At 61.1% G+C, this 57,391-nt stretch carries 52 protein-coding genes (1 of these 52 running past the window's edge); 20 read left to right on the top strand and 32 right to left on the bottom strand.

Annotation, left to right across the window (positions count from 1 at the left end):
* Positions 1-61 precede the first annotated feature (61 nt).
* Positions 62-451, bottom strand: a complete 390-nt coding sequence (locus J8C05_RS15300; protein WP_211423599.1) for a type II toxin-antitoxin system VapC family toxin — start codon at positions 449-451, stop codon at positions 62-64.
* Positions 452-1,057: 606 nt separating this feature from the next.
* Between J8C05_RS15300 and J8C05_RS15295 the strand changes: the two genes are divergently transcribed.
* The 3 genes from J8C05_RS15295 to metH all read left to right on the top strand — a co-directional run bounded on the left by J8C05_RS15295 (position 1,058) and on the right by metH (position 7,720).
* Complete coding sequence (locus J8C05_RS15295; RefSeq protein ID WP_246840784.1) at positions 1,058-3,016, top strand: tetratricopeptide repeat protein; 1,959 nt, start codon at positions 1,058-1,060, stop codon at positions 3,014-3,016.
* A 191-nt stretch (positions 3,017-3,207) separates the two neighbouring features.
* The gene (locus J8C05_RS15290; protein WP_211423598.1) at positions 3,208-3,780 is read left to right on the top strand and encodes a tetratricopeptide repeat protein; all 573 of its coding nucleotides are present in this window, start codon (positions 3,208-3,210) and stop codon (positions 3,778-3,780) included.
* A 235-nt stretch (positions 3,781-4,015) separates the two neighbouring features.
* Positions 4,016-7,720 (top strand): methionine synthase, encoded by a 3,705-nt coding sequence (metH, locus tag J8C05_RS15285; protein ID WP_211423597.1) that lies wholly within the window; start codon positions 4,016-4,018, stop codon positions 7,718-7,720.
* Here metH and J8C05_RS15280 read toward each other — a convergent pair.
* From J8C05_RS15280 to J8C05_RS15215, 14 genes are all read right to left on the bottom strand, one after another.
* A complete protein-coding gene (locus tag J8C05_RS15280; RefSeq protein ID WP_211423596.1) occupies positions 7,705-8,706 on the bottom strand; it encodes a dihydroorotate dehydrogenase in 1,002 nt (333 codons plus the stop codon). The two genes, metH and J8C05_RS15280, sit on opposite strands and share 16 nt — an antisense overlap.
* Positions 8,703-10,049: an ATP-dependent 6-phosphofructokinase gene (locus tag J8C05_RS15275; protein ID WP_211423595.1), complete on the bottom strand. Its 1,347-nt coding sequence runs from the start codon at positions 10,047-10,049 to the stop codon at positions 8,703-8,705. Before J8C05_RS15275 ends, J8C05_RS15280 begins: the two co-directional genes overlap by 4 nt.
* Positions 10,046-11,065, bottom strand: a complete 1,020-nt coding sequence (locus J8C05_RS15270) for a pseudouridine synthase (protein WP_211423594.1) — start codon at positions 11,063-11,065, stop codon at positions 10,046-10,048. Before J8C05_RS15270 ends, J8C05_RS15275 begins: the two co-directional genes overlap by 4 nt.
* Before the next feature lie 7 nt (positions 11,066-11,072).
* A complete protein-coding gene (locus J8C05_RS15265; protein ID WP_459543855.1) occupies positions 11,073-11,675 on the bottom strand; it encodes an acyl-CoA thioesterase in 603 nt (200 codons plus the stop codon).
* Between the two features lie 74 nt (positions 11,676-11,749).
* Positions 11,750-12,283, bottom strand: a complete 534-nt coding sequence (gene scpB, locus J8C05_RS15260; RefSeq protein ID WP_211423593.1) for an SMC-Scp complex subunit ScpB — start codon at positions 12,281-12,283, stop codon at positions 11,750-11,752.
* Positions 12,280-13,095: a segregation and condensation protein A gene (locus tag J8C05_RS15255; RefSeq protein ID WP_211423592.1), complete on the bottom strand. Its 816-nt coding sequence runs from the start codon at positions 13,093-13,095 to the stop codon at positions 12,280-12,282. Before J8C05_RS15255 ends, scpB begins: the two co-directional genes overlap by 4 nt.
* 45 nt (positions 13,096-13,140) lie before the next feature.
* Positions 13,141-13,851: a site-2 protease family protein gene (locus J8C05_RS15250; RefSeq protein WP_211423591.1), complete on the bottom strand. Its 711-nt coding sequence runs from the start codon at positions 13,849-13,851 to the stop codon at positions 13,141-13,143.
* A 23-nt stretch (positions 13,852-13,874) separates the two neighbouring features.
* Positions 13,875-14,909 carry a gluconolaconase gene (locus tag J8C05_RS15245; RefSeq protein ID WP_211423590.1) on the bottom strand — a complete coding sequence of 345 codons (1,035 nt, stop codon included), beginning with the start codon at positions 14,907-14,909 and terminating at the stop codon, positions 13,875-13,877.
* Positions 14,910-14,942: 33 nt separating this feature from the next.
* Entirely contained in the window at positions 14,943-15,560 is a 618-nt protein-coding gene (locus J8C05_RS15240) for an outer membrane protein assembly factor BamD (protein WP_211423589.1), read from the bottom strand.
* Positions 15,561-15,767: 207 nt separating this feature from the next.
* Entirely contained in the window at positions 15,768-16,811 is a 1,044-nt protein-coding gene (locus J8C05_RS15235; RefSeq protein WP_211423588.1) for a sensor histidine kinase, read from the bottom strand.
* 65 nt (positions 16,812-16,876) lie between these two features.
* On the bottom strand, positions 16,877-17,446 hold the full coding sequence (locus J8C05_RS15230; protein ID WP_211423587.1) for a SiaB family protein kinase: 570 nt from the start codon (positions 17,444-17,446) through the stop codon (positions 16,877-16,879).
* Positions 17,447-17,483: 37 nt separating this feature from the next.
* Entirely contained in the window at positions 17,484-18,311 is an 828-nt protein-coding gene (locus J8C05_RS15225; RefSeq protein WP_211423586.1) for a diguanylate cyclase, read from the bottom strand.
* A 69-nt stretch (positions 18,312-18,380) separates the two neighbouring features.
* Positions 18,381-18,755 (bottom strand): DUF1987 domain-containing protein, encoded by a 375-nt coding sequence (locus J8C05_RS15220; protein WP_211423585.1) that lies wholly within the window; start codon positions 18,753-18,755, stop codon positions 18,381-18,383.
* Positions 18,756-19,015: 260 nt separating this feature from the next.
* The gene (locus J8C05_RS15215) at positions 19,016-21,472 is read right to left on the bottom strand and encodes an MDR/zinc-dependent alcohol dehydrogenase-like family protein (RefSeq protein ID WP_211423584.1); all 2,457 of its coding nucleotides are present in this window, start codon (positions 21,470-21,472) and stop codon (positions 19,016-19,018) included.
* Between the two features lie 133 nt (positions 21,473-21,605).
* On the opposite strand from J8C05_RS15215, the gene J8C05_RS15210 reads away from it, so the two are divergent.
* Both J8C05_RS15210 and proB read left to right on the top strand, forming a co-directional pair.
* On the top strand, positions 21,606-22,496 hold the full coding sequence (locus J8C05_RS15210; protein WP_211423583.1) for a dienelactone hydrolase family protein: 891 nt from the start codon (positions 21,606-21,608) through the stop codon (positions 22,494-22,496).
* Positions 22,483-23,649, top strand: a complete 1,167-nt coding sequence (gene proB / locus J8C05_RS15205; RefSeq protein ID WP_211423582.1) for a glutamate 5-kinase — start codon at positions 22,483-22,485, stop codon at positions 23,647-23,649. Before J8C05_RS15210 ends, proB begins: the two co-directional genes overlap by 14 nt.
* Here proB and J8C05_RS15200 read toward each other — a convergent pair.
* Entirely contained in the window at positions 23,646-24,407 is a 762-nt protein-coding gene (locus tag J8C05_RS15200) for an SDR family oxidoreductase (protein ID WP_211423581.1), read from the bottom strand. The two genes, proB and J8C05_RS15200, sit on opposite strands and share 4 nt — an antisense overlap.
* Positions 24,408-24,704: 297 nt before the next feature.
* Between J8C05_RS15200 and J8C05_RS15195 the strand changes: the two genes are divergently transcribed.
* On the top strand, positions 24,705-24,917 hold the full coding sequence (locus J8C05_RS15195; RefSeq protein ID WP_014100854.1) for a DUF2281 domain-containing protein: 213 nt from the start codon (positions 24,705-24,707) through the stop codon (positions 24,915-24,917).
* A gap of 160 nt (positions 24,918-25,077) precedes the next feature.
* Here the strand turns inward: J8C05_RS15195 and J8C05_RS15820 are convergent, their stop codons facing one another.
* Both J8C05_RS15820 and J8C05_RS15190 read right to left on the bottom strand, forming a co-directional pair.
* Positions 25,078-25,278, bottom strand: coding sequence for a zinc ribbon domain-containing protein (locus J8C05_RS15820; RefSeq protein ID WP_459543854.1), 201 nt, complete (start codon positions 25,276-25,278; stop codon positions 25,078-25,080).
* Complete coding sequence (locus tag J8C05_RS15190) at positions 25,253-26,269, bottom strand: RNA-guided endonuclease InsQ/TnpB family protein (RefSeq protein ID WP_459543853.1); 1,017 nt, start codon at positions 26,267-26,269, stop codon at positions 25,253-25,255. The genes J8C05_RS15820 and J8C05_RS15190 overlap by 26 nt, the downstream gene beginning before the upstream one ends.
* Between J8C05_RS15190 and J8C05_RS15185 the strand changes: the two genes are divergently transcribed.
* The 5 genes from J8C05_RS15185 (at position 26,259) to galT (ending at position 30,202) form a co-directional block, all read left to right on the top strand.
* Positions 26,259-26,642: a type II toxin-antitoxin system PemK/MazF family toxin gene (locus tag J8C05_RS15185; protein WP_343316679.1), complete on the top strand. Its 384-nt coding sequence runs from the start codon at positions 26,259-26,261 to the stop codon at positions 26,640-26,642. The two genes, J8C05_RS15190 and J8C05_RS15185, sit on opposite strands and share 11 nt — an antisense overlap.
* Positions 26,643-27,069: 427 nt before the next feature.
* Positions 27,070-28,839 (top strand): sodium:solute symporter family protein, encoded by a 1,770-nt coding sequence (locus J8C05_RS15180; RefSeq protein ID WP_211423579.1) that lies wholly within the window; start codon positions 27,070-27,072, stop codon positions 28,837-28,839.
* Positions 28,840-28,867: 28 nt separating this feature from the next.
* Positions 28,868-29,080: a hypothetical protein gene (locus J8C05_RS15175; protein ID WP_241823010.1), complete on the top strand. Its 213-nt coding sequence runs from the start codon at positions 28,868-28,870 to the stop codon at positions 29,078-29,080.
* A complete protein-coding gene (locus J8C05_RS15170) occupies positions 29,077-29,259 on the top strand; it encodes a hypothetical protein (RefSeq protein ID WP_014100849.1) in 183 nt (60 codons plus the stop codon). The genes J8C05_RS15175 and J8C05_RS15170 overlap by 4 nt, the downstream gene beginning before the upstream one ends.
* Positions 29,225-30,202, top strand: coding sequence for a galactose-1-phosphate uridylyltransferase (gene galT, locus J8C05_RS15165; protein ID WP_211423578.1), 978 nt, complete (start codon positions 29,225-29,227; stop codon positions 30,200-30,202). Before J8C05_RS15170 ends, galT begins: the two co-directional genes overlap by 35 nt.
* An 11-nt stretch (positions 30,203-30,213) precedes the next feature.
* Here the strand turns inward: galT and J8C05_RS15160 are convergent, their stop codons facing one another.
* From J8C05_RS15160 to J8C05_RS15150, 3 genes are read right to left on the bottom strand one after another with little or no spacing between them, the layout of a single operon-like run.
* Complete coding sequence (locus J8C05_RS15160; RefSeq protein WP_211423577.1) at positions 30,214-30,600, bottom strand: winged helix-turn-helix domain-containing protein; 387 nt, start codon at positions 30,598-30,600, stop codon at positions 30,214-30,216.
* On the bottom strand, positions 30,590-31,198 hold the full coding sequence (locus tag J8C05_RS15155; RefSeq protein ID WP_211423576.1) for a hypothetical protein: 609 nt from the start codon (positions 31,196-31,198) through the stop codon (positions 30,590-30,592). Before J8C05_RS15155 ends, J8C05_RS15160 begins: the two co-directional genes overlap by 11 nt.
* Before the next feature lie 20 nt (positions 31,199-31,218).
* Positions 31,219-32,010 (bottom strand): enoyl-CoA hydratase/isomerase family protein, encoded by a 792-nt coding sequence (locus tag J8C05_RS15150; protein ID WP_211423575.1) that lies wholly within the window; start codon positions 32,008-32,010, stop codon positions 31,219-31,221.
* A 116-nt stretch (positions 32,011-32,126) separates the two neighbouring features.
* Between J8C05_RS15150 and J8C05_RS15145 the strand changes: the two genes are divergently transcribed.
* Positions 32,127-32,621, top strand: coding sequence for a hypothetical protein (locus J8C05_RS15145; RefSeq protein ID WP_211423574.1), 495 nt, complete (start codon positions 32,127-32,129; stop codon positions 32,619-32,621).
* Positions 32,622-32,665: 44 nt separating this feature from the next.
* Entirely contained in the window at positions 32,666-33,460 is a 795-nt protein-coding gene (locus J8C05_RS15140; protein WP_211423573.1) for a TylF/MycF/NovP-related O-methyltransferase, read from the top strand.
* 39 nt (positions 33,461-33,499) lie between these two features.
* Here the strand turns inward: J8C05_RS15140 and J8C05_RS15135 are convergent, their stop codons facing one another.
* From J8C05_RS15135 to J8C05_RS15125, 3 genes are all read right to left on the bottom strand, one after another.
* Positions 33,500-34,363, bottom strand: coding sequence for an SDR family oxidoreductase (locus J8C05_RS15135; RefSeq protein WP_211423572.1), 864 nt, complete (start codon positions 34,361-34,363; stop codon positions 33,500-33,502).
* Positions 34,364-34,488: 125 nt separating this feature from the next.
* On the bottom strand, positions 34,489-35,988 hold the full coding sequence (locus J8C05_RS15130) for an aldehyde dehydrogenase family protein (RefSeq protein ID WP_211423571.1): 1,500 nt from the start codon (positions 35,986-35,988) through the stop codon (positions 34,489-34,491).
* Between the two features lie 193 nt (positions 35,989-36,181).
* Positions 36,182-36,991, bottom strand: coding sequence for a CbbQ/NirQ/NorQ/GpvN family protein (locus J8C05_RS15125; RefSeq protein ID WP_211423570.1), 810 nt, complete (start codon positions 36,989-36,991; stop codon positions 36,182-36,184).
* A 181-nt stretch (positions 36,992-37,172) separates the two neighbouring features.
* Between J8C05_RS15125 and J8C05_RS15120 the strand changes: the two genes are divergently transcribed.
* Positions 37,173-39,257 (top strand): M61 family metallopeptidase, encoded by a 2,085-nt coding sequence (locus tag J8C05_RS15120; RefSeq protein ID WP_211423569.1) that lies wholly within the window; start codon positions 37,173-37,175, stop codon positions 39,255-39,257.
* A gap of 1,595 nt (positions 39,258-40,852) precedes the next feature.
* Here J8C05_RS15120 and J8C05_RS15115 read toward each other — a convergent pair.
* Together J8C05_RS15115 and J8C05_RS15110 are read right to left on the bottom strand one after the other, a co-directional pair.
* Positions 40,853-44,026 carry a TonB-dependent receptor gene (locus tag J8C05_RS15115; RefSeq protein ID WP_211423568.1) on the bottom strand — a complete coding sequence of 1,058 codons (3,174 nt, stop codon included), beginning with the start codon at positions 44,024-44,026 and terminating at the stop codon, positions 40,853-40,855.
* 350 nt (positions 44,027-44,376) lie between these two features.
* A complete protein-coding gene (locus tag J8C05_RS15110) occupies positions 44,377-45,315 on the bottom strand; it encodes a CAP domain-containing protein (RefSeq protein WP_211423567.1) in 939 nt (312 codons plus the stop codon).
* Positions 45,316-45,499: 184 nt separating this feature from the next.
* Here J8C05_RS15110 and J8C05_RS15105 point away from each other — a divergent pair, with 184 nt between their 5' ends.
* The 6 genes from J8C05_RS15105 (at position 45,500) to J8C05_RS15080 (ending at position 50,810) form a co-directional block, all read left to right on the top strand.
* A complete protein-coding gene (locus tag J8C05_RS15105; protein WP_211423566.1) occupies positions 45,500-46,756 on the top strand; it encodes a M20 metallopeptidase family protein in 1,257 nt (418 codons plus the stop codon).
* Between the two features lie 143 nt (positions 46,757-46,899).
* The gene (locus tag J8C05_RS15100; protein ID WP_058865986.1) at positions 46,900-47,235 is read left to right on the top strand and encodes a hypothetical protein; all 336 of its coding nucleotides are present in this window, start codon (positions 46,900-46,902) and stop codon (positions 47,233-47,235) included.
* Positions 47,236-47,458: 223 nt separating this feature from the next.
* Positions 47,459-48,883, top strand: a complete 1,425-nt coding sequence (dnaB, locus tag J8C05_RS15095; RefSeq protein ID WP_246840783.1) for a replicative DNA helicase — start codon at positions 47,459-47,461, stop codon at positions 48,881-48,883.
* A gap of 108 nt (positions 48,884-48,991) precedes the next feature.
* Positions 48,992-49,666: a hypothetical protein gene (locus J8C05_RS15090; RefSeq protein WP_211423565.1), complete on the top strand. Its 675-nt coding sequence runs from the start codon at positions 48,992-48,994 to the stop codon at positions 49,664-49,666.
* Between the two features lie 107 nt (positions 49,667-49,773).
* Positions 49,774-50,268 carry an SET domain-containing protein gene (locus J8C05_RS15085; protein ID WP_211423564.1) on the top strand — a complete coding sequence of 165 codons (495 nt, stop codon included), beginning with the start codon at positions 49,774-49,776 and terminating at the stop codon, positions 50,266-50,268.
* Between the two features lie 17 nt (positions 50,269-50,285).
* A complete protein-coding gene (locus J8C05_RS15080) occupies positions 50,286-50,810 on the top strand; it encodes a KdsC family phosphatase (RefSeq protein WP_211423563.1) in 525 nt (174 codons plus the stop codon).
* A gap of 139 nt (positions 50,811-50,949) precedes the next feature.
* Here J8C05_RS15080 and J8C05_RS15075 read toward each other — a convergent pair whose 3' ends face one another.
* The 6 genes from J8C05_RS15075 to bchL form a co-directional block, all read right to left on the bottom strand.
* Complete coding sequence (locus J8C05_RS15075; protein ID WP_211423562.1) at positions 50,950-52,368, bottom strand: B12-binding domain-containing radical SAM protein; 1,419 nt, start codon at positions 52,366-52,368, stop codon at positions 50,950-50,952.
* A 73-nt stretch (positions 52,369-52,441) separates the two neighbouring features.
* Entirely contained in the window at positions 52,442-53,827 is a 1,386-nt protein-coding gene (locus tag J8C05_RS15070) for a B12-binding domain-containing radical SAM protein (protein WP_211423561.1), read from the bottom strand.
* Between the two features lie 112 nt (positions 53,828-53,939).
* Positions 53,940-54,647 carry a hypothetical protein gene (locus J8C05_RS15065; RefSeq protein ID WP_211423560.1) on the bottom strand — a complete coding sequence of 236 codons (708 nt, stop codon included), beginning with the start codon at positions 54,645-54,647 and terminating at the stop codon, positions 53,940-53,942.
* A 25-nt stretch (positions 54,648-54,672) separates the two neighbouring features.
* Positions 54,673-55,164 (bottom strand): 2-vinyl bacteriochlorophyllide hydratase, encoded by a 492-nt coding sequence (bchF, locus tag J8C05_RS15060; protein ID WP_246840782.1) that lies wholly within the window; start codon positions 55,162-55,164, stop codon positions 54,673-54,675.
* 44 nt (positions 55,165-55,208) lie between these two features.
* Entirely contained in the window at positions 55,209-56,495 is a 1,287-nt protein-coding gene (locus J8C05_RS15055) for a Coenzyme F420 hydrogenase/dehydrogenase, beta subunit C-terminal domain (RefSeq protein ID WP_211423559.1), read from the bottom strand.
* A 122-nt stretch (positions 56,496-56,617) separates the two neighbouring features.
* Positions 56,618-57,391 carry the 3' portion of a ferredoxin:protochlorophyllide reductase (ATP-dependent) iron-sulfur ATP-binding protein gene (bchL, locus tag J8C05_RS15050; RefSeq protein WP_211423558.1) on the bottom strand. It continues 102 nt past the right edge of the window, so 774 of the gene's 876 nt are visible here — the last part of the coding sequence; its start codon lies beyond the right edge, outside the window; it ends in the stop codon at positions 56,618-56,620.

Below are 57,391 nucleotides of genomic sequence, written 5' to 3'. Positions count from 1 at the left end.
ACCACTCGCCATTCGCCACTCGCTACTCGCCATTCGCTATTCCGCCATTCCCTATTCCCCACTAATCCCAGATACGGGTTACACCATAGGCGTCAAATTGCGTATCGCTCCCGACAATCGGTATGCCCTCAACAAGGGACTGTGAAATCAGCAAGCGGTCAAAAGGATCACCGTGATGGGGCGGCAATGCCAACTGCCGGTCAGTATGGTCCAGGGTGATTGGCAACAGCGTCAGGTAGAGATCAGCAATGGCGGTATCCATCCATTGCCGGAATGGCTTCGATAAGGGAAGCCGTTTCTTGCCGACCTTGATAGCGATTTCCCAGACGGTTGCTACGCTGATGAGGCGGTCATTGGCTGGGTCCGAAAGGGCGGCAAGCGCAACTGGCGACAACTGACTGGTGTCGTCCTGGCTCCAGATCAGAACGTGGGAGTCAAGCAATAACCGCATCACTGGTATTCCTCAAACTCCTCCAGCGGATCGTCAAAGTGATCCATTGACAATACCGAACCGCGCTGCGTGCCAAGCTTCGGGACCGGGCGCGGCGGTGGTGCACAGGTAGCAACCAGTTTGGCGACAGGCTGACCGTTTTCTGTGAGAGTCACTTCCTCACCAGGGGACAGGCGGTGAATGAGGTCTGCCAGACATGCTTGAGCTTCCTGGATACTGAGGGGGCCCATGTCGTTCTCCTCGTTGGTGGGCTTGTTCCGTCGTGTAGCCGCCAGAGCTACCCGGATTGTTTTCGGGTGTCATTTTCGCCGGCCACAGGATTATCCGCAAATACCGGCTGAGTGCGGACAGTCAGCTAGCGGGAGGTGATTCGCTCGACTTCACAACAACGACTGTGCCTGCCTCAGAGCACCCCTCAAAACATCCCCCACTTTACCTACTCGCTACTCACTATTCGCTACTCGCCACTCGCCACTCACCATTCGCCATTCGTCATAAACCTGTACAACCCGAAAAAGAATACTTCTATCTAAATGTCACAAAACCATAACTGTGATAAGACAACCAGTCGGTGCTGAAGTGGTTGGATGCGGCGAGGAGAACATCATGATCAAACGGATACAGGTGATGGCTCTGGCAACCGTGCTGTGCCTGACCGGCGCTGTGGCTTACGCCCAAGGTGCAGGCCGCGAGTGGGAGACACTCAACCAGGAAGTCATCAAGCTTTATCAGGCCGGTAAATATGACCAAGCCGTCGTGGTTGCCAAAAAGGCGCTGGAGGTGGCTGAGAAGCGCGTCGGGACAGAGCATCCCAATGTGGCGAAAAGCCTGACCAACCTGGCCTATCTCTATAATGCCCAAGGGCAGTACGCTCAGGCCGAGCCGCTCTTCAGGCGCGCGCTGGCTATCCGTGAGAAGGCCTTGGGCCCCGACCATCCCGATGTGGCGACGAGCCTGAACAACCTGGCTGGTCTCTATCAAGCCCAAGGGCAGTACGCCCAGGCCGAGCCGCTCTTCAGGCGCGCGCTGGCTATCCGGGAAAAGGCCTTGGGTTCTGACCATCCCGATGTGGCGACAAGCCTGAACAACCTGGCTGGTCTCCATCAAGCCCAAGGGCAGTACGCCCAGGCCGAGCCGCTTTACAAGCGTGCGCTGGACATCCGGGAGAAGGCCCTGGGCTCATACCATCTCGATGTGGTGGCGATCCTGAACAACCTGGCTGAAATCTATAAAGCCCAAGGGCAGTATGCCCAGGCTGAGCCGCTCTACACACGCGCGATGGGCATCCAGCACAATGTCTTGGGTCTTGACCATCCCGATATGGCCACGACCCTGAACAACCTGGCTGAAATCTATCGTGAACAGGGTCGGTACGACCTGGCTGAGCCATTCCTCAAGCACTCGCTGGGCATCCTGGAGAGGTTCCTGGGCGCCGACCATCCTGATGTAGCAACGAGCCTCAACAACCTGGCTATCATCTATAAAGCCCAAGGGCAGTACGCCCAGGCCGAGCCGCTCCTCATGCGTGCGCTGGCTATCCAGGAAAATGTCTTGGGTCCCGACCATCCCGACGTGGCGCAGAGCCTGAACAACTTGGCGGCGCTCTACCAGGCACAGGGTCAGTACGCCCAGGCCGAGCCGCTCTTCAAGCGTGCACTGACCATTCGGGAGAAGGCTTTGGGCTCCGACCATCCCGACGTGGCGACAAACCTGAACAACCTGGCCCTGCTCTACGAGGCCCAGGGTCAGTACGCCCAGGCCGAGCCGCTCTTCAAGCGTGCGCTGGCTATCCGGGAGAAGGCCTTGGGCCCCAACCATCCCGATGTGGCGACGAGCCTGAACAACCTGGCTGAAATCTATCAAGCCCAAGGGCAGTACGCCCAGGCCGAGCCGCTCTTCAGGCGTGCGCTGGCTATCCGGGAGAAGGCCTTGGGCTCCAACCATCCCGATGTGGCGACAAGCCTGAACAACCTGGCTGGTCTCTATCAAGCCCAAGGGCAGTATGCCGAGGCCGAGCCGCTCTTCAGGCGTGCGCTGGCCATCCGGGAGAAGGCCCTGGGCCCCAACCATCCCGATGTGGCGACGAGCCTGAACAACCTGGCTGGTCTCTATCAAACCCAAGGGCAGTACGCCCAGGCCGAGCCGCTCTTCAGGCGCGCGCTGGTCATCCGGGAGAAGTCCTTGGGTCCAAACCATCCCGATGTGGCGGCGGGTCTGAACAACCTGGCAGGTCTCTATCAAGCTCAAGGGCAGTACGCACAAGCAGAGTCACTCCACAAACGCACGCTGGCTATCAGGGAGAAGGTCTTAGGACCTGACCATCCCGATGTGGCGACAAGCCTGAACAACCTGGCCATCATCTATAAAGCCCAAGGGCAGTACGCCCAAGCCGAGCCGTTCTTCAGGCGGGTGCTGGCCATCCGGGAAAAGTCCCTGGGTCCAAACCATCCCGACGTGGCGACAGCCCTCAGAAACCTGGCTCAACTCTATCGTGCGACCAAACGGATTGCCGAAGCGGAGCAGCTTGAGGAGCGGGCGGCAAAAATCAAGGCTGGCGACAAGTGAGAGAAACAGTTGAATCCTGTCGCCAAGACAGTTTGTGTGGCTTGCTAGGCGTCCAGCTTTGAAGGCGTCAACCCCGAATGGTGTCACGTCAACGGCCAAGTGAAGCAACCCGCAGGATATCCCTCACTTTCGCTCATTTTTCATTCTCCATTTTCCACCGACAAATGGTTAGGTGTCTGCGCGGAATACCAATGATCAATCTGGTGCAGGTGATGGCTCTGGCGGCTGTGCTGTGCCTGACCGGCGGGCCGGCTTATGCCCAAGGTGCGGGCATCGAGTGGGAAACACTCATCGAGGAAGTGCGGACGCTTTATCGGGCTGGCAGATATGACCGCGCTGCTACCGTGGCGAAAAAGGCGCTGGAGGTGGCCGAGAAGCGCGTCGGGCTGAACCATCCCGATGTGGCCACCAGTCTGAGCAACCTGGCCAAGGCGCATCAGGCCCAAGGGCAGTACGACCAGTCCGAGCCACTCTACAAGCGCGCGCTGGACATTGTGGAGAAGGCCTTGGGTCCCGACCATCCCGCTGTGGCCCAGAGCCTGAACAACCTGGCTGTTGTCTATCTGGCCCAAGAGCAGTACGCCCAAGCCGAGCCGCTCCTCAAGCGCGCGCTGGTCATCCGGGAGAAGGCCCTGGGTCCCAACCATCCCGATGTAGCGACGGTCCTCAAAAACCTGGCTCTGCTTTATCGTGCGACGCAGCGGACTACCGAAGCCGAAGAACTTGAAGCGCGAGCAGAAAAAATCAAAGCCAACGACAGGTGAGAGAGACGACTGGTATCCGGCGGCAGCAGCATTGTGCGTACCAACTGAACTGCCGGGATGCTTGAGAGAGCGCGCAACCCTGAAGCCCACGCGGGCGGGACGCCCGCGCCCCCAGAGCTGCCCGCGCTCCCAAGGGACTTACGGCCAGTCGGACTAGCCGACGTGAGAGCAACCGATTAGACTTCCGCCTTCTCAGCCCCAAGTTGCTTCTCACAGACGGCTACTTCCCTATCCGATGTCTTCTCCAACCACAGCCCTGCTCGAACAAGCCCTTCGTGAACGCATTCTCGTCCTCGACGGCGCCATGGGGACGATGATCCAGTCCTACAAGCTCCAGGAAGCCGATTACCGCGGAGAGCGTTTTGCCAGCCATACCCACGACCTCAAAGGCAACAACGACCTCCTGTGCCTGACCCGCCCGGACATCATCGAAGCCATCCACCGCGCCTATCTCGAAGCCGGCGCGGACATCATCGAAACCAACAGCTTCAATGCCCAGCGGATTTCGCAGGCCGATTACGGACTGGAAGACCTGTCCTACGAAATGAACCTGGCTGCGGCCCAGTGCGCCCGGCGGGCCGTCGAGGCGTTTCTCAGGGAAGACAGCTCGCGCCCGCGCTTTGTCGCCGGGGCGCTGGGGCCGACCAACAAAACCGCCTCGATCTCGCCCGATGTCAACGATCCCGGCGCACGCGGCACGACCTTCGACGAACTCGTTGCCGCCTACGCCGAGCAGGCCGAAGGACTGCTCGACGGCGGCGTGGACCTGCTCCTGCCCGAAACAACCTTCGACACGCTCAACCTCAAGGCGGCGCTCTTTGCCATCGAGGAAGTCTTTGAACGGCGTGGGCAGCGCGTGCCGGTTGTGGCTTCGGTGACCGTCGCCGACGCCAGCGGGCGGACACTCTCCGGGCAAACCGTCGAGGCTTTTCTCATTTCCGTCGAACACGCGCCCCTGCTGGCGCTCGGAATGAACTGCGGCTTCGGAGCGGCCGAAATGCGTCCGCACGTCGAAGAACTGGCCGAAAAGTCGCCGTTTTACCTGATTTGCTACCCCAACGCCGGCCTGCCAAACGTCTTTGGCGGATTTGACCAGACGCCCGACATCATGGGTGAACTGGTGCGCGACTTTGCCCGCCACGGCTGGCTCAACATCGTGGGCGGCTGCTGCGGGACAACCCCCAAACACATTGCCGCCATTGCCGCGGCCGTGGCCGGACTGCCACCACGAACCCGCCCCCAACCGCCACGTCACACCCGCCTGAGCGGCCTGGAAGCCCTGGTCATCCGCCCGGAGACAAACTTCGTCAACATCGGTGAACGCACCAACGTCACCGGCTCGTCCAAATTCGCCGAACTCATCCGCGCCGAACGCTACGAGGACGCGCTGGCCGTTGCCCGCCAGCAGGTTGCCAACGGCGCGCAGATGATTGACGTCAACATGGACGAAGCCATGCTTGACAGCGTGCGCGCCATGACGCGCTTTCTCAACCTTGTCGTCGCCGACCCGGACATCGCGCGCGTCCCGATTGTCATTGACAGCTCGAAGTTTCACGTCATCGAAGCCGGGCTGAAATGTGTTCAGGGCAAGTGCGTCGTCAACTCCATCAGCCTCAAGGAAGGCGAAGCCGTGTTCATCGAGCAGGCGCGGCGTATCCGCCGCTACGGCGCGGCCGTCGTCGTCATGGCCTTTGACGAAATCGGACAGGCCGACACGGCAGCGCGCAAGATCGAAATCTGTACCCGCGCCTACCGGATTCTCACCGAACAGGTTGGCTTCCCGCCGGAAGACATCATCTTTGACCCGAACATTCTGGCCATTGCCACCGGCATTGAAGAACACGCCAACTACGCCGTGGATTTCATCGAGGCCACGCGCGTCATCAAGCAAACCCTGCCCGGCTGCAAGGTTTCCGGCGGCGTCAGCAACCTGTCGTTTTCCTTTCGTGGGAACAACGTCGTCCGGGAAGCCATGCATTCGGTCTTCCTGTACCACGCCATCCGGGCCGGCATGGACATGGGCATCGTCAATGCCGGACAGCTTGCCGTCTATGACGAAATTCCGCCGGATTTGCTCGAACTCGTCGAAGATGTGGTACTCAACCGGTGCCCGGATGCCACGGAGCGGCTGATTGCCTTCGCCGAATCGGTCAAGGGGGCCGGTAAGGCCGCGGTCAAGGACGAAGCCTGGCGGCAGACCGGCGTCGAGGAACGGCTCAAGCATGCCCTCATCAAAGGCAATGCCGATTACATCGAGACCGATGTCGAGGAAGCCCGCCAGAAGTACGGCGCACCGCTGGCGGTCATCGAAGGGCCGCTCATGGACGGCATGAACGTCGTCGGCGACCTGTTTGGAGCCGGCAAGATGTTCCTGCCGCAGGTTGTCAAATCGGCGCGCGTCATGAAAAAAGCCGTGGCCGTGCTGCTGCCCTACCTCGAAGCCGAGAAAAAGGCAGCCGCCAACGGACAGACGGCCAATGGCTCCGGCCGCAGGAAGGTGCTGCTGGCAACGGTCAAAGGCGACGTTCACGACATTGGCAAAAACATCGTCGGCGTCGTTTTGGGCTGCAACAACTACGAGGTCATTGACCTGGGCGTGATGCAGCCCTGTGATGTCATCCTGGCCAAGGCCCGCGAACACAACGTGGATGTCGTCGGCCTCAGCGGGCTGATCACGCCGTCACTGGACGAAATGGTTCACGTGGCCAAAACGATGACCGAGGCCGGCTTCACCGTGCCGCTGCTCATTGGCGGGGCGACGACCTCGAAGCTGCATACGGCCGTCAAAATCGCGCCAGCCTACAGCGGGACGACGGTTCACGTTCTCGATGCGTCGCGCGCCGTTGGCGTCGTCGGGGCGCTGACCAGCCACGAGCAGCGCCAAGATTTCATTGCCCAGAACGCGGCCGAACAGGCTGCCTTACGGGAAGAACACCAGTCCCGCCTCGACCGCAAGCACCTGCTGCCGCTGGCGGAAGCCCGTGCGCGCCGTCCACAGTTGCGGTTTGACGCCGAAACTGTCGCCGTCCCTGAACAGCTTGGCGTCATGACGTTCGACGATGTCACGCTCGACGCCCTTGTGCCCTACATTGACTGGTCGCCTTTCTTTCATACCTGGGAACTGCGGGGGCGCTATCCGAAAATCTTTGACGACCCGACCATTGGTGAACGCGCCCGCGAACTGTTCGACGACGCCCAGCGCCTGCTCGAACGCATCATCACGGAACGCCGTCTGCATCCACGTGGCGTTTTTGGGCTGTTTCCGGCCAATGCCGTCGGCGATGACATCGAGCTGTACACCGACGAAACCCGGACCGAAGTGCTCACCCGCTTCCACACCCTGCGGCAGCAGGTCGAGCGTACGGACGGGAAGCCCAACGTCGCTCTGGCGGACTTCATCGCCCCGAAGGATGCCGGCCGGCTGGATTACATCGGCGGCTTCGTGGTGACAGCCGGACTGGGGCTGGACGAACTCTGCGCCGAGTTCGATGCCGACCACGACGACTACCATTCGATCATGGCCAAGGCGCTGGCCGACCGCCTGGCAGAAGCCTTTGCCGAACTCGCCCACAAGCGCGTCCGTGACCTCTGGGGCTACGGACGGCACGAAAACCTGACCCGCGAGGACCTCATCCGGGAACGCTACCGGGGCATCCGCCCAGCGCCGGGCTATCCGGCTTCGCCCGACCACACGGAAAAGCGCACGCTGTTTGCCCTGCTGGGCGCAGAGGAAAATGCCGGCGTCCGCCTGACGGAAAGCTGCGCCATGTGGCCGGCCAGTTCGGTCAGCGGTCTCTACTTTGCCCATCCCGACGCGCATTACTTTGCCGTCGGTCTGCTGGGGCGCGATCAGATCGAGGATTACGCCGCACGCAAGGGGTGGACGGTTGCCGAGGCCGAGCGGTGGCTGCGTCCGAACCTGGGCTACGATCCGGCCTGATGCGACGCCGGTTCCGTCACCGGGCTGACCGCATGGGGGCGGAACGCACCAACCAGCGCCGGTATGGTTGTCCCCTGCTCGCGGCAGTAGGTCTCCAGTCCTTCAATGACGTGCAGGGCGGCGCATGGTTCGGTGTAGTTGATCGTGCCGAGCTGCACGGCCGTCGCCCCGGCCAGGATGAACTCCAGTGCGTCCATCCAGTTGGTGATGCCGCCCATGCCCAGCCGGGGAATGCCGACGGACTGTGAGACCTCATACACCATCCGTACGGCCAGCGGACGGATGGCCGGACCCGACAGTCCGCCCGTCGTAAAGCCCAACCGCGGCCGGTGGGTATAGACATCAATGGACAGGCCGACAAAGGTATTGACCAGCGACAGGGCATCGGCTCCGGCCTGCTCGACGGCGCGGGCCACCTCGACAACACTTGGCGCATTGGGCGACAGCTTGACGATGACCGGCCGCCGCGCACGGTTTTTGACGGCTTCCGTGACGCGGGCCGCCAGCCGGGGGTCGTTGCCAAACTGCGTCCCGCCTTCCTTGACGTTCGGGCAGGAAATGTTCAGCTCGTAGGCCGATACACCTTCGGCATCATCGAGCACGGCGACGACTTCCAGAAAATCCTCGATGGAAAAGCCAAAGACGTTGGCAATGACGTGCGTATCATAAGCACGCAGCAGTGGCAGTTTTTCCGCGACGAAAGCCCGTACCCCGATGTTTTGCAGCCCGATGGCATTGAGCATGCCGGCGGGTGTCTCCACGATGCGCGGCGGAGGGTTGCCTTTGAGCGGCTGCGGCGACAGGCCCTTCGTACAAAAACCGCCCAGCCGGGAGAGGTCGAAAAACGGCAGGAACTCCAGCCCATAGCCAAACGTCCCGCTGGCCGGGATGACCGGATTTTTGAACGTCAGGCCGGCAATGGTCACGGCCAGCGGGTTGTCCAATCGGGGGGCGTCCAGCGTGTGGCTGGTGGATTCGCTGCTCATGACGCCGTTGTTTCCGGGACTGGTTCGTTGACCATGAGTACCGGCTGCCCGGTTGCCGCCAGGACCGAAAGCCACAGGCTGCTTTTGGGCGAGAGGTGTTTCTTCTGGCTGGTCACCAGGTGCATCGGCACGTGGACGAACAGCCCATGCCAGTATCCGATGAGCAAATCCGTCTTTCCGGCCATGGCGGCGTGCACGGCGTACCGCGCAAAGCGGTCACTCAACTGGGCGTCGTCACAGTTGGCCGGGACACTCCGAATGAGATAGCTCGGATCGATGTATTTGACATTCGCCTCGATGCGGCGCTCACGGAAGTAGGCGATGATGCGGTCGCGCAGGTACGTCCCGATGTCGTGGTGCTTGATGTTGCCGGAGGCGTCGCGTTCAACCGGCAGATTGCCGAACAGGTGTTGCCCGGCCCCTTCGGCCACGACGATGACGGCGTGCCCGCGCTGGAGCACCCGCGTTTCCAGGTGCGCCAGAAAGCCGTTGGGCGGGTCGAGATCGAAGGGCAGTTCGGGAATGAAGGCAAAGTTGACTTCCTGGCTGGCCGTCGTGGCGCCAGCCGCGATGAAACCGGCATTGCGGCCCATAAGCTTGACGATGACGATGCCATTGGGCGCGCCCTTGGCTTCGGCATGGGCCCCGGCAATGACTTCACGCGCTTTTTCGACGGCCGTGCCGTAGCCGAAGGAGCGAAAGACGTAGGGGATGTCGTTGTCAATGGTTTTGGGAATTCCGACCACGGCCAGCGGCAGGTTGCGTCGGCGGGCCGCCTGGGCCAGAGCGTCAGCGCCGCGCTGTGTTCCATCGCCGCCGACACAAAACAGCATGTCAATGCCACGGTCGGCCAGGGTGTCGAGCATGACTTCCACCGGCTGCGGCCCACGGGATGACCCCAGAAATGTGCCCCCGTGCAGGTGGATGTTTTCCACCATCTCGTGCGTCAGGCGGATGAATCCGTCGCCATAGGCCGGATTCAGGCCCCGGTAGCCATAGCGGATGCCATAGACTTCCGGGACGCCGTAGTTGTACTTGAGGGACAGAAAAACCGACCGGATGACGTTGTTGATGCCCGGACACAGCCCGCCGCAGGTGACAATGGCGGCTTTGACCTTGGAGGGATCAAAAAAAAGCCGCTCCCGTGGGCCGGCCCGCTCGAAGAACAGGTCATCGGGACGCCCTTCCAGACGTTCCAGTTCGACATGGAAGCGGACTTTGGCGGCGTCGGACATAAACTCCCCGTGGTATTCACCGGAAGCCGCGCCAAGCTGGAGCGGCGACGGAAACCGACACTCCCCCAGCGAGTGAATGATGAGGTCTTCGGGTTTGGGCAACGTCATGACTTCCTCCGTGACGCGGGACGGGCTGGAGCAGAACCGTTTTTCCCACCGGATTTGGGGGGCGTCCGGGTGCGCGCAGCCGGGGCCGATCTGGGGGCTCCCCGCTCTGAAGCGGTCGGTTCGGCAGTCTGACGAGCCGGCCGTCGGGATGGTTTGGCTGGCGGCTGGGCAGTGCGTCCGATGGTCGTTGCCAGCCGCTCACGCTGACGGGCTTTGGCTTCCCCGACCGGACGGGGCTTGCCGAGTTTTTTCGTTGCGGCCTTTTTGGCGACCACCCGTGGGGCAATTTTCCGCTTCGAGAAGAACCGCTGCACTTCAGCCGGGGTCAACTCCCGGACGGCTCCGACCGGCAGTCCGGCATCGGTCAGGTGGCCGATGGCCACGCGCCGGAGTTTGAGCACGGAATGCCCGATGGCGTCGAACATCCGCCGAATCTGGTTGTTTTTCCCTTCGTGCAGCACGAGTTCATACCAGGTGTTGTCGTAATCCGTGTGGTCGAGGGGCGTCAGGTGCGCAATCCGGTGCACTTCCCCGTCAATGGTCATGCCATGTTGCAGCCGTTCAAGCTGGGCGGGGCCGGGCGTTCCCTTGACCTTGACGTGATAGACCTTCGGACAGTGATCGCCGGCTTTGGTCACAAGGTTGGTCAACGCGCCGTCATTGGTCAGGATGAGCAGCCCTTCGGTGTTGAAATCAAGGCGACCGACCGGATGTACACGTGGCGCGCCCTTGGGCAGCAGGTCCGTCACGAGGGGGCGCTGCTCCGGGTCGGAGAGGCTCGACAAATACCCCTTCGGCTTGTTGAGCAGGTAATAGACCAGCTTCCGCTGCGCCAGCTTCGGGTTGATGAGCCGGCCCTTGACCTTGATGGCGTCGTGTTCGGGGTCGGCTTTGGCCCCCAGCGTGTCCACGACCTGGCCGTTGACCGTCACCAGCCCGTTCTGAATCCACATTTCGGCTTCCCGCCGGGAGGCCAGTCCGGCGGCGGCGATGAGTTTCTGTAACCGTTCCTGCATGGCGGCGTTATGAACCCGTTTCGGCCGGTGCCGCGGACGAGGAAAGGGGCGGCGCCTCCGGCGGCAACGCTCCAAGCCGTTCGGCGGCGTGCTGGGCCACGGCATGGGATTCCAGCATTTCCTGCATGAGTTCCTGCGGATGCTGCCGGATTTCGAGGCTGTGCTGTTCAATCTCCTTCCGGTACTGCCGCCGGAGCTTCGCGGCGGCCCACCGGCGCCGGTCATCCTGGGTTTCAATCGGGACCGGCGGGATAGGACGCGGATGTCCCTGCTCATCCACGGCCACCATCGTGAAATAGCACGTCATGACGTGGCGTGACGTGCGCTCGCGGATGTTTTCGGCCTCGACGCGAATGCCAATCTCCATGGAAGTCCGGCCCGTGTAGTTGACTGAAGCGCGAAACGTCACCAGTTCACCGACGTGAACCGGCTCGCGAAACACCACCTGGTCCACCGAAACGGTCACGACATAACTGCCTGAATAGCGTGACGCGCAGGCATAGGCCACCTGGTCAAGCAGCCGCAACATGGCCCCGCCGTGGACGTGGCCGGAAAAATTCGCCATGTCGGGCGACATCAGAACCGTCATCAGCAAACGTTTCTCAGACATGCTTTCTCCCGTGTAACCGTTGTTCCTGATGGGCAACCGGCAGCCTGACCACAGCCTTCCGCCGATGATGCCACTCAGGTCGTTGGAGCGTCGAGTTCGGCCAGGTCTTCCAGACTGGGCAGCACACTCAAATCCTTCAACCCAAACTGCACCAGAAATTCCTTTGACGTGCCGTACAAAATGGGACGCCCGACACACTCTTTGCGCCCCTTGGGCACGATGAGCTTCCGGTCGAGCAGCGTCTTGATGGCGGAAGACGAACTCACCCCGCGAATCTCCAGGATTTCGGGAATGGTAATCGGCTGCTTGTAGGCAATCACGGCCAGGGTCTCCAGCGCCGCCAAGGAAAGCCGTGCCGCCGGGCGCGCGCGGTGGTAGCGCCGGACGTATTCGCTCAGCTCCGGGCGCGTGGCGAGTTGCCAGCCACCGGCAATCTCGCGCAGCACCAGTCCGCGCCCGGCGTAGTCGTTGACCAGGCTGTGCAGTGCCGCGTCAATGTCGGCCGGAGTCGCTTCCGGCAGCAGTTCAGCCATTTGCTTCCGTGTCAGCGGCTCCTCGGCCACATAGATGAGGGTTTCCAGAATCGGCTTGAGCGTTTCAGGGGTCATAGGGCTGGGGTGGCTTCTACCGTCACGGCTACCCGTTCGAGATGGATGCTACCGAAGGTCTCCGTCTGAATGAAGCGCACCGTACCTTCCCGCAGCAACTCCAGAATGGCCAGAAACAGGCAGACCATTTCGCGTTTCGTCCGGGCCGCTTCAAAGAGCCGGGTCACATCGAGGCGCGGCTGTTCAGCGAGCAGCCCCCGCAGCTCGGCCAGCTTTTGCGCCTGGGTCATGGCTTCGTGGGCAATCGTCAGTTCAAGCTGCCGGCGGCGGCGGTCGAGAATGCGTTTGAATGTTTCCAGCAGGTCAAAAACCGTGACGTTGACTTCTTCCGGGGCGGCGGTTTCGCAAGTGCGACGGCTATAGACGCCCTGCTCCAGCTCGTACCGCATCCACAGGTCCTCGGCCGCTGCCCGGTAGCGCCGGTGCTCCAGAAGCTGGCGCACCAGTTCCGCCCGTGGGTCGTCGGCAACGGCTTCGGCGGAAGGTTCGGCTGGCGTGGGCAGGAGCATCCGGGACTTGATGTGGATCAGCGTGGCCGCCATGACGAGAAACTCACCGGCAACATCGAAGTCCAGTTCGCGCAGCGCCTGGATGTAAGCAAGATATTCAGCCGTAATCCGCGCCATGGGGATGTCGGTAATGTCGAGTTCATGGCGCCTGATGAGATAGAGCAGCAGGTCGAGCGGGCCTTCAAAGACTTCCAGCCGCACCCGGTAGTCTCCGGGGCGGCTGTCTTCGGGAACGGCCGCCGTTTCGGCTTCGCCCGGTCTGGTTTCAGCAGGTGGCCGCAGGTGCATCGCCATGGGTGACATCGGTGTGGACCACCGGAAGTGGGGCGGTCGTCCCAGTCCGGTCGTTCAGAGCAGACTGAACAGCAATACCAGGAAAAATCTCATCAGCGGCAGATAGACTTGCGCCAGCAGGCCGGTCAGAGAAGCCAGAATGATGATGAAAAAGCCATACGGACGCAGGCTTTCATACGCTTCCATCAGCGGCACACTCACCACACTGAGCAGGCTCGACAGGATGTGGCTGCCGTCCAGCGGGGGGATGGGCAACATGTTGAAGACGGCCAGCAGCAGGTTGATGATGATCATCATCCGCAGAAAAATCAGCACCGGCTCAGCCAAACCCAGCAGCGCCTGGGGATCAGCCAGTTCGCGGCCGCTGAACATGCCCAGCACATCGCCCCGCCCGATGCCCCCCGTGACCACCAGAAGCTTGAGCAGCAGCACCGCGCCAAGGGCCAGCAGCAGGTTGCTGATGGGGCCGGCCGCCGACACCACGATGTTGGCGACAACCTTGTTCTTCCAACGACTGGGATTGACCTCGACCGGTTTGGCCCAGCCGAAGATAAAACCACCCCCAACCAAACCGAGCAGCGGAAAGAGGATCGAGCCGATGGGGTCAATGTGGGCCCGGGGGTCAAGGGTGATACGGCCCTGGTAGCGCCCGGTGTCATCCCCGAAGCGCTCCGTCGTCCAGGCATGGGCAAATTCGTGGACACACAGCGAAAAGAGGAACGCGACAAAGCCCAGGACGATGTTCCCCAGATGAATACCTTGCATGGTGCCTCTCGGAAAACTGTCCATCAGGCGCGGGTGGGATCGTAGCCAATGACCCCGACCGGAACCCGATAGATTTCATGGTTGGAAGCGAGAATGGCATTGCCGCGATTGTCGAAGGTGAGTCCGACCAGCCGGGCGCCGGCGATGAAGGGCTCAGCCTCCTGGGCATCGGGCGTGATTTTGATGACGCCCCGCAATCCATTGAGACTGGCACAGACATAGGCATTGCCGGCCTGGTCGAAGGCCAGCCCCTGCGGCCGCCCCAGCCCGATGAACCACGGCTCGACCTGCCCGGCCGGTGTCACCCGATAGATGCTTTCGCGGGTGCCGGCCAGCGTCGGGGCCGTCACGTAGAGGTATCCATCCGGCGAGAAAGCCAGATGATAGGCGGCCATGCTCGGTTCGAGGCGGGCGTGAGGGCTGGCCTCACCAAACGGCGTCACCCGGTAAATCGTCCCCTGCCGGTCGCCGACAAACAGATTGCCCATCCGGTCAATGGCCAGCCCGGTGGCAATCCCCAGGTTTTCGGCCACGGGCACGACTTCCCGGAACGGAGACACCCGGTAGAGTGTCCCATCATTCCGGCTCGTGACGTAGAGCGTCCCCTCGCGGTCCATGGCCAGCCCCGTCGGGTTGATGATGTTGTCCAGAAAGGGCGTGGACTGACCATCCTGGCTGATGCGCCACACCGACACTTCGACTTTTTTGCCCCGTGCGCCGGAAATCGTGGTGAATATCGCCCCGGTTTCGGGGTCACAGACCGGATTGGCCACCGGATGCAGGTTTTCGGCCAAAAGCTCGGCAACGAGAAAGGGCATGCGGGGGCTGGTTTGCCCGGCGGACATCAGTTGCAGGCCCGACAGACGGTCAGCTTTGGTCACATCGTCAGGCACCGTGACCAGTACCCGGTCGGGCGAGGCGCTGACGATGCGGCTCGGCGTCTCACCGAACAACACCTCACAGTCGGCATAGTCCGAGGCATCGAATCCCCGACAGTCAATGATGATAAGGCCGCCCGGCACACCGGCCTGGGGCCGCACCTGAAGCACTTCAAGCATGGTTACAAGATCACAAGTGAAAACATAGCCGTCTCAGAATGGCGGGAGAGGAGACGCCAGCGATGAAAGACGCTCCAGTTCCTTACGGGTATCCTTGACCAGCTCGCTTTCCGGGAAACGTTCGAGCAGCTCGGAAAAGTAGCGGCGGGCTTCAGCATCGTGGGTGCGCGCTTCGTCCGCTTTGCGCTGTCCCTCATCCCCCTGCCCCTGCTTCCGCAGTCGCTTCGCCTCATCTTCCAGAAGACGGCGCTGCCCCAGATGATACTTCCCGAGCAGAAAGAGAATCCGGTCAAAGCGTGTAAACTGCGGATACACCTCATAGATTTCCGTCAGCCGGTTGATGGAGGCCCGGAAGTTCTTCTGGCGGGCATAAAATTCCGCCACCTCGATGTTCTTGCGCGCCCGCTTTTCCAGAAGGGGATCGCGGGTTCCCATCTCCCGCCAGTCATCAGCCTGCTCTTGAGCTTCGTCCGGCTCGCCGTCCGGTTCACCGGGCGGCGGCGCCGGTTTTTGTGGCGACTGGCTTTTCCAGGGCGCCACCTGCCCGAGAGCTACCTGCCCGACACGCCCTGCCCCAAAAGCATGGGCGGCACCGGAAGCCACGACGGAAAACAGTACACAGGCACAGAACACGACACGCACGCCAAACATCAGAAACGCACTCCCAGGACTTGTCTGGAGACAGGGCGGGGAACGGTCAATCACCCGGTATCGCCATCCATTGTTCCCGCGCACTCAGTCCCCCGCCCATCCGGCTTGCGCGGGCAACGGACAGTTCTGCGACTATACCAATGTCGTGAAAGCGCGAAAACCCAAGACGGGCGGCCCAGACCGGCGGCCAACCGTGACGGCCAACCGTCAGGCCGGGTTCTCAGCACCTGGGGCGGCGAGACCGGCCGCCGGTGTGAGGCGGATGCTTGTTTCAGCCGCCGGCAGGGTGATGGTAAAGCAGGTCCCCTGTCCGACCTGGCTTTCCACCACGATGGTTCCGCCATGGGCTTCGGTGATGCGTTTGGCAATGGCCAACCCCAACCCGACGCCAAGCCCTTTCTTCTCAGAAGCCTGCACCTGGCGGTACGGGTCAAAAATGTAAGGCAGGTCGGCTTCGGGAATACCTTCCCCGGTGTCGGCAACGCGGATGATGACCAGCTTCTGGCGTGGTTTTTCGGGGTGGCCCTCCACGTGACAACTGAGCCGGAGCTGCCCACCGACCGGCGTAAACTTGATGGCGTTGGAGGTAAGATTGGTCAGCACCCGCCGCAGCTTCGACCAGTCTCCCAAAACTGGCGGAACCGGGCTGCACATCAGCAGGACATCAATCTGCTTTGGACGCGCCGCCACCCGCACTTCCTCAAGGAGTTCGTTCAGGCAGGTCACGAGGTCCAGGCGCCGGCTCTCCAGCGTGATTTCCTGGCTTTCCGACCGCGCCACATCCAGCATCTCATTGATCAGCATCAGCATGGTTTCCGTGCTGTGACTGGCCGCCGTGACCAGTTGGGCATAGGGGCCACCGGAAACCGTCGGTTCCTCGGCCAGAAGCTCAAGCGTGGCTTTGACGACACTCAGCGGCGATTTCAGGTCATGGACGAGCATGGCCGTAAAGGCCGCTTTGACCCGGTCCAGTTCACGCAGGCGGTCGTTGACGTGGCGCAGTTCCGTGTTGCGCGCATCGAGTTGAGCCTGGGTCCGAATGAGACGGCTCTGAATGGCATCGCCCGAACCCGTGATCTTGATGGCCTGGCGCAACAGGGTTTCATACTTCCTGAGCAGCTTCGCATAGTGGGACTGCCACTCCGCCGGTGAAAATTCACCCTGCTGAACCAGTTCATGGGCGGCCGCCACAAGCGCGCGTTCCTCGGCAAACAGCTCGAACGCATTGGCATGGTTGGAGTCTTTCGCCATGGCAGTCCAGACCGGTGGGAATCCGAAGGGTTGGCCGTGAAGGGTTCACTGTCGCCGTCAGGCGATCAGGCGGAAAGTGTCTTGGCAATCCGCGCTGTGATAACAAAGAAAGCCCGCCCGTCAGCAATCGGGCGCATTTCATAGTCCAGCGGAAAATCGGCCTTGCGGGCAATGTCAATCAGGCCCAACCCGGCCCCCTTGCTTCCAGCCCGGGTATGTTCCGCCTTGAGCCGCTCGTCATAGTACTGCTTGAGCTGGCTGGCATCCGAGTTGTGGATGCGCTCACACTGCTCGCGCAGGTAGTCCATCTGCTCGGCCGTGACGACATTGCCGGCTGACACTGAGTAGTCATCTGCCGATTCCGATACGACCACCACGCCGACCCCGACGGGATGAACCGCCCCATTGCCCCCAAAGGGAACGGTTTCCGTCTCGGCCGAATAATGCAGGATGTTCTGGGTCATCTCGATGAAAATGGCGAAAACCTTTTTCACCTTGCGGTCAAGGACCGACTTGTTTTTGAGCAGCGTACCCAGCTCCACAAGGACATCCTGCGAGATCGCCCCTTTGAAGGCCAGCCAAATCTTACGCTGACTCATGTCCTGATAGAGCCGGAACAGGTCTTCCGCCATCATTGTGCCTCCAGATCAACCGGCCGACGGGTTGCATCGGTCATCCATTGCCTACCGACAGGATGGGCGCGCATGAAACCCGATTGCGCCCGGCTTCTTTCGCGGCATACAGCGCCTTGTCAGCGGCCGCGATCAGCGAACTCACCCCTTGTTGTTCCACGGCCACAGCCGTCGCCGCCCCGACACTGACCGTCAGGACGCCATACGGCGACACCGGATGCGGAATCTCCAGCGCCGCAATCGCCTGCCGGACTTCCTCGGCAAAGGACATCACCCAGTCCGGTTGGGCATCGGGCAGGATGACGGCAAATTCCTCGCCGCCGTAGCGCGCGGCCAGATCGCCGGCACGCCGCACGCTCGCCGCCAGCGCCGCACCCACCTGCCGGAGACAGTCATCGCCATACTGATGACCGGCTATGTCGTTGAGCCGCTTGAAGTGATCCACATCCAGAAGTATCAGCGACAGCGAGGCCTGCTTGCGCATGGCCCGGCGCCATTCCTGATCGAGATACTCGTTGAAGTGCCGCCGATTGGCCACGCCCGTCAGGGCATCCAGGTAGGACAACCGGTGGAGCGCCTGATTGGCCTGTTCCAGGTGCGCACGGGCTTGTTCGAGTTCGGCATTGCGTCGCTCCAGTTCCTCCTGCATTCGCAGCAGCTTGCCCTGAAACATGTCGCTGACGTGCGTGAGCTTGATGAGCTGGCGAATGGCGTGACGGTATTTCTGGGACAAAAACCGGTAGTGTTCGCACAGCGCATCGAAGGTCACTGTCGGATCATCGGCCACCCGGGCCGCTTCCGCAGCAACGGCTTCTTCCTCGGCGTACACCGCCTCTGCATTTCGCTTTGCCTGCGCTTCAATACCCACGAGCTTTTACCGTCTCTGCCACAGCCCCCCAGAGCCAACGGCGCTGCGCGCTGTACTCCCCAAACCGGGTCAGTGCTTGACAAACTGGAACGTCAAACTCAAATCCTCGGCAAACTCCTCCCCACTCTCCCGAATATCTTCATCATCTTCACGATAGTGCCAGTGCAAACTCACCTGCCGTCCATTGCGATTGGCTTCTTCCAGTTTTTCCAGGATGTTGAGAATACACTTGGAAGAACTCGTGTTGAAATAGGACAGCTTGAAATGAAAGGCGATGGGAATCGTCGTCCGCTGGATGAAATCATCCAGCCATTTGAACACCGGCTGGTAGAACTGAAGCGAGTGTTCCGGGTAGGAGTCCCCCTCGATTTCAAGTACCCCGCTGGTTCCATCGAAATGCACCCTTGGTGTTACCTTCGTTGCGTCAAGCACCAGGTTGTTCATTGCCACGCATCCTTGAAAAACTTTCTGCCCATCAGATGGTGTGACGCAGCACTGACCGGCACACTGCCGCGTCTGCGCCCTTCTCCCCTTTCGCCTGGGTGGCGAAGCAAAACATGCTTACCCTGATGACATTGTTCAGGATTTGACCGAAACCGACTATATCACCCGCCTCTGGTGCTTCCAAGCCTGTTGTCAAGCCCAAAAACACAGGCAAGAGGCAGGCTGCGGTGCCGCTGGCGTGAACCCGCCCCCGCCCGGCATCACCGGAAAATGGTGGCGGCATCATCCTCGGCTGTTGCGTCTGCCGACTGCGCCGCCCAGGCCTCGAACAACTCAGTCCTGTTTTTCAGTCCCAACCGGGGCAGCGCATGGTTGACGACGTAAGTCGCCCCAGCGTGGCGGTTGTCCCACATCGCCTGATGCGCTTCCGGCAGGTCGGCCCACCCGACGACGACCGGCGGAGTCACTTCCAGCAACCCGGCCGCTACGGCATCGTTCATCGCCACAATCTCGTAGGCGTTGTTGAGGTGCGTTCCCCAGATGTTGGCCGTCGGCATGTCAATCCGGCGCTGCCGCATCCAGACCTGCGGCGCATAGAAACTGTAGCGCCGCCCGGACATGTCCTCGGCATAGATGACGCGCCCGGTGTAGGGCTTGACCAGGGTCGTGCTGATGCCCAGCGTGTCCTGTCCGGCGCGTTCAAAAATCATGTCCGGGTAGCCACGGGGGTTGTCCGGCGCGGCCAGCAACCGTCCCACGGCTGCGGCAAAGGGTTTGAAGTTGATTTCAGTGAACAGGCGAACGGCTTCCTTGAAGGACTCGGTGTCGGCCTTGGGGTCGGGAAAGGCCGGCATCGTGGTCGGCCAGACGAAGTCTGCACCGTAGCGCCGCCGCAGGTCCTCGATGCTGACCAGTCCCCGGACGGCATCGCCAAAGCCCAGGCTGGCGACGAATTCCTTTTGGGCATCCGTCTGCGTCGCCACGACGACCCGCGCATGGGACTCCCGGACGGCCTCGATGATCTCGATGCCGGTCTCATCCACGATGTCTTCACTGATGCCGTAATAGACCAGCACCGACTGCCCGGCCCGCAGCCCGACCCGCTGGAGCATGTCGGACGGCGCAGCCGCGCCGGGTTTGCCCATAAACGTGAAGTGATAGCCGGATGACGCGCCGTAGAAGGTCAACGTCCCGCCCGGCCCCAGCAGTTGAAAACTCCGTGGAAAGGAACGCTCCCCGGCATGGGAAACCGCGTAGTCGGCCAGATGCCCCTCATTTTGTGCGCGGAACATCGCCAGCAGGGGTTCACCGGCGGCCTCCCAGGCGGCCCACTGCGCCGGGTCTTCCGGCACTTTCGTAAAGCATGGCTCCAGTTCCGGCGCCCGCCGGTTGATGACGCCCGTCGCGCCGTGCTGCTTGACGAAGCCCGCCCGCTCGGCGCTCGACACCATGCCCGTCACTTTTACATTGTTGCGCACGCCAACCTTGAGGGCCTCAAAACCCGTGCCCGTCGCCGCGCCTTCCACAAACAGGCGCTTGCCCGGCGCAACCCTGAGCGTCGTAAACAGCGCCCGGTAAATCGTGCCCAGGTTGAGCATGTAGCTTCCCGCCGCCTCGATGGTCAGGTCTTCGAGCTTGTGGTGAAGCTGCGGCGGCTGCACGAGCAAAAACTGCCCATGCGAGCCATTCGGCTCCTGGTAGCCCTGGATACCAAAGTCGGCAAACATCGGGTCCAGCCCGACCAGCGGTGAAAACAGGTCATTCTGGCCGGAGTAAATGGACACCAGATCGCCCACCTGCAGCCGTCCCTCCCGCTTGACCTCGCTGCCCATCGCCACAATGAGACCGATGCCGCCGGAGCCGGTGATGTGAAAATCCTGGTCATGGTCATCCATGACGGAGACGGGAATTCCGGTCAGCGCCCAGATGTCGTTGAAGTTGACTTCACTTACAAGCACATACACCAGGACTTCGGCTGGGCTGGGCGTCGGGACGGGCACAATGAAGTGCCGTTCCACATCGTTCGGCTCACCGTGCAGAGCGGCACCGGTCATCGGGTCCTTGATGATACCTTGGGCGTACTGATACTTCGGCAGCGGTGTCAGACCGGGATAAAACGGCGTTCCGACCGGGAGCAGTTCGCTGCGTTCCAGCAGCGCCTGTTCTTCCGGTGAGCCAACCATAATGAGCGGGCGCGGTGGCAGGGGTGCGCTTTTCTTGTCGAGAAACGCCTGAATACCTGCCTGCCCGCCCTCCGGGTCGGCCACAGCTTCGGCAAACACGTTGGCTTCGTGCCGGAGTCCGGCTGCATAGCCCTGCTCCAGGCCAAAAAACACACAGTCCAGAGCACGCTGGACGGCCTTTTCACGCCCGACGGCCCGCGCCTGCGCCAGCAGGCGCGCCACGCGCGGATGGGCTTCGACCTCGGCGCGGGAAAGCCCCGGCTGCGGTGTGGCCCACTGGCTGAGCGCCGCCTGCCGCCGGGCAAACGCTTCGGCCAGCGGGCCGGTTCCCGTCAGGATGTACTCACGGGCCAACTGCGCGGCGACTTCGACGGCTGAATGCGCCTCGGTGGCAATGGCATCCACCAGCCCCAGAGCTTGCGCCGTCGGGGCATCGAGGTTTCGCCCGCCAACGATGATTTCGATGGCGTCGAGCAACGTATCCGGCACGGCCGAGGGGGCCGGCGCCGCGCCAGAAGCAGCAGAGTTCGACATGGCTGGAAGAAGACCTTTCACAAAAGTACCGGTAGCGTCCAGTATCGCACGACGGCCCGGTTCTGCGCTATGTTCCAGCCAACCTGAACCATCTTGCCTCGACTTTGGCCGTCATCCACGGCTTCTGCCCACCATGTTTGACCAACACACCAAAAGCCTGCTTCCCGATGCGGAACTCTCGCGGCGGCAGTTCGTGCTGACTTCACTTGCTGCCGGCTTTGCACTGGCCGCGCAACCCATCAGCGCCCAGACCATTGTGACCGACACCGCCGGCCTCACAACCCAGGAGGTCAGCATCCCGGCGGCCGACATTGCCTTTCCGGCCTATCTGGCGCGGCCTGAAAAAGGCACCCGTTTCCCGGTGGTCATTGTCATTCAGGAGATTTTCGGCGTTCACGAGCACATCAAGGACATCTGCCGGCGACTGGCCAAGGTCGGTTATCTCGCACTGGCCCCAGAACTCTTTGCCCGTCAGGGTGATGTCTCCAAACTGGAAACCATCGGCGACATCATCTCCAAGGTGGTGTCGAAGGTCCCAGACGCGCAGGTGCTTTCTGACCTGACGACGTGCGTTGCCTACGCCGCCAAAACCGGCTACGGCGACATCAAACGGCTGGCCGTGACGGGCTTCTGCTGGGGCGGGCGCATGACCTGGCTGTTTGCCGCCCACGAACCACGGGTCAAAGCCGCTGCGGCGTGGTACGGCTCACTGGTTGCCAACCCACGCAACAACCCGGATTTCAAGCCTGACCCGTTGCGTCCTACATTCCCGATTGACATTGCGCCGACGCTGCGAACACCAGTGCTTGGGCTGTACGGCGGCAAGGACCAGGGTATTCCGCTCGAAACCGTCGAACAGATGCGGACGGCGTTGGCCAAGGGCAGGTCCGGCTCGAACATCATCGTCTATCCCGACGCCCCCCACGGCTTTCACGCCGACTATCGCCCGTCCTACCGCCAGGCAGAGGCCCAGGCCGCCTGGAAGGCAATGCTCGCGTGGTTCAAGCAGCATGGTGCAGCCTAGTCGTCACCCGGTACAGGATGCCGCTGCGGCCCGCGCCGCTCTGGCCGCAGCCCGGCGCATGGTTGTCAAAATCGGCAGCAACGTGCTCGTCGAGCCGGGAACAGGGCTGGTCGAAACCGTGCTCCGGCATCTCGTCGGGCAGTGTCTGACCCTGCGCGCAGACGGGCGCACGGTGGTCATTGTTTCCTCCGGGGCGGTCGCCTGCGGCATGACGCACCTGCGGTTGCATCACCTGCCGCTGGGCCGGGACCTGTCCTTCAAGCAGGCGGCAGCGGCCATCGGGCAGCCGTTTCTGATGCGCTACTACGAGCAGGCCTTTGCGCCCGTCCCGGTGGCGCAGGTACTGCTGACCTACGACGACGCCCGCGACCGGGAGCGGTTTCTCAATGCGCGGCACACGTTGCGAACGCTGCTGACGCTCGGCGTCGTGCCCATCATCAACGAAAACGACACCGTGGCCACGGCTGAAATCAAGTTCGGCGACAATGACTTCCTGAGCGCGCTGGTGGCCAACATCGTGGATGCCGACCTGCTCGTGCTGCTTTCGGATGTGGACGGGCTGTTTGACCGCGATCCCAAACAGCACGTGGAAGCCCGGCGGTTGAGCTTTGTCCCGGAAGTCACGGCCACGACCCTGGGGCTGGCTTCCGGCGGGAAGAGCGCCTTTGGCACGGGCGGCATGCAGTCCAAGCTCACGGCGGCTCAGACGGCGGCACGGTTTGGCGTCACGACGGTCATCGTCAACGGTCGGGCGTCAAACATCCTGCAGCGCGTCATGGCAGGTGATGACGTTGGGACGCTGTTCCCACCGGCGGCGGCGGCCCTCGGCGGCCGCAAGCGCTGGATTGCCGCCCTGCGCCCGAAAGGCACCCTGACGCTCGACGCCGGAGCCGTGCACGCTGTGGCAACGCAGGGTAAGAGCGTCCTGCCGTCGGGTATCATCCGGGTCACTGGACGGTTCGCCGCCGGGGATGTCGTGGCGTGCTGCGATGAGCAGGGGCGCGAAATCGCGCGTGGACTGACCAGCTACAGCGCCGATGAAACTGAAACCATCCGTGGACTGAAGTCCTCCGAGATTGCGCAGCGGCTTGGCTTCCGCGCGCACGACGAGGTGATCCACCGGGATGACCTCGTACTTACCGGCGAACGCTAACGCCCCATCCAGCCGCCATCCACGACGAGCACGTGGCCATGGACGTAATCACTGGCCGCTGAGGCCAGAAACACCGCTGCGCCGGCCAGATCGGACGGCTGCCCCCACCGCCCGGCCGGAATGCGCTCCGTGATCTGGCGGTGACGCACGGGGTCCTCCCGCAGCGGACGGGTGCTTTCGACTTCCAGATAACCCGGCGAAATGGCGTTGACGTTGACGCCCCGGGAAGCCCATTCGTTGGCCAGGGATTTCGTCAGTTGCACGACGCCGCCTTTCGAGGCTGCAAACGCCGGGGCCTGCCAGCCGCCCTGGAATGCCAGCAGTGACGCAATGTTGATGATCTTGCCCGACCGCCGTTCGAGCATGTCCTTGGCCACCATCTGCGACAGCCGGAACACGGTCGTCAGGTTGATGCTCAGGATGAAGTCCCAGTCTTCGTCGCTCAGCTCCACGGCCGCGCCGCGGCGAATCGTACTGGCATTGTTGACCAGAATATCAATCCGCCCGAAATGCGCGAGGGTCGTGGCCACGATATGACGGTGAAAGGCGCGGTCGTAGAGGTCTCCCGTCACGGCCAGCGCCCGCCGGCCCAGCGCCCGAATCTGCTCACAGAGGGCTTCCGGGGCACGGGCTGAACCATGACAGGCAACATCGGCGCCGGCTTCGGCCAGAGCCAGCGCAATGGCCGTCCCAATCTCGGAAAGCGCACCCGTCACCAGCGCGACCTTCCCATCCAGACGAAACAAATCCAGTACCACGTCTCGAACCGTCCCTGTCGTTGGAAAATGTCATGTGACCGCTGAGCTTACCGCGTCCCTCCACGTAACAACAACGAAAATGGCTTTTGGCCGCTGGGACTGAATCCGCTAACGTGTGCCGACCAACAGTAGCAACTCCATTCACCCACAGCCGGCGTGCGTTTTTTCGGCCTGACGCGCCGGTTTGACAGGACATGTCTGACGTTTGACCCAGTTAATCCCCACCTACGCTACCCAGAGGCTTTGGTATAAAACAGTTCAAAGGAAACATTCCCTTTATTTACAGGAGAACAGATCATGGCATTCGATGAAAAAGTTTTCCAATCCGTGCAAAAACTTCCCCGGTCACTCCAGGAAGAGTTGCTTAGCTTTATCCAGTATCTTCTCGTCAAGGCAGAGCAGCAGGAAAAGCAGGAGTGGGGAGCTTTGTCGTTATCTTCAGCCGTGCGGGATATGGAGGATGAGCCTGCGTTATACAGCACGGCAGACATCAAGGTAAGTTTTGTATGAAAAAAGCGGGGCAGGTTGTCGTCTTTCGTTTTCCACAAGCTGATCTGGCAGAAGGGAAGCTAGGACCTGCACTCCTGTTGGTTGACATACTCCCCTGCCTAAAGGCAGGGGATTCTTGTTCTTGGTTCTGCGAGCGCACTTACTTCATCAGGTTGCCCCTCTAAAGCAGCGGTGCATTCTCCCCAAGCGTTCCCTCTTTCGAGGCAGTTCCCTTTTGCCCAAAGGTACTGTTTTGCCACTCCATTCCCAAGATGCTTAGTCCCTTCTTGAGGATGTTCAAAGCCGCATTCTGGTCTCTGTCTAATTCAAATCCACATTTAGGACAACTATGGGTTCTAGTGGATAGGGTTTTTACTACCATAATGCCCACAGTTACTACAGTCCTGTGTGGTGTACTGCGGCGGTACGCTGACTACTGCCTTGTCCCACACCTTGCCGTAGTAGTCCAGCCACGCAGTGAATTGAGACCAGCCAGCATCATGAATGGATTTGGCAAGATGATGATTTTTGACCAGGTTCTTCACCTGCAAGTCTTCATACGCCACGACATCGTGAGATGCCACCACGCACCGTGCCTGCTTAATTGCCCAGTCTTTACGCTGGCGTTGGACTTTCAGATGCACTTTGCCCAGTCGCTTTCTTTGCTTGTGGTAGTTCTTGGATTGGGATTTTGCCCCCTTTTTGAACTTCCGACTTAATCTGCGCTGGTGTTGCTTTAACCTTCTTTCGCTACGCCTCAAAAACTTAGGACACTGTACAGGGTTGCCGTTCTGGTCGGTGTAGAAAGCCTTCAAGCCCAAGTCAATGCCAATCACATTGCCTGTGTATGCTCCCTGCTCTTTGCGCTCCACATCCAGGCAGAACTGGGCATAGTACCCATCTGCCCTGCGTATCACCCGCACCCGATTGATTTTGGAGTTCAGGATATGGTGTCTTGCCTCGCCGTTGCAATACAGAGCAAAAGTACCAGCACCGAAGCCATCGGTGAACGAGATAGTCATCCCATCTTCTGACAGCTTCCAGCCCGATACCTTGTATTCCACAGAACGGCAATGCTTCTTAAATTTGGGATACCCTTTCTTGACCGCCTTGTTTCTGCAGTTGGTATAGAAACGGGAGATGGAAGCCCAAGCCCGTTCTGCACTTGCCTGCCTTGCCGCTGAGTTTAACTTCCTGACAAAGGCAAACTCTTTGGCCAGGTCTTTGCAGTGGGCATAGAGAACAGCTTTGTTTACGCCCTTGTTGTCCATCCAGTACCGCACACATTTGTTTCTGACAAACTGTGCGGTACGGATGGCTTCATCCAGAGCCTGATACTGCTCTGCTGTCCCTTTTAGTAGCTTGGCTTCCATTACTCTCATACTGCTATTTTATCACAGGTTTGGCTTGATAAAACAGCGTGCGCCTTATATCCCTGCCCTAAAGTGTAGGGCTTTACGGCGTTTTTTCGGTAAACTTCCTGGCGAGTATGACGACTGGCTGATTTGCATGATTTCATCCCAGACGCGGCATTATCTTGCAGGATTTGATGAAGTGGTTCGGGAAGGTGATGAAGATTTTGAACAAAGTGGCTTGAAGGTAGCGAGTGTCATCCGGGCAGGGCGCCTGGCTGTTGTGTCGGGCGACCTGCTTCTTGGTGCAATTGGTGAAATTTCACGGGAGCGTTTGGAGCGTGTAAGACAGAGTATAGCGAAGTGGTTATTAACAATGCAAAATGGCGGCTGAGAGCTTATCCGAACAACCCAGTGGCACGGAGAGGGATCAAGCCACAATCGAAGTGAAGAAAGGCCAGTGTTGCTCAGGCTTCTTCTTTCAGGCCCGGCCGGAAAGTAGCCGAGTTGCGCCGGAAGCGCGGTGGTCACCCATCATCTGTCAGCGTGCCTCGTACTGCCGTGCAGCAGGCACGTGCCACCCCGGCAGCCGCATCCCCCCGCCCTTCCGGGCTGCGCTCAATCGGCCGCCCTCCGCATCAGCTTCTTCAGCTCTTTCCCGGCATACCGATCAACCTCGTGGATTGGCAGCGCCGCTTCAGTGAAGAATGATGTTGGCCACGGGGATTCGAATTCGCTAACGTGTCCTGACCGACAGTGACAAATCCCTTCACCACAGCCGGCGTGCATTTCTTCGGCATGACGCGCCGGTTTGACAAGACATGACCGACGTTCGACTGGCCTGGATTGACTACGTCCTGATGGCGATTTACTTCGCCTTCGTCATTGGCATCGGCGTGGCGCTCAAGCGTTTCATGCGTTCGAGTACCGACTACTTTCTGTCGGGCCGCGCCATTCCGGCCTGGGTTGCCGGACTGGCATTCATTTCCGCCAACCTAGGCGCGCAGGAAGTCATCGGCATGGGCGCTTCCGGCGCGAAGTACGGCATTGCCACAAGCCACTTCTACTGGATCGGGGCCATTCCGGCGATGGTCTTTGTGGGTGTTTTCATGATGCCGTTTTACTACGGCTCGCGGGCCCGCTCCGTGCCGGAATACCTCAAGCTGCGCTTCGATGAAAAAACCCGCGCCCTGAACGCCATTTCCTTTGCCGTGATGACGGTGTTTTCTTCCGGCGTGTCACTGTATGCCATGGGCAAGCTGTTCCGGCTGCTGCTCGGCTGGGATGAAGATGCCAGCATGCTCGTCGCCGCTGGCATCGTGCTGGCCTACATCTTCCTGGGTGGGTTGACGAGCGCCATCTACAACGAAGTCCTGCAGTTTTTCCTCATCGTCTTTGGTTTTCTGCCGCTGGTGCTGCTCGGGCTGAAAGACGTTGGCGGCTGGGAGGGGCTTCAGGCGCGCCTTATGACGCACTCCGTGACGCAGGGCTATGCACCGACAGCCTACACGCAGTCCTGGGCGTTTATGGGAGACGCCACGCGCAATCCGGTTGGCGTCGAGTGGTTCGGGCTGGCGATGGGGCTTGGCTTTGTGCTGTCGTTTGGCTACTGGTGCACGGATTTTCTCGTTGTGCAGCGCGCCATGGCGGCCGACTCCATGACGGCGGCCCGCCGCACGCCGCTCATTGCCGCCATTCCCAAGATGCTGTTTCCCTTTCTGGTTATCCTGCCGGGGATGATTGCCCTGACTGTCGAGCCGCGCCGGGAAGCGACGCCAGCGGCGACCGTCGCCCGCGTCGGCATCATCCCGGCCAAGACAACTGATGCTGGCGAAGTGCTCCGCGACACCAACGCGCGCCCGGTTATTGACTACGACCTGGCCACACCGGCCATGCTGGCGCACTACCTGCCGGCCGGACTGCTCGGCCTGGGGCTGACGGCGCTGCTGGCGTCGTTTATGTCCGGCATGGCGGGCAATGTCACGGCGTTCAACACGGTGTGGACGTATGACATCTATCAGAGCTATTTCAAACGCGACGCCAGCGATGCGCACTACCTCTGGATGGGCCGCGCCGCCACCGTCGGCGGAATTGCACTCTCGGTAGCGACGGCCTACGTGGCTGCGGCCTTCAACAACATCATGGATGTGCTCCAGCTTGTGTTTGCCTTTGTCAATGCGCCGCTGTTTGCGACGTTCCTGCTGGGGATGTTCTGGAAACGCGCCACGGGACACGGCGCGTTCTGGGGTCTGGTGGCGGGCACGCTGGCAGCCGCGTTTCATCACGGGATTTCCCTGCCTGAAGGAGCTACCGTCGGCGTCAAGGGGGGCTTTTTCGGCGTCCTTCTGTCGCCCTACCGCAGCGAACTGGCCCAGACCTTCTGGACGGCCATCATCGCGTGGACGGTGTGCTTCACCGTCACCATTGCTGTGAGCCTGGCTACGAAACCGCGTCCCGATGAAGAACTTACCGGACTCGTCTATGCCCTGACGCCCAAGCCGACGGAAGAGGCAGCCTTCTGGCAGCGTCCCGGAACGTTGGCCGTCGTCGTCCTCATCGGTACGCTTTTGCTCAACCTGATTTTCTTCTGACCATCCTTTTCTGGAAGGGGCCTTTTGTATGAGCGGTGGCATCGGACTCGACGTGCGCCTGCCCATCGGAATCATGTTCGCGTTGATGGGTCTGACGCTCGTCCTTTACGGCTGGATGACCAATGGCGTCCCCGGCTTCTACGACAAATCGCTGGGCATCAACATCAACCTCTGGTGGGGGCTGGTGATGACCATCTTTGGCGGCGCGATGCTTGCGCCGGCGCTGTTCAAACGACGATGACCGAGACTTCCACCATACCACCGGAACCCACCATGACGCGGCAGGTCATCATCAAGCCTGATGGCCGGCGGCTCATCTTCTATACCTTTGCGCAGCCGACCGAAACGGCGGATGCCGCGCGGCGGCCAGACGAAATGACACCCAATGTCGGAGCTTCGCTGGAACCCTCTGCTGGGTGAGTGGACCATTACCGCCACGCACCGGCAGGAGCGCACGTTTCTGCCGCCGGCAAACTACTGTCCGCTGTGCCCGACCCAACCGGGCGCTTTTGAAACCGAAATTCCGGCTCCGGCCTTCGACATCGTGGTTTTTGAGAACCGCTTTCCGAGCTTGCAGGCTGTGCCACCACCGCCGGCCATTGAAGGCAGTGCGCTCTATCCGGTACGGCCGGCGCAGGGCATCTGCGAGGTTGTGGTCTATACCGACCGCCACACGACGACGCTGGCCGAAGAAAGCGTCGAGCGCATCCGGCGGCTCATTCTCGTCTGGTGTGACCGCTTTGCCGAACTTGGCGCGCGGGAAGAGGTGGCTTACGTCTATATCTTTGAAAACAAGGGCGAAGCCATCGGCGTCACGCTCCACCATCCGCACGGGCAGATTTACGCCTATCCGTTCATCCCGCCGCGCGTTGCCCGCCAACTGGCGCAGTCCCGGCAGCACTGGGCGCGCACCGGACGCGACCTGCTGGGCGACATCCTGGCGGCCGAACAGGCTGATGGACGGCGCATCGTCTGCGAAAATGAGGCTTTCGTGGTGCTCGTTCCCTTTTTTGCGCGTTACCCGTATGAAACGCTGCTCGTGCCCAAACGGCCCGTTGCAGCCATTGTGGATTTCGATGCGCACGAGCGCCACCAACTGGCCGAACTCCTCAAGACCCTGCTCGTTGGCTATGACCGGCTCTTTGGGTTTTCCCTGCCGTACATCATGGCACTCCACCAGCGGCCGACCGACGGGCAGGATTACCCTTACGTCCGCTTCTACATCGAGTTTCTGCCGCCACACCGGACGGCGGCCAAACTCAAGTATCTGGCCGGGAGTGAAAGCGGCACCGGGGCCTTCATCAACGACACCATCCCTGAAGAAACCGCGCCACGGCTGCGCGCCTGCTGCCTGGAGCGGTAAGCGGAGACCGTTTATCTGGGCCGAACAACCCGGTGGGCATGCCGCAGAATGGCTTCCATGTGGCTGACGTAGTCTTCCAGGGCCGTGCGGCCGGTGGCCGTCAGCCGATACCTCGTGTGGGGCATCCGTCCCCGAAAGCCCTTTTCACAGTGCAGATAGCCGGCCTCCTCCAGACGCCGCAGGTGGACGCTCAGATTGCCGTCCGTCGTGGAGAGCAGTCGCCGCAGCTCCGTAAAGGACAGGTATTCGACTCCGGCCAGCGCGCACAGGATACCCAGCCGCAGGGGTTCGTGAATGAGCTTGTCCACGCCCTCGCAAACCACCTTGGCCGCCGAGACGACGGCTTTTGGCGGGGCGGGCAGAGGTTCTGGTTTGTTGGCTTTCCGTTTAGCCGCCATACTTTCGCGCAATAACAAGTCCGAAGCCGACGTGGAGTGCACCAAACCCAAAGGCCATCGCCCAGTGTGTCATGGGCAAGGGGAGAAACAGCGTGACGCTTCCCAGAAGCAAAAACGCCAGGCCCAGCAACGGCACGACGCGGACGGAAAAAGCCCCGGCTGCCGTGACGCCGGTGCCATAGAGCAGCAGCCACGTGCCAGGCAGCAAGTCATACGCGCCGTGCCTGACCAGCACCACTGAGAGCAGGCCGCCCACCACCAGTGGCGGGACAAAAGCAAAGAAAAAGCGGCGCGCTGCCGCCGAAGCCAGCGAGTGATCCTGCCGACGCGCCTTACGCCACATCGTCGTTGCGCCAATGGTCAGCGCCAGAATGGCTTCCCCAATCCACACCAGCAGCCAGCGCCAGAGCGTCGGCTGTACGGCCGCCAGAACGACGGCGACGTGGGCCGTCAGCCCGACGGCCACCATGCCCCAGCCGGGCACAGCCGTAAACAGCGTAGCCCGCTCCATGGTGTCACGGATGAAGCGCAGGTTCGCTTCAGCCCGCTCATGGAGCGTCACGGTCGGATTGCTGTTTCGCAGCGGCGTAGCAGCCATGTTCACATGCGTTCCAGGCTTCAGCGCCCGGTAAACACCGGCGGTCGTTTTTCGATAAATGCGGTGACGCCTTCCCGGAAATCGTGCGTTGTCGCGCAGGCCGCCTGGTGGTCGCGTTCATGGTTCAACTGCGTGGCGAAGTCAGCATTCTTGCTGCTACGCAGGAGGGCTTTTGTCCGGGCGATGGCCTGGGTCGGAGCAGCAGCAAACTGTTGGGCGCATAACTGAACCGTGTTGGCAAACTCGGCATCAGCGACCGTCTGATGTACCAAACCGATGGTTTTGGCCTCTCCGGCCGGAACCGTCCGTCCGGTCAACATCAAATCCGTGGCGCAGGCCCAACCGACAACGCGCGGCAGGAGAAACGTCCCCCCACCGTCGGGAACAAGGCCAATCCTGATGAACGCCTGGGAAAAGCTGGCGCTCATGGCGGCGATCCGGTAGTCGGCGGCCAGCGTCAGGCTCATGCCCAACCCATGCGCCGGGCCGTTGATGGCGGCAATCACCGGCTGCGGCAGGTTGTACAGCGCCAGCACCATGCCGTTGACGCGCTCGATCATGGCCGTGACGGCTTCGGCAGCCGTTTCCGGGGCCGCCGCCAGCATGCCACGGATGTCACCACCCGATGAAAAGGCCCGGCCAGCGCCTGTCACCACCACAGCCCGGACATCCGTTTGCCCGGCAAGCCCGGTAAACACCTCGGTCAGCTCACCGATCATGGTCTGGTTCATGGCGTTGAGTGTGTCCGGACGGTTGAGCGTCACCCGCGCAATGGCGTTCTGCGTCTCCACGAGGATGGTTTCGTAGGCCATGCCTGAGTCTCCCTTGGTTATGAAAGTTGCGTTTGGCCTACATAGCCCAACCGACTATAAAAACACAACCAAAGGCACAGCCTTTGCGCCTTGCAGCAAAGTGGGTCTTCAGAAAAATGTCACCAACCTTGCCCTGCCAGCCACGCCGGCTGACCGTCCTCTTGTTCGTTGCCGGGCAGTTCCTGTCGCGTACCACCGTCATCTTCGAGGACAGCCGACTTTGGCTTTCGGTCGGCACAACCTCGGAATGCGACATCCTCGTGACCGAACCGGACTTTCCCCAGCTTGCCTTTCAGATCAACTGGCATCCGGCCCGCGAACCGCTGTTGTACGTCCACCCGGCTGTCGTCTGGCTTGACGGTCAATGCCGGCAGGCAACGCTGACCGAGTCCATTTTTCCCCTGGGTGCCCATACCGCCGTCCGTCTGCATGGCACGCGGACGGTCTTTCTGGTACTGCGTACCGATGGCACTGACGTTGACGGGCAGGACTGGGACGGGCAGAACCGGGACGGGCAGGACTGGGCTTCAGCCGTCAGATGGCTCTTTGCCGACCCGGCTGCCGACCGGTTTCAACCGGCAGACGCAGCCAGCCGGGCTGTTCACCCATAGTCATGTCATCCGGCAGACCTACCACTTCAGGAGAAACATCCAGGATGAAACGCATCGTCCGCCAGCTTATCCGACGAACAGGTTTTGACATCGTGCGCTACCGAAGCGCCCCTCCCAAGGCCGCCGGTCCGGCCGAAGTCAAACCTGTTTTCCCACCGGATTTTGACCCCGAAGCGATTGACATCATCCAGGCCGTCCAGCCTTACACCATGACCAGCATCGAGCGCATCTTTGCGCTGATTCAGGCGGTCAGATACATCGTCCAGGCCAATATCCCCGGCGATATTGTCGAGTGTGGCGTCTGGCGGGGGGGCAGCATGATGGCCGTTGCACATACGCTCCGGCGTCTCGGCCAGGACAAGACGAACCTCTATCTCTTCGACACGTATGAGGGCATGACGAAACCGGATGCCACCGACGTGGACTATACCGGTCAACCCGCCTTGGTCGAGTTTGAGGCCACGAAAAGAGGTGAAGACAGCTCTTCCTGGTGCTATGCCCCACTCGAAGAGGTTCGCCAGAACATGGCCAGCACCGGCTATGACATGAGCCGGGTCAAATTCATCAAGGGCAAGGTCGAAGAGACACTTCCCGGTTCAGCGCCAGACCGGATTTCGCTGCTGAGACTCGACACCGACTGGTACGAATCCACCAGACACGAACTGACCCACCTGTTTCCCCGGCTCTCCACGGGGGGCGTCCTGATTGTTGATGACTACGGGTACTGGCAGGGCAACAGAAGAGCCGTAGATGAGTACCTGGCAGAACATGGCTTCCACCTGCTGCTCAACCGGATTGATTTCACGGGACGAATCGCCGTCAAGTGTACTCCCGGCTGAGGCAGGGTTCGGCCAGAGGGCGACGGATTCAGCCAGTCGTCATCCGGCGGGAGAAGCATCAGATTTCCTGGGGCGAAGCGCCTCGGCCAGCGCCTGGAACTGGTCGCGTGGCAGCATCGTCAGGGTATTGAACGACTGCCCCATCAGCCATTCGCCGCCGTCCATGGTCACACACTCCCCGTTGATGTAGCTGGCGGCGTCGCTGACCAGATAGGCCGCGAGGTTGGCCAGTTCGGGTGGCTCGCCGAAGCGACCCGTTGGGTTGCGGCGTTTGCCTTCTTCCTCCATCCCCGGCAGCATCAGGCGCGACCACGCCCCTTCGGTTGGGAACGGCCCCGGCGCAATGGCATTGAGCCGAATCCGGTAGCGCCCCCACTCCACCGCCAGCGAGCGCGTCATGGCCAGGACACCGGCCTTGGCGCACACCGAAGGCACGACGTAGGCCGCGCCGGTCCAGGCGTAGGTGGCCACGATGTTGAGCATGCACCCACCCTTTCCCTGGGCAATCATGTGTTTGCCCACGGCCGACGTACAGTGAAATGTCCCGTTGAGCACGATGCCCACCACGGCGTTGAAGGCGTTCGGCGACAGGGTCTCGGTCAGCGCCAGAAAGTTCCCGGCGGCATTGTTGACCAACACATCGAGCGTGCCAAAGCGCGCGATGACCTCATCCACGGCGGCAGTGACGCGGGTGGCATCCCGGACATCAGCGCCAACGGCCATGGCTTCCCTGCCCTGCGCCTCGATCTGTTGCACGACTTCGGCCAGCGGTTCAGGCCGTCTTCCCAGCACGGCAACCCGGGCCCCCAGTTCGGCAAAACGCAGCGCCATGACGCGCCCCAGGCCCGTGCCGCCGCCGGTGATGAGAATGTTTTTCCCGGCAAGCAATGTGGTTTCAAACATAACCTGTGACTTTCACAAACAGGACAGGAAGGGAACAATCTCTGGAGATTGGGGCAGGCGGTGCGCCCACCTGCCCCACTGTGTTATCTGCCAGCAGATGACTGGCAGTACCTGACTGGCAAAGGTCAGAGCTTGATGCAGACCGATTTCGTTTCGGTGTAGGCGTTGAGCACAGCGTGGCCCATTTCACGCCCCCAACCCGACTGCTTGTAACCGCCGAAGGGCAGCGCAGCATCAAAAACGTTGTAGCAGTTGATCCACACCGTGCCGGCCTTGATTTCGGCCGCCAGGGCGTGGGCCTTGCTGATGTCGCGCGTCCAGATGCCGGCCCCAAGCCCATAGACCGTGTTGTTGGCGCGGGCGCTGACTTCCCGGATGTCCGAAAACTTCATCGCCGTCACCACAGGACCGAAGATTTCTTCCTGCACGACCTTCATATCGTCCCGCACATCGGTGAGCACGGTAGGCGCGACGAAGTAGCCTTTGTCACCCACCCGCTGCCCGCCGGCGATGGCTTTGGCACCATCCTTTTCACCGGATTCAAGGAAGCCCGTCACCCGCCGGAGCTGCGTCTCGGACACAAGCGGCCCCATCTGGGTTGCCGGATCGAAGCCCTCACCGACGCGAATCCGCCTGGCAATTTCACCGACGCCGGACACGACATCATCAAAGATGTCTTCTTCGACGAAAAGCCGCGAACCAGCCACACAGCACTGACCATGGTTGAAGAAGATGGCATTGGCCGCACCTTCAATGGCAACCGACAGATCGGCGTCCTTGAAGACGATGTTGGGTGACTTGCCGCCAAGTTCGAGCGTGACCTTCTTGAGGTTGCCGGCTGCCGCCTGCACGATGAGCTTGCCGACTTCCGTCGAACCCGTAAAAGCCACCTTGTCCACGTCGGGATGGGCGGCCAGGGCTGCCCCGGCCGTTTCGCCGTAGCCCGGCACGATGTTGACCACGCCCGGCGGGAAACCAGCCTCCAGGATGAGTTCACCCAGCCGCAGCGCCGAAAGCGGCGTTTCTTCGGCCGGCTTGAGCACCACCGTACAGCCCGCCGCCAGCGCCGGGCCAAGTTTCCAGGCCGCCATCAGCAGCGGGAAGTTCCACGGAATGATCTGCCCGACAACCCCCACCGGCTCCCGCAGCGTGTAGGCCAGATAGTTCCCGCCCGGCACAGAGAGCGGAATCGTCTCGCCTTCGATCTTGGTGGCCCAACCGGCCATGTAGCGGAACAAATCCACGGCCAGCGGCACATCCGCTGCCCGCGACACCGTCAGGGGCTTTCCATTGTCAAGCGTTTCGAGCTGGGCAAACTCTTCCAGATGCTGCTCAACCAGGTCGGCCAGCTTCCAGATGAGCCGTCCCCGCTCGGAGGGTGTCATTTTGCGCCACGGGCCTTCCTCAAAGGCACGCCGGGCTGCCTTGACGGCCAGATCAATATCCTCGGCATTACCTTCGGCCACATGGGCGAGAACTTCTCCGTTCGCCGGGTTATAGACTTTGAACACTTGACCGCGTTTGGCCTCGACCCACTGACCGTCAATCAGCAGGTGATGCGTTTTCTCGACAAAGGATTTGACTTCAGGCGCAACTTCGTACGTCGCGGTAGCTGGTGCACTCATACGCGAAACTCCTTGATCGTAAGCGTGGGGGAAAGTTTGAAGGCTGGGACCCGACAGGGTGAGTAAACTTACACTTTCCGGGGAAAAATGCAAAACCTTTTGAGTGCATTCCGCTGACGCAACATGACGCACAGCGTCGCAAGAACGCAGCGCGTCATGTCAGCCGGCTTACCTTATGGTGCAGGAACAAGGGCTAAATGACGGTGGTGACGATTTCCTGGATACTCCGCTGAAGGTCACGGTCATCCGTAATGGGGTTGACGATGGCCACGGTGCAGGCGCTGACAGGAGCAATCCCCCCCCGGATGAGTTGCGCGGCATAGACGAGCAGGCGTGTGGACACGCCTTCTTCAAGGCCATGCCCGCGCAGGTTGCGCACTTTCTGCCCAATCGTCACCAGATCGCGCGCCGTGGATTCATCCACCTGCCCCTCGTGCGCCACAATCGCCACTTCAGTGTCAAACGGCGGGTAGTCAAACTCGATGGCGACGAAACGCTGCCGGGTGGATTGTTTCAGGTCCTTGAGCACACTCTGGTAGCCCGGATTGTAGGAAATGACGAACTGAAACTCATCCGGGGCTTCAAGGACGACGCGGCGTTTTTCAACCGGAAGGATACGCCGGTCATCGGTGAGCGGGTGAATGAGCACCAGCGTGTCCTTGCGGGCTTCGACGACTTCATCCAGGTAGCACATGGCGCCATGCTTGACGGCCAGGGTCAGGGGGCCGTCGTGCCAGACAGTTTCTTCCCCCTCCAGCAGGTAGCGGCCCACCAGATCGGTTGCCGACAGGTCTTCGTGACAGGCCACCGTCACCAGCGGACGTTTGAACCGCCAGGCCATGTGCTCGACAAACCGGGTTTTGCCGCACCCGGTCGGGCCCTTCAGCATGACGGGCAGCTTGGCCTGATAGGCAGCCGTAAACAGTTCGATCTCGTTGCCGACCGGCAGGTAGTAAGGCTCTTTTTCAAGGATGTACTTCTCGATGGCGCGTTCGGTGAGCATGCGTTCCTCGAAGAACTTTCTCGCGGCACTGGGCAGTGACCCCGGCAGGACTGGGGAAACGCAGTTTTTCACAGCCGCTTGGGCAACGTCCACCAACGACTGTAGGCCATTGGCAGCTTGACAATCCCGGTGTCATCAGGCATCCGTCGCGCCGGTCATTCTGTTCACATCAGGTCTGCCAATGATGCCTTTTTCCGTTCGTACGTTTCGTGTCCGGTCATTACCCCTTCGACCGGCAGGTTTTCCGTCGCAGCTTCTGCTCTGGTTTTTTCTGCTCGGCTGGACGCCGCTGCTGGCCGTGGCGCAGCCGACGGTGGACTACCGCATCACCATCAGCGCGCCCGGCGACGACGAAGCGCGCATCGAAATGACGATTCGCAACCTTGACGGACGCGAAACCCTGGATGTCGCCCTTCCGGCCTGGACGCCGGGTTCCTACGAAATTCTCAACCACGCCAAACATCTCTTCGAGTTGACGGCCCAGGGCGCCGAGGGGCAACCGCTGCTGCTGCGGCGACGGGACAAACAGACCTGGCGCGTCCGATGTGCCGGACAGTCCACGGTCATCCTGCGGTATGGACTGCTGTGCGACCGCCAGAGCGTGGATTCCAACTGGCTCGGCCCGGATTACGGGCAGCTTGCCGGTGCAGCCACGTTGCTCTACGTCCCGGATGGACGACACTGGCCCACAACCCTTGCCTTCAACCTGCCCCAAGGCTGGCAGGCCGCCCTGCCGCTGCCCCGCCGCACTGACCAGCGTTACACGGCTGAAAGCTATGACGCGCTCATTGACGCCCCAATTGCGGTTGGCAGGTTGACGCGCCTGGAGATTTCGGTACGGAACAAACCCATTGCCATCGTCACGACGCGCCCGCCCAAAGACCCGGCCGGGTTGCAGAAGGTGGTGAGAACCATCATTGAAACCTACGCCGACCTGATGGGCGGCCTGCCCTTCGAGCAGTACATGTTCCAGTACCTGCCCTTCGCCGACGAAGACGACGAGCGGCTGGAAGGCCTCGAACACGCCAACGGAACCCTCATCAACTACGCGCCGGAAGACCTGCTTGACCAGCCGCAGGCAAAAAACTGGCTGGTGGTGACGGCGCACGAGTTCTTCCATGCGTGGAACGTCAAACGTCTCAGGCCACGGGAATTTGCGGACTACACACTTGACCGCGAGCTGTACACGCCGCAGTTGTGGTTTGCCGAGGGTGTCACGGAATACTACGCCTGGCGCGGGCTGCGGCGGGCCGGACTGATTTCCGCGGCCGATTTCGATGAAGCCATCCGCAGCGCGCTAACCTATCTGGCCAACAACCCGGCCGCCGGGCAGGTCAGTCTGGCCGAAGCGTCCATCGGCACGTGGCTGACCGGCACGAGCAGCTTCGAGGACATCCCGCTCGATTACTACCGCAAGGGTTTTATCGTCGGGCTGCTGCTCGACATTGAAATCCGCACCCGTACGTCAAATGCACGCGGTCTCGACGACCTCATGCGGCAGCTTATGCGGGATTTTCCGCCCGAAAGCCAGGGCTACCGGCACGAGGACATCATAGCCACGGCCAGCAAGTTGGCTGGGACAGACCTGGAAAGCTGGTTCCGGCGCTACGTGGAAGGAACGGACGAGCTGCCGCTGGAGACGGCCCTGAACCACATAGGCATGGCCATGCTGGCCGAACCCATGACGGAACTCGATTTCGGCTTCGAGTTGGAAGCCACGCCGGCCGGACTGGAAATCGTCGAGATTGATCCCGATTCGCCAGCCGGGGAATCTGACCTCGAAGAAGGCGACCTGCTGCGCACCGTGGCCGGCAAACCCGTCCGCAGTGAAGCCGATTTTGCGGCCGTGCTGTCCACCCTTCAGCCGGAGAAACCCGTCAGGCTGACCGTTCTGCGGGAAAAAACGCCCTCTGACCGTCACTGTGACGCCGGAGGTCATCACCACGCTCGATGTGGCCGTCGGCCCCCTGCCCAACCCCACCCCGGCCCAGAAGGCTCTGCGGGTGGCGTTGCGTGGCGAGTGAAAAGCCTCGCGTCAGGGCTTGAAGCTCTCCTCGCAGCGCCGGATGTCATCAGCGGTGAGCGGAATGTCCCGTGGGAGAATGGTGACGTGACCGTTCCGAATCGCCACGTTCGGACGGAAGCATTCCACATATCCAGGCGGCGGGCGGCGGAAGTGCGCCATAAGGTCTCCCGTCGCCTGTCGGTTGCGGGCGATGACGTAATCGTTCAGACCATGCTCGTCTATGACGTTGACATGGGGTAACACCCACGCCATGACACCGACCGAAGTCTGGGTTACGACCGGATAGGCATCATCCCGCACCTTTTCCCCAACCGCGCGCGGCGGCAGCACCTGCATCAGAAACAGGTGAAAGCCTTTGTGTTCCTGGTGGCGCATGCAGGCCGCATGGTCAATGAGCCAGAACTGCAAGCGGTCGTACAGACGGAAGTACGCCAGCGCAACGTTCGGCAGGGCGGGAAACCGCTGCGCCAAGGCGTCGGCGACGGAAACCTTCAGGTAACTGGTTTCCTCGCGGGTGCGTTTGTCTCTCGCCGCCAGCCAGTGCGTCCACGGAATGACAAGGGAGGCGGCCAGAAAGAGCGCCAGAAAGATGAGGGCAGAGCCAAGCCGTACCTGAAGCGCATTCAGCATCCAGAGGGCACTGAGAAAGATGAGTGGCAGCAGGTGGCTGTACACGCGAAACTCGAAGTGGTCACCGCCGATGACCAGCGTGTAGTAGGCCACCTGCACCCCCACACTGAGTCCGATGATGCTCCAGCCCAAGACGCTTTCCAGATGCGCCGGATGCTCCCGCAGCCAGCCCATGATGAACTGGCGACGGCGTATCCCCACCCAGACCGTCGCCAGCGCCAGCGCGATCCAGAACCACAGGGCGTACTCGATGATGAAGGAAAGCGCATACCGCAGACCGCTCATCACCCAGAGCCAGCGCGGGTCTGATTTGGCATAGTGGGTGTTGGGCAACCACTCACCGTAAAAGGCCTTCCGCCAGAGCAGATGCACCGGAACCAGCACTAGGGGCGTGACGGCGAGCCAGTCCGCGGCGCGCCACCGGCCCTCCCGACACCAGGCATCGGCGGCAAACAGGGCCACTGAAGCCAGGGCAAAAAGCAGCCCATCGGGACGGGTCAGATAGACCAGAGACGCCAGGGTGGCCACCCCAGCCAGACGTATGGGTGTTCCACGCGGCAGCCACCACCAGGCCAGCATCCAGGCCAGCAACAGCGCGTTGAACAGGGCTGTTTCAAGACCCGAACTCGTCCAGGCAAGGAACGTCCGGTTGCTCAGCAGGCCGATGAACACCGCCACCAGCAGGGCGTGGCGTCCGGCAGCCAGGGAAGGCCGTAGCGGGAGCCGCAGCACGGCCACGCCGGTCAGCACCAGCGTCAGCGCCGCACAGGCCAGCGCAAGGTAGTTGGCGGCCGTCGGCGGATCAAAGCCGGTGACCTTCCAGACCCCCGCGAGCAACATCACCCACAGAAAGCTCGTGTAGCCCTCGACCGGCCGAAAGGGCGGCGGGTTCCACACCAGCCCGTAACCAAGCCGGTAGTTGCTGACATAGCGAAAAGCAATGTAGGCGTCATCCGTCAGAAACCAGAAGGTTTTCCAGCCAATCACCAACGCCACCAGCCCCGCCAGAAAGATCACAACGGTCAGCATTGGCGAACCGGCGACGAGCCGATAGGACATAGGGTGAATCGCGTCTGGCGTCATGCAGGCAGGCCATGACCAGTGGAAGGCAGCTTGTCAAGCAGCACTGAGCAAATACTCGCCAAAAAAAGACCCCGTGCAGCATGTGTGGCTGCACGGGGCGTCGTCACCAACCAGAGGACGACTCAGAAGGAATAACGCAGAGCAAACACGATGCGCCGGTTGCCGCCGTCGGTGCCCCACTGGTTGAGGAAGGCTGCCGAAGTGCGGATGGCGTTCGGAATCCCAAAGTTGCGCGTGTTCGTCATGTTGAAGAAGTCCACCCGCAACTGGATGTTATGCCCTTCCACGATGCGCGTATTCTTGGCAATGCTCAGGTCAACGTTGCCAATCCCGTCGGCGCGCAGAATGTTGCGCCCGGCATCACCAACGCGCTGCCCCGGACGCAGCGGTGCAAAGAGGCTCGCGCCCCCGGCCCGCAGGATTTCAGCCACCGTCAGACGGCTGAGGTTGCGCGTCGTGTTGAGGTTCGGACGGATGGGATCACCCACCAGCCCGTTGATGCCGGCCAGGGATTGCAGCGGGTCGGAACCGTTGAGCACCGTAAACGGCGCGCCGCTCTGGAAGGTGATGAACCCGGAGGTCTGCCATCCACCAAGCAAGCGTCCGACAGCCCCCTGCTGTTCACGGAAGAACGGCAGTTCATAGACGAAGTTGCCCGTCAGGCGGTGCGTCCGGTCATAGCTCGACACGGCGCGGTCGGCCCGGCGGTTGAACGAATCCTGCGGAATGGCAATTTCACCCGTCGAGGGGTTGAAGATTTCCGAAGCCTCGTCAATGAACTTGCTCCAGGTGTAGTGCACACCGGCGCTGAAGTTCCGGCTCAGACGCTTGTCCACGCTGATCTGGAGCGAGTGGTAAATCGAAGAGGCCGCATTGGCGCGTGAGCGGACCGTGCCACGGGTCGGGTCAATCCGAACATTCGGATCGGTCGCCGTCGGCGGGGTCGTCCGGGGACGGTTTGGGTTCCCGTCAATTGTCTGGAACAGCGCCGTGCCTTTCGTCCCAACATACGCGACACGCATCACAACGTCGCGCGTCAACTCACGCTGCACTTCAAGGCTGAACTGCTCAGAAAAAGGCGAGCGAAAATCCGGCGCAACAATCGTCGCCGCCAGCAGGCGGGGATTGCCGCTAAAAGGCTGTACGGCGCGCAGCGCGGCAAAAGCCCCATTGGAAGGCAACGTTACCGTTGCGGCAAACGGTGACGCCGTGCCGACGTTGAGCGCGATGTTGAGGAAGGAAGCATCAAAGGTCCGGGCGTAGCCGCCCCGCACCACCAGCTTGTCGCCGCCAGTGATCGCGCCCCAGATGCCGCCGGCTTCCGTGCGTGGATTCCAGTTGAAGCCAAAACGCGGCTGGAAGTTGTTGGTGTCGCGTCCGGGACGTTCCTGGAGACGGAAGTTCGGGTCGTTGCCGTTGGCCGCCACAATGCGATCATTGAGGCGGTAGAGGTTTTCCATAGGATTGCCCGGCGTCTCGTAGCGCAACCCGTAAGTGATGGTGAAGTTGGGCCGGATGCGCCACTCATCCTGCCAGAAGGCGAAAACATCCGTGAAGTCATAGTACTGAATGGCCTGTCCGCCGCGCAGCGGCAGGTTGATCTGGGCAATCTGGGCAACATCGTTGACGAAGTTCTGGAGCGTGGTGTACTGCAACCGTCCGCGAATCGTCGGGAAGAAGAAGCTCCGCACGTCCCGGTTGGTCACTTCCACACCGAACTTCATGGTGTGATTACCCACCGTGTAGGTCATCACATCCTGAAACTGGTAGGTGTTGTTGGTGCGCGCCTGCGGCAGGTTGACCGCCAGACCGATAGCCGTCCGGCTGGCTGCGGAGTTGAAGCCGAGCATCCCCAGCGAGTTGATCTCGATGGACGGGATTTCCTGGGAAGATGGGTCGCTGGCATTGGTGACAGAGTTGAAGCGGTTGTACGCCGCGCGAAACTCATTGACCCAGCGCGGCGAAAAAATGTGCGTCCAGGTGAGATTGAGCGCCTGCTGACGGGATTTCACGCGGGTTGTCAGCCCCGGCGGCGTCACCTGTCCAAAACCTGCCGAAAGCTGGTCGTTGAACAGAAAACTGCCCGAAATCCGGTTACGCTCGTCGAACTGGTGGTCAATCCGGGTGGACCACTGCCAGTTGTCAAACTTCTGCGATGCCGAACCGGTCAGCGAACCCAGCGGCACGGTAAAGGTCTGATTGCCAATGGTAAAACTCTCGCTGCGGCCAATCGGCGCCTGCGCTGCCGGGAGAAAGCGCAGCAGGGCGGCCACCTGGGGACGGTTTCCGGCCGCCGACTGCAACACCTGCCGGCCGGCTTCCGTCGGCGCGCCGTTCAGCGTGAAGCCCGAACCCAGCGCCCGGTCGGTCCACCGCTGAAGCGTCCCGAAAAAGAAGGTTTTGTTGCGCCAGATGGGTCCGCCCAGTGAGCCACCGATGCGGTTTTCGACGCGGAAGGGGGCTTCCGTCCGCCCGGCCCGCTTGTCGAGGTTGCTCCGTGCATTGAGCGCGTTGTTGTTGTTGAACCAGAACAGCGAACCGTGAAACTCGTTCGAGCCACTCTTGGTGACCATGTTGACCACCGAACCGCTGTTGCGTCCGAACTCCGGCGCAAACTGGCTCGTGATGATACGCACTTCCTGAATGAGATCAGGGTTGTTGAGCGGCTGCTGCACGCCGGCCACGCTGGGGTCGTTGAGGTCCTGTCCGTCCACCATGAAGTTGTTGGAGCGGACGCGCCCCCCGTTGGACGAAAAGCTGATGCCGTTGGCAAACCCGGTCTGCCCGGAAGCGAGCTGACTGACGCCCGGAACGGACAACAGGATGTTGTACACGTTGCCATTCGTCGCAAACGGCAGGTTCATCAGCCGCTGGGAGTCAAAACGGGTGCTGACTTCAGCGTTCGTGGTGTTCAGAATCGAGGCATCACCCGTGACCGTGACCACTTCCTGGGTCGCCGCGACTTTCAACCCGATCTCCAGCACCGCCACCTGGTTGACCAGCAGTTCAATGCCCTGCTGGACATACTTGGACTGTCCGGTGGCTTCCACCGTCAGTTCGTAACTCCCGATGGGCAGACTGCTGAAACGGAAACGTCCGTCGCCATCCGTCTGGGTCGTGCGGGTCAGCCCGGTACGGACGTTCCGCACGGTAACGGTCGCATTGCCAACCACAGCCTTGGATTCATCGGATACCGTCCCGGTGATCGTCCCGGTGTCGAGTTGGGCATAACCTGCCGTCACCAACCCGAACACCAGGACGACGGCGTACACCAGACGACTCATCCAGTTCGTCATACTGCTTTCTCCTCTCTGCTGCGCAGAAAACCACCCGGCTTGTTATGGCTGCCGGTTTCGTTGAGCCAGAGACAAGCAACTTCGATGCCACAGTGCTGTTACCTTCCAGGCCGTGGCCAACCCGGCCCAACAGGGCCACTTCTCCGGCCCCGCCCCACCGGAGAACAACCCACGGCAAAGAATGCAAAATTTTGTAACGTCTGTCTTTAGCGCAGCCGCCACGGCAGCGTGCGGCCCTGCCAGAAGGGAGAACGGAAATGAAGCACCACGCCGGGGATGTGAAATTTCCGGGTGGTATCCAAAAACTTGGTTTCCGCCCTACGAAAATTTCACTGACGCCCCATCCGACGTTACTCAACCCGGAAGCAGAGACTTCCCGCCGGGAAGGGTTTGCCCCTGACGCCGCGCTGTACGAAGACGAGCGCCGTATAGACGCCCGGCTCGCGCTTGGGAAACGACAGCTCGAATTTGAAGCGCCCGCCAGCGCCGACTTCGATTTCGCCGGTCGTGCCGTCGGTATATTGCGAACCGTCGGTGAGGCGGGGTTTGAGCATGCGGGAGGTTTCCGGCAGGGTGTAGGGGCGCGGCTGGCGGAGGCGTTCCAGCGTCAGCGGCTGGGGCAGCGGCTCGTGATATACCGTGGCGGCATAGAAGGCATACGCATCCGGGTTGAGTACCTGCCCGACGACATTCAACCGGTCTCCCGGCCGGGACTGGGTGGGCAGCGGTTCAAAGCGGATGTAGCGGCTCAGGAACTCCTGCGCCAGACGCAGCTCCTTCCCAACCACGGCCATGCCCAGACCCACGTGGGTATGCTCCGGGTTGAGAATCGTGCGGCGATGGCCGTCATTGGGCGGGGTTTCATCGTGCATGGACTGCTGGAGCTGGAGAATGGCTTCCCTGACTTCGGCCGTGCCGGCACGCGGCGACAGCCCCGAAAGCATGGAGACATTTTCGGCGCAGTAGTCCGTCCCACCCCGCAGCCCATAGCGCATGTAGGGCAGGAAGCCAGCGCGGTTCCAGTGGCTCAGGTAGTTGTACTGTGCCATCTCCTGCGCATGGGCTTCGGCAACCTGACCGGCAAGGTCGTCGAGTGCGACGGGCGGCGCACCGGCCCGCGCGCGCTGGGCGTTGATCATGTCCAGCAGTTCGCGCCGGATACGGGCGAAGTCCACCTTGGTTTCATTTGCGGTTTGCGCCCCGGAAGTGTCCGCCGCCAATTCGGGGCGCGCCCCAGGCAGCACCACCACCAACACCAGGAACCACCAGCCGGCCAACGTGTACCGCATGCCTTCTATGACCTCCCTGCGCTGCGCGTCCAATCCAACCTGCGCTGCGCGTCCAGCCCAAGCGGACTGACCGTTTTCGCAAAGTATGATTTCCAACGGGCGCAGGTAAGATTACCATTGGACTATTTCTCATGAAACTTCTCCGAAATGCCGTTTGAAATCGTGAATCACCGTTTGCAAGACCATGCCTGATGACGCTGTCACCACTTCCACGCACCCGCGCTCGTTCGATTCGGTCAAACACCGTGACCGGTATGTGGCTGATCTGGTAGCCCACCTCGAACCCCGGCTCATTGCCACCCGGCGCGAGTTGCATCAGCACCCGGAACTTTCCAACCGCGAAGTCCGCACGTCGCGGTTTCTCCTGCACCGGCTGCGCGAAATTGGCGGCTTTGAACTGCGCACCAACGTCGCCCACCACGGCATCGTGGCCACCCTCCACGGCCGGCAACCCGGCAGGGTCGTCGGCATCCGGGCCGATATGGATGCCCTGCCCATTGACGAACCACCGGGACTGCCCTTTGCCTCAACCGTGCCGGGGGTGATGCATGCCTGCGGCCACGACGTTCACATGACGGTGGCCTTGGGTACGGCAGAGGTGCTCGCACGGCTGCGCCAGTACTTCTGCGGTACCGTTCGCTTTTTCTTCCAGCCGGCCGAAGAAGGGCCGCCGCCGGGCGAGGTGGGCGGGGCCAAGCTGATGCTGGACGAAGGCGCGCTGGAACCCCAGCGCCCGGACGCCATGTTTGCCCTACACTGCTACCCGCCGCTGGCCGCCGGACAGCTTGGCTACAACGAGGGCGTGATGATGTCGAGCTGTGACCGGTTTACCATCACCGTCCGAGGGCGCATGGCCCACGGGGCCTATCCGCACCGGGGCGTGGATGCCATCGTCGTGGCTTCGACCATCGTCATGATGCTTCAGACCATCCGCAGCCGGATGATTGATGCCCAGCAGCCGATGGTGTTGACGGTCGGACGGATGCAGGGCGGACGGCGCTACAACATTGTCGCCGATGAAGTCATCCTGGAAGGCACGGTACGGGCTTTTGACGAAACCGTGCGGACCGAAACTGAGCACCTGATTCACCAGATTGTCTCAAATGCGGCAGCCGGCAGCGGAGCCAGTTGCGACATTCGCTATGAGCGGCTCGTTCCACCACTGGTCAATGATCGGGCGCTGGTGGAGCAGATGCTGCCGACGCTCCGGCGGGTGGCCGGGGACGAGCGCGTGATTGAGCATGCCCCACGGATGGGTGCCGAAGACTTTGCCTATTTTGCCCGCGCCGTGCCGGCGATGTTTTATTCGCTGGGTGTTTCCAACCACACGGCCGGCATTGACGGAGACATTCACACCCCCAGATTTGCAGTGGATGAAGTGAGTATTGCCGCTGGTGTGCGGGCGATGTCCGCGCTGGCACTGGATTTTCTGGCAGCCTAGTCAACGGCGGCCCTGACCTTTGAGAACGCCCCCTATCCAGCAACCGTCCCCCAACCCGACAACGCACGCATGCCGACGACAGCACGACTTGCCGACAACCACTGATGTGCCGCCTGCTCCGGGTGGACGTATGAGGTGTGGCCATGAACATGCAATTCTGGGAGGCAACCTTTCCCAAGGCGGAAGCCCTTGCGGTGGGCGGACTTGAATCTTATGCCTTTGCCCTGCTGGCACGCTGGAAACAGGCCCTGCAGGACGGTTTTGTTGTACCGTTCTGCGAGAAAAAAGCCCGCTCGGCCCGGGAGGCGCTCGAAGAGCAGGGATTTCTCATTGTGGGGTCGGTCGGTACGCTGGTCGTCGGCATGAATCACCTGATTATCCTGGCGGTGGGCAGCCTGGAGCGCTCCGACAACTACTGGAGTGTCAACGTCACCCCGCTGTTCCCGGAGGAATTTCATCCGCCGGCTTATCCGTGCTGAGCCGCGCCACGAAGAATCGGCGTGCCGTCCGGCGGCGGGTCTGGTACGGTTTGCCAGGGAAACCAGAGCCATATACCCGCGCCGGGGTCCGACCTGCCGGGCACGGCGCGCCACCAGTCGAGCGTCGTTTGGGGAAACCAGGTTCAAGCGACACGGGGCACCGCCGTCTGTTCTTCGCCTTGGCCGTCAGACCGGCGCCCTTTCGCCCCACGTCAGGCCCAGTATGTCAGGACGATCAGGCAAAACCGACTCCGAAAGTCCCATGCTCGCCTTCTACACGGGGTCTCCGAAGGGGCGGGCCAAAGCCGACGCCAAAACCACGGAAGAAACCTTTACCCTCCCGCACGACCTGGATGCCGAGCGCAGCATCCTGGCTTCGATTCTGCTGGACAATGAGGTGTGCCACGAGGCGCTGGAACTGCTCCAGCCGGAAGACTTCTTCCGGCCCAGTCACCAGCAGATTTTTGCGGCTATGCGCGAGCTGTCGGAAACCGGACAGCCGATTGATCCCACCACCCTCGCCACGCTCCTGCGCCAGCGCGGCCAGCTCGACAAAGTCGGCGGCATCACCGCCCTTTCGGCGCTGCTGGACGCCTATGCCATCCCGGCCAACCTCGAGGCCTACGCCAAAACGGTCAAAGACAAATCCATGCTCCGCCGGGCCATTGACATCTGTCAGGCCGGCATCCGGGCCTGCCGGCTGGAGGAACAGGATGCCCACAGCATCATCGATGAGCTGGAGCGCGGCATTTTCGAGGTTGGGGAAGCCCGCATCCGCAGCGGCTTCGTACCAGTGTCCGAGGTGGCCCGCACGCAGCTCCAACAGGTCGAAGCCGCCCAGAGCACCAGCGGCCGCCTGACGGGGCTGGCCACGGGGTTTGCCGACTTCGACCGCCTGACCAATGGACTCCAGCCGTCCGACCTCATCATCGTCGCGGCGCGGCCGTCAGCCGGCAAAACCGCCTTTTGTCTCAACATCGCGCAGAATGCAGCCGTGGTGGACGGCAAGCGGGTGGGCATCTTTTCGCTGGAGATGTCCAAGGAATCGCTCGTCATGCGCCTGCTGTGCGCCCAGAGCCGCGTGGATTCACAGCGGTTGCGGAGCGGCTATCTGAGCCGTGACGAATGGCGAAAACTCGCCGAAGCCCTCCAGGAACTGACGACCGCACCCATCTTCATTGACGACACACCGGGCATTTCGGTCGCCGAGATGCGCGCCAAGGCGCGGCGGCTCAAGGCGCAGCACGGTCTTGACCTGCTCATTGTGGATTACCTCCAGCTCGTGCGCGGCCGCGGACGCCACGAAAACCGCCAGACGGAGGTTTCGCAGATTTCCCGCGATCTGAAGGGGCTGGCCAAGGAACTCGACATTCCGTTGATTGCCCTGTCCCAGCTCAGCCGCGCGTCAGAGAATCGCGCCGACCACCGTCCGATGCTGTCCGACTTGCGCGAAAGCGGCAGCATTGAGCAGGATGCGGATGTCGTGGCGTTCATTTTCCGGGAAGAGATGTATAACCCCACGGACGACAATGCCGGACGGGCCGAACTCATCGTGGCCAAACAGCGCAACGGCCCTACGGGCACGGTTGAACTGACCTTCATCAAAGCCTGCACCCGCTTTGACAACCTCTGGGAGGAAGACTTATGAAGTGGCGGCCAACGGTTCTCCCCCCTGCACCGTGGTGCGCCTCACGTCGCGGCCGCCGGCTGCCCGCCGGCAGGAATCCCTCCTTACCCAAGCTTGCGGAGCCCGCCCATGGATACCCTGTCACGCCCCATCTGCTGCCGCCCCATTACGGATGAAGAGCGCGCCGCCCAGCTTTCCACGGTTCGCCACTGGAAAGTTCAGGGCAGCCTCATCAAGTCGCGGTTGCTGTACCTGCAAATGAAGCACGGCATTGCCACGCTCAAGCGCATCCTGCAGAGCCTTGGCGAAGCGGATCGGGCGGTTCTCACCAAAACCGTCTTTGTGGGCGAGTGGTATGAGCTGGGCTTGCTCGTCCGGCTCGATGCCGCGATTGTGGCGGAACTGGGTGCAAACACTCCTGACCTGCTGGAGGCGCTCGGCGCATTTTCCGCCGAACTCAACATCGGCGGCACCTACGAAAGTCTGGTGCAGCGGGATGTGGAAGGGTTCTTGCAGCTTTCGGCCGTGGTCTCCCCCACGTTCCAGACCTTTGGCAGCGCGCGCTATGAGCCGGAAAGCAAAACGGGACCGGTTCGCGCCGGCACGGTCTGCCTTGCGTATGACACACCACCACCATCGCAGTATTGCCAGTCAGGTATCGGCTATTTCCGCCGCGCCGTCGAACTGTGCGGCGGCATCCAGCCGGAAGTCACCGTGACCAGTTGCCGGCGCGAGGGTGCGCCGGAGTGCCGGTTTCGGATTTGCTGGCAACCCGGCGGCGCGTCCACTGTTCCCATGACCTGAACGAGGCCTCTCCCGGCGGAAAACGACTGCCCGCCACACGCGGGAAAGTGAAGTCCCGCCTGTGACCGGGGAGGCATTCCCCGGCCGATGCCGGTTATCAGCGCACCATGCAACGCCACCACCTTTGCGAGCTGCGTCGTTCACCCATTCACGGCTGGGGCGTCTTTGCCACGACGTTCATCAAAGCCCGGACCCGCATCATCGAATACCGTGGCGAGCGGATCAGCCGCGAAGAAGCCGACCGGCGCTATGCGCGCAAACTGGAGCAGACGACGCATACGTTTCTCTTTATCCTGGATGAGCACACGGTTCTGGATGGCGGCCGCTTCGGCAACCTGGCGCGCTACATCAACCATTCCTGCGAACCCAACTGTGAAAGCCTCCAGGAAAGCAGCGGCCGCGTTTTTATCGAGGCGATTGCGGACATCCCGCCGGGCACCGAACTGACGATGGACTATCACCTGCAAGTCGCCGACGGAGACCCCGAAACCTGGCGGCGGGACTACCCCTGCGCCTGTGGCGCGCCGCGCTGTCGGGGAACGCTGGTGGGACCTATCCCGCCTTTCACCGTCAACTCAACCTTCAAACCTCCCTTTGTCTGAACCCCGGAGGACTGCCCATGAGCGATGCCCTGACGGAACGGGCCCGCCACATCGGCCTGCTGCTGATGGACTGCGACGGCGTGCTGACCGAAGGTTTCATCCATCTCCTCCCGGATGGAACGGAACTCAAGAGCTTCAACTCGCAGGACGGACACGGTCTCAAGCTGGCCAGGCGGGCCGGCATTCGGACCGGCGTCATTACCGGGCGGCGCTCACCGGCGCTTGAACAGCGGGCGCGTGAAACCGGCATCGAGTTCCTCTGTCAGGCCACCAGCGACAAAGCCCAGGCGCTGACCGAACTGCTGACGGCCCAGGGAATATCCCCCCAGGCGGTGGCCTTCATCGGGGATGACCTGCCGGATGTCCCGGTGATGCAGCAGGTGGGGCTGGGCATTGCCGTGGCCAACGCTGTGCCGGAAGTCAAACAGGCCGCCCACTACATCACCACCCGGACGGGTGGGCGCGGGGCTGTACGGGAAGCCATCGAGCTGATTCTCAAGGCCCAGGGCAAGTGGAACGCCGAGTTTCTTTTTCTTGCCTGAGCGTCGGCTGGCGCGTCTGCGGGGCTTTCAGCCAACACCCACACGGTCCACACCGAATGACGACCGGCAGAAGAAAGCCCGTCCATATCCTGATGAATACGGACGGGCTGGCTGCAGGCTGTCGCGGCGGCCGGCGGCGTCAGGCGTAGGCCGGACGGGCCTGGCGGGCGCTGCGCAGGAAATCCGGCGGGAGCGGCTCCGGGAACCGGTGCTTGATGATGCTGCGGAAACGAAGGTTGGAAATGGTTGCCAGGAGCTTGCGCTGGGCATGGGAGCGCGGCGACAGCACCCGCTTGTAAATCGAAGGCACGGAATAAAACCGCTCGAAGGCAAGCTGCAACAGCCGGCGGGTCTGTTCGGCGTCTGTCCCTTCGCGCGCCCAGACGACTTCCTCGCCCGTGTAACGGTCCCAGTCGGTGTGCAGCAGTTTGTCCTTCGTGCGCTGGTAGAGCGCCGTTCCCGGAAAGGGTGTCATCACGGAAAAAATGGCCGTCTCCACGTTGCACCGTTTGAGTTCTTCGATGGTTTCCAGCGTGCTCTCGACGGTTTCATCCTCGAATCCGAAAAGAATGCCAACATCCACGGCAATGCCGTTCCGGTGAAAGAGCCGGATGAGGTCTTCGTACTTCTCCGGCCGGTTGAACTTCTTGTTCACTGTGGCCAGCTCGTTCGGGTGGATGCTTTCGATGCCCAGAAAGGCCCGGCGGCAGCCGGACCTGGCGGCCAGTTCAACCAGTTCCGGCCGCTTGAGCGTCTGGGTGTCAAAAAATCCAAACCAGCTCAGCTTGCGCTTGGCCAGGGTCTTGAACAGTTGTGCCGCCGCATCGGGGTTGACGATGAGGTTGTCATCGGCAATCGAGAAAAACTCAGCCCCATAGGCATCAATTTCGCGCAGCAGATGCGCCGGGTCACGGTACCGCATCTTGCCGCCGGCAAAAACCGGCACGGTACAGAAGTCACACTTGTGCGGACACCCACGGGAGGTCTGAATGCTCATGATGGGCATCTTCAGGGTGGGGATGGGCTTGAAGTAGCGTTCCAGTTTGAGCAGGTCCCAGCGCGGCACCGGCAGCTCATTCAAGTCCTGCGAATGCCCCCCCTGATACACCGGCTTGAGGTCGTCACTCTGTACGTCTTCGAGAATCTGCGGCCAGAGGGCTTCCCCCTCGCCAGACACGACCGCGTCGCAGTGCTGAAGCGCCTCTTCAATCATGAAGCTGACGTGAATGCCCCCCATGACGACCGGAATGCCCCGTGCCCGGCACTCATCCGCAATCTGGTAGCCACGCTGGACGTTGCGGGTGTAGGTCGTGATCGCCACCAGATCGGTGTCGTCGGGGATGTGCAGTTCCTCGACATTCTCATCCACAATCGTCACCTTGTGCGGCGCCGGCGTAATCGCCGCCAGCGTCGGAAGAACGATGTTTGGAAAAATCATGAACGGCTTGTGCTGCTGTCCTTTTTCCGGGTTGTAGTACCGGGGCAAAACCAACCGGATGTTGAGCGGACGATGCTGGCCGAGTTTCTTGCGACGCTTGATTTGAACGACGACAGGCATGGCAACGAGGGGTCTCCTTGGAGGGATGCAAAAAGTTGAGCCACAGGCCCGGATGACGCGCTCCCACAGGTCATCAGCAGGCAGCCTGTTTCACCACGGGCGTAGGTATTTTTCCGAAAAACAGGCGCGGAAGATTCTCCATGATGTATCGCGGACGGGTGTAATACATCGCCGTCATGGCCTTGCGCGTGACTTCAATTTCCCAGGCTTCGAGGTGGTCCAGTTTGAAGGTCACATGTGAGATGTCATAGTCTTCCCATGACAGGTTCGGCAGCAGCCTTCCCGACTGAATGAATTCACGCCGCATGGTCGTGCCGACGTAAGGCGTCAGGATGTTGATCCAGAGCATTTCCGGGTTGAGATCACACATGTACTTCATCGTCGCCTGGAGTGACTCGCGGGTTTCCTTCGGATGGCCGATGATGATCGAGGCCATCGAAGCAATCCCGTGTTTTTTCAACAGGCGGATGCACTGGGCATTGTCGTCGCTGGTTGCCGTCTTGTTGTAGTCCTTGAGGGTTTCCGGGTCCATGGACTCAATCCCCATGATGACGCCCATGCAGCCGGCCGCAGCCATGATTTCGACGACTTCCGGGAACTTCACAAAAATGTTGGTGACGCACTGCGCTGTCCATTTGATTTTGTCTGCCAGACCAGCATCAATGATGGCCTGTGAAATCGCCATGGCACGCTTTGGACTGGCATTGAAAATGTCATCCGTAAAGAAAAATGTCCGGTACTTGTACTTGTAAAAACCTTCCTCGATTTCCTGCATGATCGAGTCAACCGAACGATACCGCCACTTGGCCCCGTAGTTGGCCGTCACAATGCAGAACGAGCAGTCGTAGGGGCAGCCCCGTGAGCCTGAAATGTTGTAAACCGGATCGGCAAATTTCCCCAACCAGGAGCGGGTCTGTTTCCAGTAGCGGGGCACGTCGAGCAGCTCCCGGTTGGGAATCGGCAGACTGTCAAGGTCTTTGATAAACGGCATCGGCGGATTGCGCACGAACTGGTTACCATCCAGCCAGGCAACCCCCTTGATAGTCGAAGGATCAACCTTGCCGTTGGCCTCGAACTGCTGGACGATTTCCAGCATTTGATACTCCCCTTCACTCCGCACGACGACATCCACGTAGCCGGAGCGCAAGGTGGCTTCATCGTCAAAAGTGGGATGCGTTCCCCCCATCACCACATACTTTCCGGCCGCCTTGGCCGCCTTGGCCACCCGCATCCCCACTGTGTATTTCACCGTGTCACAGGAGATGCCCACAATATCAATGTCATCACTGAAAACAGGCTCCTGACCGGCATTCATGTCGCAGAGTTCGACTTCGTAACCCTGTGACTGGATAAACGTGCCAATGTAGAGAATGGCCAACGGCATGCTGATGAAGCTGAACCGTTCGGCGACTTTCTCGATGACCGGGGGATTGACGAACAAGCACTTGGGCTTTTTCATGGCAATGTTTTCTCCGTATGACGGTGATACAGAATTCTGTTCAGACAACTACTGCAAATCGGACTGCCGGACACCCCTGAACCCAACACCCAAATCCAACCCGGTTTGGGCATCAACGAACCGTGGCCGGAAGTTGGGAAGCAAAGCGGAAGATTCGGGGGCGTACCCTCAGCATAAGCACCGTATCCACGATGGCATGAAAGAAGACGACACTCCAGAAATCCTCAAAGACATAGAACGTCAGACACCAGGAAAAAGAAAGCGCGCTTTCTGACCAGAGCCGAAACTTCCGAATCTTTCGCGCCCACTTATCTTCCCGAAAGTGTGGAGGAAAGATGCGCATCCAGAAAAGACCATGGATGGCACCACCGTAGATGAGAAAGGCGAAAAAGCCACTGCCAAAAACGAGCAGGTGGAAGGGTGTCCCGGTCAGCCCCATGGGATAGGCCAGCCAGGTTCCTATCGCTGCCCCGAACCTGAAGACCAGCAGAAAGGCCAGTGTCTCCCCAAGGCTGTTGCCGATGATGAAGATGGGTGTACCAACGAGGTTGAACGGACGCTCCTCATGAATGGCTACCTGTGCATAGAGCCACTGGGAGAAACCAAGGGTGGCCAACAGCAGAAGGATTCCCCAGACCGAGGCAACAGTCTGGTGGACATTGAAGACGAAAGGCTCCGGCAGACGAAACAGCCAGGTAAGTGCAAAAGCCCCCAGCCAGTAGAGCACGATAGCCCCTTCACGTCCCCAACTCGGCGTATCGGTATCTACCCCACCCGGCGCATAACGCTCCAATTTTTCGACAGCCTGCAATACTGGCATAAGAACAACACTTTCCCCGGTGTTTTTAGGAACCGGAAACCCAAGGCACATCCCCGGCAATCGTGTAACCGTGGCTCTTTAGTTTCTGTCGGTTGATGACATACTTGCGCACAAACTGGTACGCATTGATGCAGTATGTCAGATAGGCCACAAGGGCGACGTAAGCCAGCGTCATTTCCTCCCACTTGAGGAAAAAGCCAATGACATAGAGCGTGTGGGAAATCAGGACGAATGTCGAGAAGAAATCTTCCCACCAGAACTCTTTGGCAAAGGCATAGTGTCCAAAAACATCCTTTTCCCAAAAAGCCCCGGTAATGGCCATGACCCACAGCACAAAGACCTTGACCATGACGCTCACGTTGGCCAGCCAGAATCCGTGACCGGTAGAGATAAAATAGATGATGAGCGCCAGACTGATGAAGAAAATGACGAACTGCACCGGGGCCAGAAATGCCTGTACTGGCATCCATTTGCTTTTCTGACGGCGGAGCATCTGCTCCGGGGTGTAGGTCGACACGGTGAAGCCTCCCGGATGAATTGGTGTGATGTGTCTGGAACCCGTCAGCCAACGCCAATCGGGTCAATGGTTTTCAAAGTCTTGCCCGACGCCGGCGAACGACGTGGACGTTTCACGCTGACAGGCGGCCGTGGCGGCTGGGTTTCGCCCGGCAGGACGTACTTCTCCAGCGGGACATAGGCGTAGCGCGGAACCAGCAGCGCCTCCCGGTGGCCGGCCTTGCGGCGTACCGTAAACAGCCCTTCCGCCAGCTTCATCTCGACGCGGGTCCGGGCAAACTCCAGCCCCCGCGGCCCCAGCCGACGCTGGAGAAAGGCAATGAGTTTTTTGACCGGACGGGGCGCGCCTTTGGTGTAGGGTTTCCCAAGCTGCGACAGAAAGCCCTTCATGGCCAGCGCGCGGCTGCCGCTTTCGGTCGGCTCGGACAACTCCACGTCATCGCGGATGAGGTCAAGCAAACGCCAGCCCTTGGCATTCCGAATGAGCAACCACTGGTTGTCCGGCATGCCGCCGCCCATGTAGCCCACCGACAAATCGGCCAGCGAGTTCGTGTAGTTGAAACACACCCGGCAGGAAGGTGCGATGAGGTCGGGGCCAATCTCGTGCATGGGAATTTCGACGAAGTTCAGCTTTTCGACTTCCCCATTGGTATGCCGCATCCACAGGCGGAAATCCGGCATGAACTCCATGTGCACGACCGTATCCGGTGACCGGCTGACGGACTTCAGAAACGTCATGTAGTTTTCGTGCGTCGTGTTGTCACTGCACAGAATGCCCAGACACCACAGCTCGTCAAAGGGCAGGGTTGGCTCGATGACGCGCAGGGCGTGGAACTGACACGGCGTGCCAACCACCATGACGCGCTTCAGACCGGCGGCAATGGCGTCGTCTATCTTTTCCAGGGTCGGTGAAAGGCCGAACTTGTTGCCGCGACAGGCGAGCACTTCTTCCGGTGTGCGCGCCAGAACGGGCTGGGGTTTGTTGAGCGTACCGGGTTCTGTGCCGGTCAGGATGACGCCTTCCACCAGCCCCTGTTCCAGGGCGCGCATGGCAATGGTCGTCACCACCCCCGTCCACTGCGCCCCGGCGATGGGGCGTTGCCGCCGGACGCGCAGGATTTTTTTGTACGGCCCAAAATACACCTCATCCGTTCCGGCCCGCCGGGCGTGTCCCTGCACGGTCAGCTCCAGCTCATCGTATTTTTGCACCAGGAAAGCACAGGCTTCCTTGACGTGCGGGCGCAGACTGGACGTGCAGATGCCACAGTCGCTGCAAATGCGCGAAAACCGCTCGGCAGCATCCGGTTTCACAATGGGCAGTGGGGTTGCCATAGATTGCCTTTCTGGAACATGTCCGTCCAAAACGCGCGCCACCAGCGATCACGGCTCCTCCCTTCCCCGCCCACAGCTTCTGCCGTGGGCGACGCTGGAGAGGCCACTCCGCTTCACCTCTCTCAAAGAGCCAGGCAGGATGGGTCTTCGAGCAGTTCCAGGTCTTCGGCGTTGAAACGCTGGATGTTGATGTTGATGTACTCGCTGCGCAGATGCTCGAACACTTCCCGGTCGGTCAGGGGCTTGACCTTGAGGGCTTCCGGCTCGGACAGCAGGTAGTCGGCAATTTCGAGATACCGATCCTGCGCCAGGGCAATTCCGCCAATGCGCTTCATCTCGAAGATGGAGACACCAGCCAGCCGTGACCGCCGGATTTCGTCAATCTGCGGGACGTGCCCGACAATCCGCGCGCCAGTCCGGTCACAGAAGCGTTCGACGTGGTCGGTGTCCGGGCAGCGGTTCACAATCAGACCGGCAATGTAGATGGGATAGTTTTTGGTCTTGGCCATCACGGCCGCACAGATACGGTTGGCCGCAAAGAGCGAGTCGAAGTCGTTGGCCGTCACCACACAGGCGAAATCCGAGTGGTTGAGCGGCGTGGCGAAACCGCCACAGACGACATCGCCCAGCACGTCGAAAATCACCACGTCGTATTCGTCCATCAGCTTGTGGTCGCGCAAAAACTTCACCGCCTCGCCGGTGACGTACCCACCACAGCCGGCGCCAGCGGCCGGGCCGCCGGATTCCATGGCGTCCACGCCCATCTTGCCCTTGAAAATCACATCGGAGGGCTCGATTTCCTCATGGTGGTAGTCATGCTCTTCGAGGATTTCGACGAGCGTCGGGATCATCCGCTTGGTGATGGTAAAGGTCGAATCATGTTTGGGGTCACAACC

Origin of the sequence: Chloracidobacterium sp. N, from assembly GCF_018304765.1 — a bacterium.
Lineage (GTDB): Bacteria > Acidobacteriota > Blastocatellia > Chloracidobacteriales > Chloracidobacteriaceae > Chloracidobacterium > Chloracidobacterium aggregatum.
Note: the sequence above shows the minus strand (reverse complement) of the source record. Positions and strands in the feature narration are given on the sequence as shown.

Bases quoted from the DNA above. Each gene is read 5' to 3' on its own strand.
- J8C05_RS15300 (WP_211423599.1), bottom strand. From the start codon at position 451: ATGCGGTTATTGCTTGACTCCCACGTTCTGATCTGGAGCCAGGACGAC.
- J8C05_RS15295 (WP_246840784.1), top strand. From the start codon at position 1,058: ATGATCAAACGGATACAGGTGATGGCTCTGGCAACCGTGCTGTGCCTG.
- J8C05_RS15290 (WP_211423598.1), top strand. From the start codon at position 3,208: ATGATCAATCTGGTGCAGGTGATGGCTCTGGCGGCTGTGCTGTGCCTG.
- metH (WP_211423597.1), top strand. From the start codon at position 4,016: ATGTCTTCTCCAACCACAGCCCTGCTCGAACAAGCCCTTCGTGAACGC.
- J8C05_RS15280 (WP_211423596.1), bottom strand. From the start codon at position 8,706: ATGAGCAGCGAATCCACCAGCCACACGCTGGACGCCCCCCGATTGGAC.
- J8C05_RS15275 (WP_211423595.1), bottom strand. From the start codon at position 10,049: ATGACGTTGCCCAAACCCGAAGACCTCATCATTCACTCGCTGGGGGAG.
- J8C05_RS15270 (WP_211423594.1), bottom strand. From the start codon at position 11,065: ATGCAGGAACGGTTACAGAAACTCATCGCCGCCGCCGGACTGGCCTCC.
- J8C05_RS15265 (WP_459543855.1), bottom strand. From the start codon at position 11,675: ATGTCTGAGAAACGTTTGCTGATGACGGTTCTGATGTCGCCCGACATG.
- scpB (WP_211423593.1), bottom strand. From the start codon at position 12,283: ATGACCCCTGAAACGCTCAAGCCGATTCTGGAAACCCTCATCTATGTG.
- J8C05_RS15255 (WP_211423592.1), bottom strand. From the start codon at position 13,095: ATGTCACCCATGGCGATGCACCTGCGGCCACCTGCTGAAACCAGACCG.
- J8C05_RS15250 (WP_211423591.1), bottom strand. From the start codon at position 13,851: ATGCAAGGTATTCATCTGGGGAACATCGTCCTGGGCTTTGTCGCGTTC.
- J8C05_RS15245 (WP_211423590.1), bottom strand. From the start codon at position 14,909: ATGCTTGAAGTGCTTCAGGTGCGGCCCCAGGCCGGTGTGCCGGGCGGC.
- J8C05_RS15240 (WP_211423589.1), bottom strand. From the start codon at position 15,560: ATGTTTGGCGTGCGTGTCGTGTTCTGTGCCTGTGTACTGTTTTCCGTC.
- J8C05_RS15235 (WP_211423588.1), bottom strand. From the start codon at position 16,811: ATGGCGAAAGACTCCAACCATGCCAATGCGTTCGAGCTGTTTGCCGAG.
- J8C05_RS15230 (WP_211423587.1), bottom strand. From the start codon at position 17,446: ATGATGGCGGAAGACCTGTTCCGGCTCTATCAGGACATGAGTCAGCGT.
- J8C05_RS15220 (WP_211423585.1), bottom strand. From the start codon at position 18,755: ATGAACAACCTGGTGCTTGACGCAACGAAGGTAACACCAAGGGTGCAT.
- J8C05_RS15215 (WP_211423584.1), bottom strand. From the start codon at position 21,472: ATGTCGAACTCTGCTGCTTCTGGCGCGGCGCCGGCCCCCTCGGCCGTG.
- J8C05_RS15210 (WP_211423583.1), top strand. From the start codon at position 21,606: ATGTTTGACCAACACACCAAAAGCCTGCTTCCCGATGCGGAACTCTCG.
- proB (WP_211423582.1), top strand. From the start codon at position 22,483: ATGGTGCAGCCTAGTCGTCACCCGGTACAGGATGCCGCTGCGGCCCGC.
- J8C05_RS15195 (WP_014100854.1), top strand. From the start codon at position 24,705: ATGGCATTCGATGAAAAAGTTTTCCAATCCGTGCAAAAACTTCCCCGG.
- J8C05_RS15820 (WP_459543854.1), bottom strand. From the start codon at position 25,278: ATGGTAGTAAAAACCCTATCCACTAGAACCCATAGTTGTCCTAAATGT.
- J8C05_RS15190 (WP_459543853.1), bottom strand. From the start codon at position 26,269: ATGGAAGCCAAGCTACTAAAAGGGACAGCAGAGCAGTATCAGGCTCTG.
- J8C05_RS15180 (WP_211423579.1), top strand. From the start codon at position 27,070: ATGACCGACGTTCGACTGGCCTGGATTGACTACGTCCTGATGGCGATT.
- J8C05_RS15175 (WP_241823010.1), top strand. From the start codon at position 28,868: ATGAGCGGTGGCATCGGACTCGACGTGCGCCTGCCCATCGGAATCATG.
- J8C05_RS15170 (WP_014100849.1), top strand. From the start codon at position 29,077: ATGACCGAGACTTCCACCATACCACCGGAACCCACCATGACGCGGCAG.
- galT (WP_211423578.1), top strand. From the start codon at position 29,225: ATGTCGGAGCTTCGCTGGAACCCTCTGCTGGGTGAGTGGACCATTACC.
- J8C05_RS15160 (WP_211423577.1), bottom strand. From the start codon at position 30,600: ATGGCGGCTAAACGGAAAGCCAACAAACCAGAACCTCTGCCCGCCCCG.
- J8C05_RS15155 (WP_211423576.1), bottom strand. From the start codon at position 31,198: ATGGCTGCTACGCCGCTGCGAAACAGCAATCCGACCGTGACGCTCCAT.
- J8C05_RS15150 (WP_211423575.1), bottom strand. From the start codon at position 32,010: ATGGCCTACGAAACCATCCTCGTGGAGACGCAGAACGCCATTGCGCGG.
- J8C05_RS15145 (WP_211423574.1), top strand. From the start codon at position 32,127: ATGTCACCAACCTTGCCCTGCCAGCCACGCCGGCTGACCGTCCTCTTG.
- J8C05_RS15140 (WP_211423573.1), top strand. From the start codon at position 32,666: ATGAAACGCATCGTCCGCCAGCTTATCCGACGAACAGGTTTTGACATC.
- J8C05_RS15135 (WP_211423572.1), bottom strand. From the start codon at position 34,363: ATGTTTGAAACCACATTGCTTGCCGGGAAAAACATTCTCATCACCGGC.
- J8C05_RS15130 (WP_211423571.1), bottom strand. From the start codon at position 35,988: ATGAGTGCACCAGCTACCGCGACGTACGAAGTTGCGCCTGAAGTCAAA.
- J8C05_RS15125 (WP_211423570.1), bottom strand. From the start codon at position 36,991: ATGCTCACCGAACGCGCCATCGAGAAGTACATCCTTGAAAAAGAGCCT.
- J8C05_RS15120 (WP_211423569.1), top strand. From the start codon at position 37,173: ATGATGCCTTTTTCCGTTCGTACGTTTCGTGTCCGGTCATTACCCCTT.
- J8C05_RS15115 (WP_211423568.1), bottom strand. From the start codon at position 44,026: ATGACGAACTGGATGAGTCGTCTGGTGTACGCCGTCGTCCTGGTGTTC.
- J8C05_RS15110 (WP_211423567.1), bottom strand. From the start codon at position 45,315: ATGCGGTACACGTTGGCCGGCTGGTGGTTCCTGGTGTTGGTGGTGGTG.
- J8C05_RS15105 (WP_211423566.1), top strand. From the start codon at position 45,500: ATGCCTGATGACGCTGTCACCACTTCCACGCACCCGCGCTCGTTCGAT.
- J8C05_RS15100 (WP_058865986.1), top strand. From the start codon at position 46,900: ATGAACATGCAATTCTGGGAGGCAACCTTTCCCAAGGCGGAAGCCCTT.
- dnaB (WP_246840783.1), top strand. From the start codon at position 47,459: ATGTCAGGACGATCAGGCAAAACCGACTCCGAAAGTCCCATGCTCGCC.
- J8C05_RS15090 (WP_211423565.1), top strand. From the start codon at position 48,992: ATGGATACCCTGTCACGCCCCATCTGCTGCCGCCCCATTACGGATGAA.
- J8C05_RS15085 (WP_211423564.1), top strand. From the start codon at position 49,774: ATGCAACGCCACCACCTTTGCGAGCTGCGTCGTTCACCCATTCACGGC.
- J8C05_RS15080 (WP_211423563.1), top strand. From the start codon at position 50,286: ATGAGCGATGCCCTGACGGAACGGGCCCGCCACATCGGCCTGCTGCTG.
- J8C05_RS15075 (WP_211423562.1), bottom strand. From the start codon at position 52,368: ATGCCTGTCGTCGTTCAAATCAAGCGTCGCAAGAAACTCGGCCAGCAT.
- J8C05_RS15070 (WP_211423561.1), bottom strand. From the start codon at position 53,827: ATGAAAAAGCCCAAGTGCTTGTTCGTCAATCCCCCGGTCATCGAGAAA.
- J8C05_RS15065 (WP_211423560.1), bottom strand. From the start codon at position 54,647: ATGCCAGTATTGCAGGCTGTCGAAAAATTGGAGCGTTATGCGCCGGGT.
- J8C05_RS15055 (WP_211423559.1), bottom strand. From the start codon at position 56,495: ATGGCAACCCCACTGCCCATTGTGAAACCGGATGCTGCCGAGCGGTTT.